Source organism: Kitasatospora sp. NPDC056651 (assembly GCF_042792155.1).
GTDB lineage: Bacteria > Actinomycetota > Actinomycetes > Streptomycetales > Streptomycetaceae > Kitasatospora.
Map to the genome: position 1 here is coordinate 8574 of NZ_JBHTWX010000065.1, position 41736 is coordinate 50309.

The following is a 41736-nucleotide window of genomic DNA, read 5'->3' on the forward strand; positions in this document are numbered from 1 at the left end:
TGGCGGGTCGTAGGGCGCACGGCCCCCCGGCGGGGCACGCCCGGGGGGGTTTTCCCCCGGGGGGGCCGGGGGCGGGGCCCCCGCCCCGGGGCCCCGATCGGGCGGGTTCGCGGGACCACGGGTCCCCGGGCCCGCCCGACTGTCATGATCGACCGAACCGTCATGCTCGACCGAGGCGAGGAGCAGGCTGCATGCCCCGCAAGACGAAGGCCGACGGCCGCGGCCCCCGGCGGGCCGGCCTGCTGAAGGCGCTGATCGCGATCGTGGTGTGCGGCACCGCGGCGGGAGGCCTGGCCGTCTACCGTTCGGTCTCCGACGAGGCGACCGAGCGCCCGGTGACCACGGACGAGGCGGGCCGGCTCGCGCTGTCCCGGCTGAACCTCTACGAGGCGAGCCCGGTGGCGGTGACGCTCACGGCCGACGAGGGCGGGGGCGTCGGCATCCGGGTCGAGGGGGTCGTCGACTACCGCAACCACCGGGGCGTGGGCCGCTACCGGAGCACCGGCGCGAGCGGACCGCTGGACCACGGCCTGATCGTCTGGGACACCGGCGGCCTCGGCCTGGCCCCCGACCAGGACGGCGCCGCCACCGCGACCCCCGCCCCCGTCGCCACCGACGCCCCGGCCTGGCAGCAGGCCGAGCACATCCCGCGCCAGGGCTGGTCGCCGCGCGGCTACACGGCGGACCCGCTGGACGCCGGGCTGAACCTGCTGGTCCAGCTCGGCGCGGACCGCCCCGACAACCCGCTGCTGCTCGCCCAGTCCGGGGCCCGCTGGCTGGGCCGGGACCGGATCGACGGCCGGAGCTACGACCGCTTCGCCGGCCCGCGCGCCCAGGGCTCCGCGCCCGACGGCGCCCGCTCGCCGCTGACCTACTGGGTCGACGGGGACGGCGGGCTGCGCCGGGTGACGATGCGGATGGCGGGCCTCGGCACCCCGACCACCGTGGAGCTCACCGGACGGCAGCCGGACGCCAAGGTGCCCGAGGCGCCGTGGCTCGCGGGCTGACCCGGTACGGCCGGAAGTCCGCAGGACAACGCGGTCAGCCGTACAAAAATCGTTGGTGAGGCAGCAATGGCTTCATCATCTTCCGTTCACCCGGACTCGGCTGCCAGCATCGGCGCACCGTCACCGCCCGAGGGAGTAGCCGATGAACCGCCCCCGTTCCCTTCGCTGTCTGGCCGCGCTGTCCCTGGTCGTCCTGGCGGCCACCGCCTGCGGGCGCTCCGACCAGGGCGGCACCACCGCCCCCGGCGCGCAGGCCGCGCAGAACGCCGGCAAGAGCGCCGTCGAACTGCTCCCGGAGAAGACCAAGCAGAGCGGCGTGCTCAGAGTGGCCACCTCCGTCGGCTACCCGCCGATGGAGATGTACAAGACCGGGACCACCGAGCTGACCGGGGTCGACCCGGACCTCGCCGCCGCCGTCGCCGCGAAGCTCGGCCTGAAGCTGGAGCTCTCCAACTCCTCCTTCGACGGCCTGATCCCGGGCCTCCAGGCCGGCCGCTACGACCTGGTGATGTCCTCCATGACGGACAGCGCGCAGCGCCGCCAGGCCGTCGACTTCGTCGACTACTTCCGCACCGGCGGCGTGGTGATGACGAAGAAGGGCAACCCCGAGGGCATCAAGTCCCTGGAGGACCTCTGCGGCAAGAAGGTGGTCCTCGCCAAGGGCAGCTCCAACCTGGAGATCGGCGAGCAGCAGAACACCAAGTGCGCCACCAAGATGGCGATCTCGCAGAGCGAGGACGCCCCGACCGGGCTGCTCCAGCTGGACAGCGACCGGGCCGTGGCCACCATCGTGGACTACCCGGTGGCGCAGATGTTCGTGCAGAGCAGCGGCTCCTACGAGGTGCTGCCGGAGCAGTACGGGACGGCGCCGTGGGGCATCGCGGTGGCGAAGAAGGACTCCGGGCTGCGCGACGCGGTGCAGAAGGCGCTCCAGGAGCTGATCGAGAGCGGTGAGTACCGCAAGGTCCTGGACACCTACCAGGTCGGCGGCAGCGCGGTGGAGCGCGCCACCGTCAACGCGGCGCAGTGAGAACGGCGGCACCGACGAGATGAGCACCGACATGAGAGACCCCGCGACGCCCGCCCCGGCCGGCCGGACCGCCTCCCCGGCGGGCGCGTCCGACGACGACCTGGCCTTCGAGGTGACCGGCCGGCCCCGCCCGGCGCGCTGGTTCGCCGTGCTGGCGGCCGCCTTCGGCGCCGTCTGGCTGGCCTGGACCGTCATCGTCAACCCCAACCTGCACTGGGACATCATCGCCAAGTACCAGTTCGACGGCGTGATCCTGGAGGGGCTCTGGGTGACCGTCCAGCTCACCCTGATCTCCCAGGTGGTGGGCATCGTCATCGGCGTGGTCGTGGCGGTGATGCAGCTGTCCGACAGCCCGGTGCTGCGGACCACCGCCGGGGCGTACACCTGGTTCTTCCGCGGCACCCCGCTGCTGGTCCAGCTGATCTTCTGGTTCAACCTGGCGCTGCTCTTCCCGGAGATCAGCATCGGCATCCCGTTCGACGGGCCCAAGCTGGTCAGCTGGCAGTCCAACACCCTGATCACCGGCTTCGTGGCGGCGCTGCTCGGCCTGTCGATCAACGAGGGCGCCTACATGTCCGAGATCGTCCGGGCCGGCATCCAGAGCGTGGACCCCGGGCAGCGCGAGGCCGGCGCCTCGCTGGGCATGTCCAACCGGCAGATCCTCACCCGGGTGGTGCTGCCGCAGGCGATGCGGGTGATCATCCCGCCGTTCGGCAACCAGTTCATCTCCATGCTGAAGACCACCTCGCTGGTCTCGGTGATCGCCGGCGCCGACCTGATGACCGTCTCGCAGCACCTCTACCTCGCCAACTTCGAGGTGATCGCGCTGCTGATCGTGGCCTCCCTCTGGTACCTGGTGCTGACCACCATCGCGAGCGTCGCCCAGCACGCGGTGGAGCGGAGGTTCAACCCGGCCGGTGCCCCGCCGGCGCTGCACCGCAGGGTGCTGGCGAACCTGCGGCCGGGGCGCGGCGCAGCACGCGAGCGCGAGAAGAAGCGTGAGAAGAAGCGCGAGACGAAGGGGGAGGACAAGTGACGACGACCGACCTGGGGAAGCCGGCCACCGAGGTGGTCCTGTCGGCCCGCAAGGTGCGCAAGCGCTTCGGGGACCTGGAGGTGCTGCGCGGCATCGACCTGGAGGTCAGGGCGGGGGAGGTGCTCTGCGTGATCGGGCCCTCCGGCTCCGGCAAGTCCACCCTGCTGCGCTGCTTCAACCACCTGGAGAAGATCGACGCCGGGCGGATCGAGGTGGACGGCGAACTCGTCGGCTACGAGTCGCACGGCGCCGACGGCGGCAAGCTGCGCGAGCGCCGGCCGCGGGACATCCGCCACCAGCGCGAGCGGATCGGCATGGTCTTCCAGCGTTTCCACCTCTTCCCGCACCGCACCGCGCTGCGGAACGTGATGGAGGGCCCGACCGCGGTCAAGGGCCGCCCGCGCGCGGAGGCCGAGCGCCAGGCCCGCGAACTGCTCGCGCGGGTCGGCCTGGCCGACCGCGCCGACCACTACCCGGCGCAGCTCTCCGGCGGCCAGCAGCAGCGGGTGGCGATCGCCCGGGCACTGGCCATGGAACCGACCCTGATGCTCTTCGACGAGCCCACCTCCGCGCTCGACCCCGAGCTGGTCGGCGAGGTGCTCGGCGTGATGCGCGACCTCGCCCGCAGCGGCATGACGATGATCGTCGTCACCCACGAGATGGGCTTCGCCCGCGAGGTGGCCGACCGGGTCGTCTTCATGGACCAGGGCGCCGTCGTGGAGGCCGGCGACCCGGCCGACCTGTTCACCGCCCCGCGGCACGACCGCACCCGGGCCTTCCTCTCGACGGTGCTCTGATGGGAGCGGACGTGACCTCGACCCCGGTCGACCTGCTGCTGCGCGGCGCCACCCTGGTGGACGGCACCGGGGCGCCCGCCCGCCCGGCCGACCTCGCCGTCGCGGCCGGCCGGGTCACCGTGCTGCCGCCCGGCAGCGCGGTGGCCGCGGCCGAGACCCTGGACGTCACCGGACGGGTCGTCACCCCCGGCTTCATCGACGTCCACACCCACTCGGACGCGCTCGCCGCCCCACTGTGCGGCGGCACCCACACCGACGGCGACGCCCTGGACGAACTGCGGCTGGCCCCGCTGCTCCAGGGCGTCACCACCGAGATCGGCGGCAACTGCGGGATCAGCCTGTTCCCCGGGCTGCCCGGGCGGCTGCCCGATCTGGCCGAGCACCTGCGGGTCTCCTTCGGCCTCGGCCCGGTGCGGCCCGCCGAGGACTTCGACGCCTTCGCCGCCGGCCAGCGGCCCGAACTGCGGCGCAACCACATCACCTCGCTGGTCGGCCACGGCACGCTGCGCGCCGGGGTGATGGGCTTCGAGGACCGCCCGCCCACCGCCGAGGAGCTGGCCGCCATGTGCGAGCTGCTCGACCGGGCGCTGGCCCAGGGCGCGGCCGGGTTCTCCACCGGGCTGATCTACCCGCCCGGCGTCTACGCGGACACCGAGGAGATCGTGGCCCTCGCCGAGGTCGCCGCACGGCACGGCAAGCCGTACGTGACCCACCTGCGCGACGAGATGTCCCAGGTGGAGAAGGCCCTGGAGGAGGCGCTGGAGATCGCGGTGCGCTCCGGCGCCCCGCTCCAGATCTCCCACCACAAGACCGCCGGCCGGCACGCCTGGGGCGCCACCCTGCGCACCCTGCCGCGCCTGGAACAGGCCCGCGCCGACGGCGTGGACGTGCTCTGCGACGTCTACCCGTACACCGCCGGCAGCACCGTGCTGCACGCGATGCTGCCGCCGTGGACCAGCGAGGGCGGGCCGGCCGCGCTGCTGGAACGGCTGCGCGGCAAGGAGGTGCGGGACCGCATCCGGGCGGACATCGCCAACGGCGTCAAGGGCTGGGAGAACACCGTCGGCAACGGCGGCTGGGACCTCATCTCGGTGGCCGCCGCCCCGGCCCGCCGCGCCGCCGAGGGCCACCGGATCGCCGACCTGGCCGCCGAGCGCGGCGCGGACCCGGTGGACTACGTCTGCGACCTGCTGCTGGAGGCACAGGGCGAGGTGACCATCATCAGCCACTCGATGCGCGAGGACGACGTCCGCCGGGTGCTGGCCAGCCCGCTGTCCATGATCGGCTCGGACGGCGTGCCCAAACCCGGCCGCCCGCACCCCCGCTGGGCGGGCAGCTTCGCCCGGGTGCTCGGCCACTACGGCCGCGAGCAGGGCCTGCTGCCGCTGGAGCTCGCGGTGCACAAGATGACCGGCCTGCCCGCCGAACGGTTCCGGCTGGCCGGGCGCGGGGTGGTCCGCGACGGCGCCGTCGCGGACCTGGTGGTGCTCGACCCGGCCGCCGTCCTGGACGGCGCGACCTTCGAGCAGCCGCTGCTGCCGCCGGTCGGCGTGCAGGCCGTCGTGGTGGCCGGGCGGATCGCGGTGCGCGACGGCCTGCCGACCGCGAGCCGGGCCGGAGAGGTGGTGCGGGTCCGATGAGCCTCGCCCAGGTGGCGGCCGCCGCGCGCAGCTCGGCGGCGCTCCCGCTGACCCTGTCCGTCGCGGCCATCGACGTGGACGCCGAGGGCCCGGCAGCGTCGGTCGGGGTGGACGACACCGTCGTGCTGCCCGTCGCCAGCGCCGCCAAGCTGCTGCTGCTGGCCGAGGTCGCCCGGAGGCTGGACGACGGGGAGCTGACGGCCGGGCAGCCGGTGGAGATCCTCCCCGAGGACGTCACCGGCGGCACCGGCCTGCTCGGCCGGCTCAGCCGCCCCGGCTGGACGGTCGAGGACCTGGCCTGGCTGACCGCCGCGGTCAGCGACAACACCGCCACCAACGCGCTGCTGCGCCTGGTCGGCCTGCCCGCCACCGAGCGGCTGGCACGCGACCTCGGGCTGGAGCACCTCACCCTGCACGACCGGGTGCGCGACGAACGCGGGCCGGACGTCCCGCCGGTCTTCGCCACCGGCACCGCCCGCGGCCTGGCCCGCCTGGTGGCCCTGGCGGTCCGCGGCACCATGGCGACCCCGGCCGCCTCGGCCCGGCTGCTCGACTGGATGCGCGCCAACACCGACCACGGCCTGGTGCCCGCGCTGATCGACCACGACCCGTACGCGCCCGGCTTCCCCGAGCCGCTGCCCGGCCGGCTGCTGGTGGCCGACAAGACCGGCACGGACACCGGCGTGCGGGCTGACGCGGGCGTCATCGTGGGTGCCCGGCGGGTGGCCTACGCGGTCATCGCGCACTGGGACGTGGCGCTCGGGCCCAGCACGGAGCGGGCCGCCGTGCACGCGATCCGGGACGTCGGCCGCGCCCTCGCGGCCTGGGCCCAGCGGCGGCCCTGAGCCGGCCGTCCAGGACCGGGCCGGCCCGGACCCGATCGACGGGTCCGGGCCGGCCGCCGTCTCAGTGGCCGTCCTCCGAGCGGGTCTGGGTGTGGCCGCCCGCGGTGGAGGCGGTCTCCTCCTCGGCGACGACGGAGGTCGAGGCGTGTCGCCCGTCGACCACCGCCGTCGCGGCCACCGACAGCAGGGCGGCGGACAGCAGGGCGGCGGCGACCGGGCGTACGGACAACCGGCGGATCATCGGGTTCCCCTCGGTGGACGGCGCTGGCGGGTGCAGCATGGCACACCCGCCGCCCGCCGCACAGTGCCCTCGGCGGGGGAGGTCAGAGCGCCCACCGCATGTCGAGCAGCGACCTGATCTCCCCGGCGGCGGCGCCGAGTTCGGCGAGGAAGGCGCGCAGCGCCGGGTTGCGGTTGGTGGCCCGGGTGGCCACCCCGATCCGGCGGTGCAGCTGCGGGTGGTCCAGCCGGCACACGTGCACCCCGGCGCTGTCGGCCAGGCCGAGCGCCGGGATCAGCGCGACGCCCATGCCGGCCCGCGCGAGGTTGATGGTCACCTGGTAGTGGTCGCTGCGGCAGCGCACCCGGGGGCGGAACCCCTCGGCCGCGCAGGCGCGTTCGAGCACGGGTTCGCCGGTGCTGCCGCCGTGGGTGCCGATCCAGCTCTCGCCCTCCAGTTCGGCCAGCCGCACCACCGAGCGCCGCCCGAGCCGGTGCCGCAGCGGCACCACGACCAGCTGTGGCTCCTCGAAGTACATCCGCACGTCCACCGCCGCCCGGCGGCACCACGGGTCCAGCGGGTGCTCGAAGACGACGGCCGCGTCCAGCCGGCCGGCCTCCAGGTCCGGGACCAGCTCGTGCGGCTGGCCCATGATGAGCTCCAGCTCCACCTGCGGGTGGTCGGCGGCGAACGCGGCCAGCGCCCGGGGCAGCAGGTCCAGCCCGGCGGAGGCGAAGAAGCCGATCCGCAGGACGCCGGCCGCGCCGTGGGAGTGCGCCCGCAGGTCGTCCTGGGCGACGGCCATCAGATCGGCGATCGCCTGGGCGTGCTCGGCCAGCCGGACCCCGGCGGGCGTCAGCCGCAGGGACTGCGGGGCCCGCTCCACCAGTGCGACACCCAGCTCCTGCTCCAGGCGGGCGAGCTGGTGCGAGATCGCGGACGGGCTCAGGTGCAGCGCCTGCGCCGCGGCCACGATGGTGCCCCGGCGGGCGATCTCCAGCAGGACGTGCAGTCGGGCGCTGTTCAGCATCGGCCCAGGTTAGGACGTGTACGCCGGCTGCGCCGCCACCGGCTCCCCGGTGCCGCCGCCGGTGGCGGCCACGTCCAGCCGGAGCAGGTCGTGCTCGGTCTCCCGGCGCACCACCAGGCGGGCCTCGCCGTCCCGGACGAAGACGATGGCGGGCCGCGGCAGCTTGTTGTAGTTCGAGGCCATGGCGTAGCCGTAGGCGCCGGTCACCGGGGTGGCCAGCAGGTCGCCGACCCGCAGGTCGGAGGGCAGGGCGGCGTCGTCGACGATCACGTCGCCGCTCTCGCAGTGCTTGCCGACCAGCCGGGCGCGCCGCGGGCGGGGTGCTTCGGGGCAGCGCGGCAGGAAGGCCTCGTAGCGGGCGCCGTACAGCGCGGGGCGCAGGTTGTCGCTCATCCCGCCGTCCACGCTGACGTAGGTGCGCACGCCCTCGATCCGCTTGACGGTGCCCACCCGGTACAGCGTCAGCCCGGCCCGGGCGGCGATCGAGCGGCCGGGCTCGACGCCCACCTCGCCGCTCCAGCCGGCGCCGCGCACCGCCGCGCGGACCCGGTCGGCCCAGACGGCGAAGGAGGGGGCGCTCTGCCCGTTCAGGTACGCCACGCCCAGGCCGCCGCCGACGGTCAGCCGGCGCAGGCCGTGCTCGACCGCGAAGCGGGCCACCGCGGCGGCGCCGTCGGCCAGCTCGGCCGGGTCCAGCACCTGGGAGCCGACGTGGGCGTGGACGCCCTCCAGCCGTACGGCGGGCGAGCCCGCGGCCCGGCGCAGCGCGGCCGCGGCGGCGCCGTCGGCCAGTCCGAAGCCGAACTTGGAGTCGTGGCCGCCGGTCTGGATCGCCTGGTGGGCGCCGGCCGCGACGCCGGGCGCGACCCGCAGCTGGACCCGGGCCGGGGGCAGGTCCTCCTCGTGGTGCAGCCGCTCGATCCGGTCCAGCTCGTCGAAGCTGTCCACCACCAGGTGGCGCAGTCCGACGGTCATCGCGGTGCGCAGCTCGGCCTCGTCCTTGTTGTTGCCGTGCAGCACGATCCGGTCCGGGGCCACCCCGGCGTACAGCGCGGTGCGCAGTTCCCCGCCGGAGGCGACGTCCAGCAGCAGTCCCTCCTCGGCGGCCAGGCGGGCCATCGCGGTGCACAGGAAGGCCTTGGAGGCGTAGGCGACGTTGTCCCGGCCGAAGGCGGCCACCGCCTCCCGGCAGCGTCGGCGCAGGTGCTCCTCGTCGTAGACGAACAGCGGCGTGCCGTACCGGCGGGCGGCCTCGTCCAGGAGCACGCCGCCGACGGCCAGCCCCTCGGGGCGGAATTCGGCGGTGAGCGGCAGCAGGCCCGGATCGACGGGCGTCAGGGCCGGCGACACGGGGGACACGGGCGACACGGGGAACAAGGCTTCCTCCCGGCAGGCTGGTTGGCCCCGCCCATCCTCGTCTCGCGGAAGGGGGCGGGAAAGCGCATTCTTCGGGCCCTGAGCGGTACCGAAACCGATGCTCCGTGCCGTGGGCGGTCCGGCGGGGGGCTTGCATCTAAGCTTGCATCTATGGTGCTACGGTGTGCTCCATGGCCGACACCCCGCCCCCCGCCCCCGCCCCCGCCCGCGTCCCGGCCGCGGACCGCGCGTACGAACTGACCAAGGACCTGATCCTCGGTGGCGGCCTCCCCGGCGGGACGCTGATCAGCGAGGGCGAGATCGCCGAGCGCGCCTCGCTCAGCCGCACCCCGGTACGGGAGGCGTTCCTGCGGCTCCAGGCGGAGGGGCTGCTCCAGCTCTTCCCCAAGCGCGGCGCCGTCGTGGTGCCGGTCGGGCCGGGCGAGGCCGAGGACGTGCTGGAACTGCGCGAGGCGCTGGAGAGCACCGCCGTGCGCCGGATCACCCGCCGCCCGGAGGGCCTCGACGCGCTGGTGCGGCAGCTGTCCGAGCTGATCGACCAGCAGCGCGAGCCCGCCCGCCGTGCCGACCTCGGCGCCTTCGCCGCCGCCGACGAGGCCTTCCACCGGGGCATCGTGACCGCCTCCGGCAACGAGCTGTCCGAGCGCTTCTACGGGACGCTGCGCGACCGCCAGCGCCGGATGGCCGTCCAACTGCTGCGGGTGCAGCCGCAGCGGCTGGCCTCGCTGGTCGAGGAGCACACCGTGCTCGTCGACCGGATCGCGGCCCGCGACACCGAGGGCTTCACCGCCGCGCTGCGCGCCCACCTCGACGCCCACCGGGGCGTCACCGACCACTGAGCGGCCCTCGCCGCGCGAAGCGCCGACTTCGCGCCTGCCCCTCCCCCGCGCGCGTCGACTTCGCGCGCACCCCCCGACGGACCGCCGGGACCCGACCATCCGACAAGGAGCAGCACCACCATGAGCACCACCCGGCCGCCGTCCGCCGGTCCCGTCGCACCGTCAGGCCGGGGGCGGCCGTGGCTGCTCGCGGCCCTCGCCATGCTCTGCTGCGGCTGGGGCGGCAACCAGTTCACCCCGCTGCTGCTGATGTACCGCCACCTCGGCGGCTACTCGGAGGTCACCGTGGACGCCTTCCTGGGGGCGTACGTCCTCGGGCTCGTCCCCGGACTGCTGGTCGGCGGCGCCGCCTCGGACCGCTACGGCCGCCGCCCGCTGATGATCGGCGCGGTGACCGCCTCGCTCGTCGCCAGCGGAGTGCTGTGCGGCGGTACGGCCGGTGAACTCCCCATCTACGCCGGGCGGTTCCTCACCGGCATAGCCGTCGGCATCGCGATGGCGGTCGGCACCAGCTGGGTCAAGGAACTCTCCCAGGCCCCGCACGACCCGGCCGCCGACCCGGGCGCCGGCGCCCGCCGCGCCTCCCTCGCGCTGACCGCCGGCTTCGGCATCGGCGCCGGGGTGGCCGGCGCGCTCGCCCAGTGGGGCCCCTGGCCGATGGTCACCCCCTACCTCGCCCACCTGGTGGTCACCGTGCCCGCGCTGTTCCTGCTGCCGAAGGCCGTGGAGACCCGGAAGCGCACCCCCGCCGTCCGCGGCCTCTGGGCCGACCTCAAGGTCCCGGCGGCCGGGCACCGCCGCTTCGTGCGGGTGGTCCTGCCGATGGCCCCGTGGGTGTTCGGCTCGGCCGGTGTCGCGTACGCCGTGACCCCGCAGCTGGTCGGGGACCGGCTCGGCCGGTGGTCGCTGGCCTACGCGACCCTGCTGACCGTCCTCACCCTCGGCACCGGCGCCCTCGTCCAGCCCTTCGCCAAGCGCCTGGACTCGCTCTCCTCGGCGCGCGGCGTGATCGTCTCCATGGTCCTGATGGCCTGCGGCATGGCCGTCTGCGCCGGTGACGCGACCCTCCGCTCCCCACTGCTGGGCCTCGGCGGCGCGCTCTTCCTCGGCGCCGCCTACGGCATCGGGGTGGTCTCCGGCCTGCTGGAGATCCAGCGCATCGTCACCCCCGACGACCTGGCCGGCATCACCGGCGTCTACTACGCGCTCTGCTACTCGGGCTTCCTGCTGCCCGCGGTGCTCGCCGCGCTGTCCTCGCTCGCCTCCTACACCGCGATGCTCAGCGTGGTGACGGTCCTGGCCCTCGCCAGCCTCGCCGTGATCGTCCGCTCCTCCCGGCGCACCGCCCCCGCCCCCGCCCCCGGCCCGGGCCCGGGCCCGCTGGAAGCCTCCGGCTGACGCCGCCGACCGCCGGCGGCACCGCCTCCCGCGTCGCCTCCCGGACCACCTCCCGCACCACCGACCGCCGCCCCGCCCGCCTCCCGGGCGGGGCGGCGCCGTGCCGTCCGGGCCGAAAACCGGTTGCCCCTCGACGGGCCGTACGACAGGGTCACGCCATGACCGAACTGGAACTGCGCTCCCTGACCTCCGAGGACTGGCCGCTCTGGCGCGAGCTGCGCCTGGCCGCCCTGGCCGAAGCCCCGTACGCCTTCGGCTCGACCCTGGCCGACTGGCAGGACGCCGAGGAGAGCCGCTGGCGCGCCCGACTGGAGATCCCCGGCGCCCTCGACCTGATGGCCGTGCTGGACGGCCACCCGGTCGCGATAGCCAGCGGCGTGCCGGACGACGACGACACGACGGCGGGCGAGCTGATCTCGCTCTGGGTCGGCCCGCAGGCCCGCGGCCGGGGCGTCGCGGACCGGCTGATCGCCGAGATCGCCGCCTGGGCCGCCGAGCGCGGCCGCACCACCCTCAAGCTCGCGGTCGCCCCGGACAACGCCGCGGCCCTCGCCCTCTACCGCCGCAACGGCTTCGCCGACACCGACGAGCCGGGCGACCTGATGGCGGACGGCGTGCGCCGCGAACTGGTCATGGCGCGGAGCCTGTAGCAGAGCCGGTCGGGGTCGGGACCTGCGGCGCGGGTCCCGACGAAACGACCTCCGCGGTCCTTCGGACGGGCGGAGTCGGGCACGATCCGGTCAGGGAGGGCGCCCGAGCGGGCAGGGCGCGTCCGGTCCCGGTCGATCGGCCGGATGACCGTACGGTCTGGGGGAGAATCGGCAGCGGGAAGGAGCCACGTCGTGAGTACGGCACCCCAGGTCCCCGGGGACTACAGCACCGTCAGCGACCCCGAGAGGGCGCTGAAGTACGCGGTCCGGCACATCGCGGGTGATCGCACCGAGATCATCGAGGGAGTCATCACCCCCATGTCGCCGTCATGGGCACACGAGTCCGCCGCCGAGGTCGTCCGTCGTCAGCTCGGCCCCCGGCTGGAGCAGCTCGATCTGGTGTCTGGCTCCGGCAACCTCGACCTGCCCGGCAGCGAGAACTGGTACGTCCCGGACCTGGCGGTGGTGCCGGCCGAGCTTGCCGAGAAGACCGAGGGCGCGTTGCTGCCCGATCAGACGCTCCTGGTCGTCGAGATCAGCTCCCCGTCGAACGCGGAGACCGACCGGGTCGTCAAGCGCTGCCGCTACGGTCAGTACGGCGCCCCGCTCTACCTCCTGGTCGACCGGCAGAACCGCAGCTGCACCCTGTACAGCGAGCCGACCCGGCTCGGCTACGCCGCCGAGAGCGGCCCGCACCCCTTCGGCACGCCGGTTCACCTGCCGGCTCCCTTCGATCTGGAACTCGACACCACCCGCCTGTAGGGGCGGCCGGATCCGCGCGTCAGACCTTCGCGCCGTCCTTCGGGCGGGCGTGGGCCGGGAGGCCGGTGGCGAGGTCCTCGACCAGGAGGCGCCGGGCGATGGTGTCGGCGGCGGCGCGGAGCCGGGGGCTGCGGGGGCGGCCGGCGTCGGCGTCGAGGCGGGCGTTGAGCCAGTGGGACCAGGCGTGGCCGAGGGCACGGACCTCGTGGGCGCCGGCCTCGGTGTGGGTGAGGCGGTCGCCGTCGCGGGTGAGGTAGCCCTCGGCGGTCATCCGGTCGAAGACCGGGGTCAGCACCTCGGGCGGGACCCGTTTGCGGGCGGCGATGAGGTCGAGCGAGGCGTGGCCGACGGCCTCGGTGTGCCAGGCCACCTGCATCAGCGCCCAGGCGCCGGCCAGGTCCACCCGGGTGTCGGCGCCGTCGACGATGCCGCGGACGGTGTCGAGGTCCACGCCGCGCACGATCTTGCAGACGGCGAACTCCAGGTGCGGGTCGGAGTCGCTGGTGGTCGGCTGGGCGAAGCCCTCGCCCATGTCGGTGGAGCCGGCCCGGCTGGTGTCGCGCAGGGGCACCTGCTTGAGGAAGAGGGCGACGACGAAGCCGACCACGGCCACCGGGATGGTCCACAGGTACACGGTGTGCAGCGCGTCGGAGTACGCCTGGACGATCGGCGCGGCCTGGTCGGCGGGCAGCCGGTGCAGGCCCTGGGGGCTCCCGGCGGCGTGGGCGAGGACGGCCGGGTCGGCGCCGGTGAGCCGGGCGGCGGTGCCGACCCCGGTGGCGAGTTCGGTCTTCAGGCTGTTGGCGTAGATGGTGCCGAACACGGCGGTGCCGAAGGAGCTGCCGATGGTCCGGAAGAAGGTCACCCCGGCGGTGGCGGTGCCGAGGTCGGCGTAGTCGACGGTGTTCTGGACGGCGATGGTCAGCACCTGCATGCTCAGCCCGATGCCGACGCCGAGCACGAACATGTACAGCGAGGCGAGCGCGGTGCCGGTGCCCGGTTCGAGGCGGGAGAGCAGGTACAGGCCGAGGGCCATCACCAGGGTGCCGAAGATCGGGAACAGCCGGTACTTGCCGGTCTTGCTGACGGCGTTGCCGCTGGCGATGGAGGCGATCAGCAGGCCGATCACCATGGGCAGCATCCGGACGCCGGAGACCGTCGCCGAGTCGCCGTCCACGTACTGGAGGAAGGTCGGCAGGAAGGTCAGCGCGCCGAGCATGGCGAAGCCGACGATGAAGCTGAGCACCGAGCAGACCGCGAAGACCGGGTTGCGGAACAGCCGCATCGGCAGCATGGGTTCGACGGCGCGGGCCTCGACCCAGCAGAACAGGCCGAGCGCCACCGTGCCGCCGACGAACAGGCCGATGATCACCCCGGAGCCCCAGGGGTACTCGTTGCCGCCCCAACTGGTCGCCAGGATCAGGGCGCTGGCGCCGACCGCGACCAGCGCGATCCCCAGGTAGTCGATCACCGGCCGCACGGCCGAGCGCACCGAGGGGATGGTCCGGGCGGCCGCGACGACCACCACGACGGCGATCGGCACGTTGACGTAGAACGCCCAGCGCCAGGACAGGTGGTCGGTGAACAGCCCGCCCAGCAGCGGGCCGATCACCGTCGCCAGCCCGAACACCGCGCCGATCGCGCCCTGGTACTTGCCGCGCTCGCGCAGCGGGATGACGTCCGCGATCAGCGCCATGGAGGTGACCATCAGGCCGCCCGCGCCGATGCCCTGGACGGCCCGCCAGGCGATCAGCAGCGTCATGTTGGTGGACAGGCCGCACAGGAAGGAGCCGCCGACGAAGACGATCGCCGAGACCTGGAAGAGCAGCTTGCGTCCGTACAGGTCGCCGAACTTGCCGGCCAGCACGGTGGCGACCGTCTCGGCGAGCAGGTAGGAGGTCACCACCCAGGACATGTGGGCGGCCCCGCCGAGGTCCGCGACGATGGTGGGCAGGGCGGTGCCGACGATGGTCTGGTCGAGGGCCGCCAGCAGCATGCCGAGCACGATGGTGGCGAAGACGACGTTCCGTTGCCGGACGTCCAGCACCGGTGGGGCGGAGGGCGGGTTCTCGGTGGCGACGGTCATGCCGTCAGCCTCCGGGGTCAGGGGGCAGGTCGCGATCCGGTTCGCCCGTTCGGGTGAAAACGGGCGGCCGGTCGCCCGGCGAACGGCCCGGGTGGCGCTGCGCGGTGGGCCGGGCGACGATGAGCCGGGCGGCCGTCACCCCGTCGCCCGCGTGGCCGATCGGAGCGCGGACCCCGGAGTACGGACCCCGGATCACCGGACTCGGATCGCCGACCAGGACGCCCCCGGCCCCCGGGAAGAGGCTCCCATGACCGCCGACCCCCCTCGCAGCACCGCGCCCCCGACGACGCCCGGCGCCTCCGCCGTGGGCGGTCGGGCCGCCACCCGCCGCTGGCGGGCCCTCACGATCTGCCTGGTAGCCGGCTTCATGACCCTGCTGGACGTCAGCATCGTCAATGTCGCCCTGCCGACCGTACGGGCCGGGCTGCACATGTCGGACAGCGGCCTCCAGTGGGTGCTCAGCGGCTACGCGCTGGCCTTCGGCCTGGTGCTGGTGCCCTTCGGGCGGCTCGGTGACGCGCGCAGCAGGCGGGCCGTCTTCCTCTCCGGGCTCGCGCTGTTCACCGTGGCCAGCGCGCTCGCCGGGGCGGCGCAGAACCAGGAGTGGCTGGTGCTGGCCCGGCTGTTCCAGGGCGCGGCGGGCGGGGTGCTGGTGCCGCAGGTGTCCGGCTTCATCCAGGTGCTGTTCCAGGGCGCCGAACGCGGCCGCGCCTTCGGCGCCCTGGGCGCGACCATCGGGCTGTCCACCGCGGTCGGGCCGCTGCTCGGCGGCGTGCTGATCCACCTGGTCGGCCCGGAGAACGGCTGGCGCTGGGTGTTCCTGGTCAACCTGCCGATCGGCGTCGCCGCGCTGCCGGTCGCCTACCGGCTGCTCCCGGCACCCCCGCCCGCCGACCAGCGGGCCGGGCACCGCGACTTCGACCCGGTCGGGGTGCTGCTGCTCGGCGCCGGGACGGTCTCGCTGCTGCTGCCGTTCGTCCAGGCGCAGCAGTGGCACGGCTCGGCCCGCTGGCTGCTGCTGCCGCTGGCGGCGGTGCTGCTGGCCGCCTTCGTCGGCTGGGAGCTGTCCTACGGGCGGCGGCACGAGCCGCTGGTGAGCATGGCGCTGTTCGCGGTGCGCCCGTACGCGGCCGGGGTGCTGCTGTCGCTGGTGTACTTCGCCGGTTTCACCGCGATCTTCTTCATCTTCACGCTCTACCTCCAGGCGGGCCTGCACTACTCGGCCCTGACGGCGGGCCTGGCGATCACGCCGTTCGCGGTCGGTTCGGGCGTGTCCGCGGCGGTCGGGGGCCGGCTGGTGAGCCGGCTCGGGCGGCGGCTGGTGGTGGCCGGGCTGGTCCTGGTGCTGGCCGGGCTGCTGGCCTCGGCGCTCGCGGTGCAGTTCTGGTCGGGGCCCAAGGTGGGGTGGACGACGGCGGTGCCGCTGCTGGTCGCCGGGGTGGGCAGCGGGCTGGTGATCGCCCCGAACCAGACGCTGACCCTCCAGCAGGTGCCGGTGGCCCGGGCGGGCAGCGCGGGCGGGGTGCTGCAGACCGCGCAGCGGGTCGGCTCGGCGGTGGGCATCGCCGTCGTCGGCTCGGTGTTCTTCGCCCACGCCGCGGGCCCACGGCCGGACTGGGCGCTGGCCTTCCAGCTGGGGGTGACGGTCGCGGCGGGACTGGTGCTGCTGGCGCTGCTGGTGGCGGTCGCCGACATGGCCTCGGGCCGGGGCAGCTTCCGGGCCGGCGGGGCGCGGGTGGGGGACGGGCCGTGACGGACGTCCGCACGGACGGCCCGGCCCGCCCTGGGGTCAGCACGGGCCGGGCCGTCCGTGCGGGCCCGGCCCAAGGCCACGGGGCGCCGGTGCTCAGCGCTTGACGGCCACGCCCGCGTACATCGCGATGTCCTGGTCGCGGACGGGCGCGGCGTCCGCGTCCGGGTGCCAGTGGTGCACCAGGGTGACGCCCGGGTCGAGCAGTTCGTAGCCCGCGAAGAAGGCCTCGGTCTGCGCCTTGTCGCGGATCTGCAGCGGGATGCCGCGCGCGTTGTACTCGCGGCCGACGCCGCCGACGCCCACCGGGTCGGTGTCACCGGTGAAGACCGTCAGGGCGAGGAAGCTGCCGGGCGCCAGGGCGTCCATGAAGCGGCGCACGATGCCCTGGGGGTCGTCCTCGTCCAGCACGAAGTGGACGATCGCGATCAGCGACAGCGCCACCGGCTGCGAGAAGTCGAGCACCTCGCGCAGCCGGGGGTTGTCGATGATGGACGCCGGGTCGCGGAAGTCGGCGTCCACGTAACAGGTGCGGCCCTCGGGCGTGCTGTCCATCAGGGCCCGCGCGTGGGTCAGCACGATCGGGTCGTTGTCCACGTACGCGACCCGGGCCTCGGGGGCGATCGACTGGGCGATCTCGTGCACGTTCGGCGAGGTGGGGATGCCGGTGCCGATGTCCAGGAACTGCCGCACGCCGTACTGCTCGGCGAGGTGGCGCACCGAGCGCTGCATGAACTCGCGGGTGGTGCGCATCGAGATCGGCAGCGACGGCCAGGCCTGCACCGAGGCGTGCGCCGCCGTCCGGTCCGCCTCGAAGTTGGTCTTGCCGCCGATGAGGTAGTCGTAGACCCGGGCGGAGTGCGGAACGTCCATCCGCAGGTCCACCGACGGCTGGTCGTTCCGCGGCTCCTGCTCCGACCGGACCTCGTTCGTCATGCTGTTCTCCCGTCGTTGGGCGTCCGTCACCGGCCGCCGTGGCGGCGGTCCTTGGTGCGCATGGTAACGGTCGCCCGGTACGACGAGATGACGGGGTCTCAGGCTTGCGCCTCCGGCTGCCCCGGGTCGAGTGCGGCGCCGCCGGGCCGGCGGGGAACCGCGGTGGCGTCGGAGCCCGTCCGGGTGTGCGCCGCCAGTTCGAGCGCGGCGCCGATCCAGGCCATGCCGAAGGCCCAGGTGGCCAGCCACTCGCCCAGGTACAGCGGGTGCACCGACCAGTTCGCGCCGATGCCCGTCACCCCGGCGAGGGCGGTGAGTGCCAGCGCGGCCAGGATCACCACCCCTGCCACCAGGTAGGCCGTGCCCACCCGGGCGGGCTGGGTGGAGCGGGGGTTGCGGAAGGAGTAGAGGCAGAACAGCGCCAGCATGACGAACAGCAGGCCGGCGAAGGCCAGGTGGAACATCCCGACGGTGCGCTGGAGGGCGGACGCGCCGGCCCCCGGGGACGTCGGACACAGCGCGACCCCGAGCGCGAAGAAGCCGGCCGCCGTGCTCCAGCGGTCGTCCCGCCGGTCGAAGCGGTAGCAGATCAGGAACACCCCGAGCGCGCACAGCGCGCCGACGAAGACGTTCCGGGTGCCGGTGTAGTACGAGGCGCTCATCGAGACCGGCCAGAAGCCGTCCGTGCCGCGCCCCGTGACCTCGGCGGACAGCCAGTTGCCGAACGGCAGGGCGGGTGGCAGCAGGACGCCGATCAGGCCGACGCCGAGGCGCAGCATCGCGATGGTCCGTACGTCCTGGATGCTCCGCCGGACGCCGGGGGAGTTCTGGGTGGGGGAGTCGTGAAGCACGGACGCCTCCTTGCCTTTCGTGCGGGCGCCTCGGCCCGCTGTTCCTCTGGTCGCGGGGACGGGGTGGGGCGGCGTCGGACGGGCGCCGCCACACACCTGAGTGACCGTCAACTGGTGTACCCGCAATGGCGTGCGAAGTATCACCGGTTTGGGGGGTTTACGCCCGTGATGACCGCCCGGAGGGTCGGCGGTCGTGCGTCGCGAGCGAGGAGGCGCTCCCGCCGGCCCAACCGCGCGTGATCGAAGGGGAGTCGGCCGTGGGCCCGGACAACGCGGCGGCGGCCCGGTCGTGGTGACCGGGCCGCCGGGTGTCCGTGTGCGGAGGCGCTTCAGCCGGCGGGCTGCCGGGTGCGGGCGATCAGCGCGTTGAGCAGCGCGGCCCCGCGGTCGGCATCGTCCACGCTGACCGCGAACTCGGCGCCCCGGCGGGTGCGGACCACCAGGCAGGCGCCGCCGCGCAGCATCACGGTGGTGCCGAGCCCGTTGATCCGGTAGCCCCAGCCGCCCACCTGCACGGCGGTGCGCTGCTCGGCCCGGGCGGATTCGAGCTCGGCGGGGGACCAGCGGCGGGCGGGCCGGCCGAACGGGCCGAACCCGACGGTCAGGCCGTCGGCGGTCACCCGCGCCTGCGCCGAGGAGCAGAGGAGGAGGGTGACGGCCATGGCCGCGGCCGTCCCGACGAGGAACCAGTGCGGGTCGGTCAGCCTGCTCGCCGAGGTCAGCGCGGCGGCGCCCGCGACCAGTCCGGACACCACCGCGGCCAGCTGGAGCCACGGGTTGGCGGTCCAGGAGAGCCAGACGAAGTTCTCGCCGGCCGGGGCCTCCAGCGGCGGCGCTCCGGCGGCCGGACGCGGTGCGGGGCGGCCGCCGTGGCGGCGGCTCGCCAGCCAGGCCAGCAGCCCGGCGAGGCCGGCGGCCAGCAGGACCAGGGCCACCTCGACGCCCACCGGGGCGGCGTCCTGCCAGTGGGTGCGGTCCAGGTTGGCGTGCACGACCGAGCTCTGGGCCCCGGTCAGCAGGACCCCGCCGGCCGCCAGGGAGGTCGCCGCGACCGTGGGCGCCGGCTCGGCCCGGTACCGCCGCAGGGCCGCCAGGGACAGCACCAGGGCCGCCCAGATCGCCGCCGGGAACAGCGCGGCCGCCGTCAGCGACATCGAGCCGTCCGGTTCCCGTCCGCCCCAGTGGGTGGCGAGCGGGTCCGGCAGGCGGTGGCGCGCCGTCAGCGGCAGGGCGATCAGCAGCGCCAGCACGCCGACCGACCAGGCCGCCGCGGCCCAGAGCGCACCGCGGTGCGCCGGTTTCCGGGCGGTGTTCTGCTTCGAAGTGGTCGCCTCGTCCGTCACGAGATCCCCCTGATCATGTCCACGAGATCGTTCCTGCTGTAGCCGGCCAGGGCCGCGTCCTCGACCAACTGCCGTACTCGGTCCACGAGTTCGGAACGGGTGTCGGCGCCGTTCGCGATCGTGATGCCGCGGCCCCGGCGGAACTCCAGCACCCCCTCGTCGCGCAGCGTGCGCAGCCCGCGCAGGACGGTGTTGGTGTTCACCCCCAGGGCCCGGGAGAGCTCCCGGGCCGGGGGCAGCTTGTCCCCGGGGGCGCACTCGCCCTCGGCGACGGCCCGCCTGATCGCGCCCGCGACCTGTTCGTGCAGCGGTCGGGTGTCCCCGACGTCCAGTTTCAGCAACATGGTGCTATTGACGATAGCACCATTCATGTCTGGTGCCACTGCCCGTGGGGGAGGGGGCCGCGGCGGAGAACGGGCGGGCCCCGGGTGGCGGGGCGGTCGTGTCCGACCTCCCGCCCTCCCCGGGGCCCGCCCGTCGGCGCGCTCCGCGTGCGGCGGCTACTTCCGCTCGTCCTCGATCAGGCCGAACTCCTGCATCAGCTCGCCGATCTCGGTGGCCTCCAGCCGGCGCATCAGCCGCCTGCGCAGGAACTCCGGCCCCGGAATGTCGAGTTCGGCACCGTCACGGAGCCGGGTGGTGGCCGCGAGCAGCTTGCGCACGTCATAGGTGGAGTTGAACACCTCGGGCACGCCGCGCTCGACGCCGAGCAGCCGGTAGACGGCCTCCATGCCGGTGCGCACCGAGTACTCGGTGGTGAAGATGCAGTCCCGGGTGGTCTCCGCGAACTGGCCGATGAAGGCGAAGTTGACGGCTCCCTCGGGCACCACGTCCGGCCGGTCGCCCGCGTGCCGGGGAAGGAAGAAGGACGTCACGTACGGCATCATCACCGGCACGCAGCGGGCGGCGTTCGCGGCCAGGTCGGGGATCTCCCCGACCGGCACGCCCAGGTGGTACAGCCACTCCTGGGTGATCTCCTCGCCGGTGCACTCCTGCATCGGCTTCTTCACGAAGTCGCCGGGGCGGTCGACGTAGAGCGAGTAGACCCAGGCGACGATCTGGTCGGCGGGCTGCTGCTTGAAGTGCGGCTGGCGGTTGACCGTCCAGCTCAGCAGCCAGGAGGAGTCCCGGGCGGTGACGATGCCGCCGGTGACCACGCCGCCGCCGAACGGGTCGCGCTTGGCGACCTTCTGGATGTAGTGCGGGATGCGCGGGTCCAGGGTGGTGACGGTCGCCGACTCCCACTTGCTCTCGGCGATGTTGCCGCAGAACACCTCGGGACGGCCGAACGCCGGGTCCTTGGCGGCGATCCGGCGCCACAGGTCCCAGGCCGGCGCCGGGCCCTCGTCCAGCCGGGCCGGGGTGTGCTGGTCGCCGTTGTCGGAGTTCTCGGTGAGCGAGCCGATGGTGGTGAACACCAGGTCGTCCGGGCCGAGGTCCACGCCGCCCTCCCGGCCGGCCTCCCGCCAGTGGATCCGGGTGGCCTGCTTGCGGCCGGGGGCGTCGGCGGTGGCGGGGGAGAGGTCGAAGTCGATGTCGGTGACCTCGACCTCGTAGCGGAACTCCACGCCCTGGTCCATCAGCCAGTGGGTCAGCGGCAGGACCATCGACTCGTACTGGTTGTACTTGGTGAACTTCAGCGCCGACAGGTCCGGCAGGCCGCCGATGTGGTGGATGAAGCGGTGCAGGTACAGCTTCATCTCCAGCGCGCCGTGCCACTCCTCGAAGGCGAACATGGTGCGCCAGTACAGCCAGAAGTTGCTGTCCAGGAAGTTCCGCGAGAAGACCTCGTCGATCCGCTTGCCCTCCACCTCCTCGCGGGTGGCGAGGAAGACGCGGACCAGGTCCTTCTGCGCCTTGTCGTCGAGCGCGAACAGGCCGTCGGTGTGGGCGTCCTGGCCGCGGCGCTCGGTGACCCGCTGGAGCGAGTGGTTCGGGTCGTCCTTGTTCAGCCAGTAGAACTCGTCGAGGACGGAGGCCCCCTGGACCTCCAGCGACGGCACCGAACGGAAGAGGTCCCACAGACACTCCATGTGGTCCTCCAGCTCGCGCCCGCCGCGGACCACGAACCCCTTCTCGGGCTCCTCGATCCCGTCCAGCGCGCCGCCGGCCAGCTTCAGCCGCTCCAGGATCGTGACCCGCTCACCGGGCACCTGTCCGTCCCGGACCAGGAACGCCGCTCCGGCCAGCGCGGCGAGTCCCGACCCCACGAACCACGCCCGCTTGCGCTCGGCCCCCTCGGGCTTCCTCGGCCGGGCGAACGCCTCGTAGTTGCCGCTGCTGTAGTACACGCCCGTGCTCCCTAGAACGTTCGACATCGAACCGCCCGTCGGACGTAACGGATCCCGGCGGGCCGTCTCCATCCACCCACCTGTCGGTGATCTTCGCCTGTTGAATAGTCCGAACGGGTGAAGCGGGGGTGGCGGGGGCGCCCCGCGGCCCGCGTATGGACCGCGTTGGGAACACCGCCCGGGGCGTCAGGAAGCCGTCAAGAAGAGCAGGTCAGCCCCGGTGTGGCGGTTGGCTGGAGGACGACGGAGGACGCGACCACACGAGGACGGATCATGCACGGCAACGGACGGGACGGAAACGGGGCGGGGCCCCGGGTGGTGGTCGGGGTCAGCGGGTCGCTGGGGAGCCTGGCGGCGCTGCACCGCGGCCTCGCCGAGGCCCGCGACCGCGGCGCCGCGCTGGTGCCGGTGCACGCCTGGGAGCCGCCCGGCGGCGAGCACGGCTACCGGCGCTCACCCTGCCCGCCGCTGCTCGCGGCCGTCCGGGAAGCCGCCGGGCAGCGCCTGCGGGACGCCCTCGACGCGGCCTTCGGCGGCGCCGACCCCGGCGTGCCGCTGCGCCCGGTGGTGATCCGCGGCGAGACCGGCCCGGCCCTGGTCGAGATCGCCGACCGGCCGGACGACCTGCTGGTCCTCGGCCGGGCCGGCGGCCCGCTGCACCGCCGGCTGCGGTGCCCGGTGCCCGGCCACTGCGCCCGGCACGCGGTCTGCCCGGTGCTGACCGTCCCGGCGCCCGCCCTGCTGGACGATCTGCGCCGGCTGGAGAGGGCGCACCGGCGCCACCAGCCGCTCGCACCGGAGGCCGAACTCCTCGCGGTGCGTGGCTGAGCGGCGGGCCCGCCCGTGCGGACGGGCCCGCCGCGAGCGCCTCCCCGGGGGCGTGGATCAATCGTTGGCGCCCGGGTGTCCAGCCGTCGACGTGACGGCTGGCCAGGCAGTTCGGGCAGTCGTTGCGGTGGGCGGTACCGGGGCGTCCAGGGGGGGCGTCCAGCCGGGGCGTCAGCCCGACCACGCCGATCACCCGGGCGCCGACGATTGATCCCGCCGTCCCCGCCCGGCGGCGCGGCTCAGAGCACCGCCGCGCCGAGGGTGATCGAGCCGAGCACCACCAGCACCCCGAGCGTGAGGAACCCGTACTCCAGCCCGGCGCGCTCCCGGCCGTCCACCAGGACCTGCCGCGGGTCCGCCGGGTCGTAGCGGACCGGGACGAAGCCCCCGTCGGGCAGCGGGTGGCGGGCGGTGGACGGGACGGGCGAGAAGACCTCGACCACCCGCCCGTCCTCGGTCTCGAACTGGAGCAGCGGCCGCGGCGGCAGCGCGCGCTCCTCCGGTGCCTGGGCGCGGGAGCGGACCAGCGCCCGCGCGGGGACGCCGACCCGGCGCAGCCGCCGCAGGTCGCGCAGGCCGACCACCCCGGCGAGGTAGGCGACCACGCCGCCCAGCGCGCCGAACACCACCACGGAGAATCCGGCCGTACCGCCCACCGTTGCCTCCGCCTCCCTGCCCGAGCCTGCCCGAGGGCTCCCAGGACTCCAGTATCACGCGGAGGGGGCGCCCCCGGCCCGCCGGGACGGCGCCCGGCCCCAGGGCCTAGAGCGCGTCGAGCGGCACACCCGGGTCGGCCAGCGCCTTGGTGTCCACCACCCGTCCCGAGCGCACCAGTTCGCGGATCGGGTCGGTGACGTCCCAGACGTTGACGTTCATCCCCGCGAGCACCCGGCCGCCGGACAGCCAGAACGCGATGAACTCTCGGGTGGCCGGGTCGCCGCGGAACACCACCTGGTCGTAGCCGTCCGGCTCGACGTACCCGACGTACTCGGCGCCGAGGTCGTACTGGTCCGTGAAGAAGTACGGGACGCGGTCGTACACCGCGTCCGGCTGCCCGAGCAGGGCGCGGGCGGCGGTCTGCGGCTGGTTGAGGGCGTTGGCCCAGTGCTCGACCCGGAGGTGCCTGCCGAACAGCGGGTGGTAGGCGTTGGCGACGTCGCCGGCGGCGTAGACGTCCGGGTCCGAGGTGCGCAACCGCTGGTCGGTCTTGATGCCGTTGTCGACCTCCAGCCCGGCCGCCTCGGCGAGGCCGGCGGCCGGGGCGATGCCGATGCCGACCACCACCGCGTCGGCCGCCACCGTGGTGCCGTCGGCGAGCCGCACGCCGCTCACCGTGCCGTCCTCGCCGGTCAGTTCGGCCACCCTGACGCCGAACCGCAGGTCCACGCCGTGCTCCCGGTGCAGGTCGGCGAAGACCTGGGCGACCTCCCGGCCGAGCACCCGCAGCAGCGGCAGTTCGAGTGCCTCCAGCACCGTCACCTCCGCGCCCGCCTCGCGGGCCGCGGCCGCCACCTCCAGGCCGATCCAGCCCGCGCCGATCACCGCGATCCGGGCGCCCGGGCGCAGCGCCGCCCTGATCCGGTCGCTGTCGTCGACCCGGCGCAGGTAGAGCACCCCGTCCTGGTCGGCGCCCGGCACCGGCAGCCGGCGGGGCACCGAGCCGGTGGTCAGCAGCAGCTTGGCGTACTCCACCCGGCCGTCGTCGGCGAGGGTCACGGTGTGCCCGGCCGGGTCGATCGCGGCCACCGCCGTGCCCAGCCGCAGCGTGACGTCGTGGTCGGCGTACCACTGCGGCGGGTGGACGTAGATCTTCTCCCGGGGCGACTTGCCCTGGAGGTAGCCCTTGGACAGCGGGGGCCGCTCGTACGGGCGTTCGTGCTCCTCGCCGATCAGGACGATGCCGCCCCGGTACCCGGCCTCCCGCAGCGCCTCGGCCGCCTTCGCGCCGCCCAGGGACGCCCCGACGATCACGATCGGACGCTCGCGCCCACTGGTGCCCGTGTCGGTCATGTTCGACTCCTCGCTCTCCACCGCGGATCGGGGCCAGCCTGCCGCCGTCCGGGAGGACTGTCGAGGCCGCGCCGGGCGCGCCGCGCCATGCTCGCCCGTTCGAGTGAACCCGGGGCCTCAGGCGGTCATCGCCGCCCTGACCAGCGCGGTGTCGGTGAACTGCTCGAAGCGGACGATCCGGCCGCCGCGCACGGTGAAGCGGTGGGCGACCCGGACCGCGAGCGGCTTTCCGGTGCCCTTGTGGACGGCCGTGTAGCGGCCCAGTACCACCACGGTCTCGCCGTCCACCACGTAGCTGTCGTCGTGCGCCGTCCAGTTGTCCCACTCGGCGGCCAGCCGCTCCATCACGTTGGCGGTGACGCCCTTCGGGGTGCGGTAGGTGCCCGCCAGCGGGAAGCCGGCCATCTCGGTCCACTCGACGTCCTCGGCCAGGGTGGCGCGCAGCGCCGCCAGGTCGCCCTGGGCGGACGCCAGGTACTGGCGGCGCACCACGTCGGCGGGGGCGGACGACTCGGCGAAGACGGAGACGTCCCGGGGGATCTCGATCACGTTCCGCTCACCCCCACGCCGTCTCGCCCATGACGACCTTGGTGCCGATGTCCACCGCGATCCGCAGCCCCAGCTTCGGGAACCGCCGCTCCAGCGCCTCCTTGGCGGCCGCGGCGTCCGCGGCCCGGCCGATCTCGGTCTCGAAGGCGCGCAGGTAGGCCCGGGTGTGGTCGACGGCGTTCAGGTCGGTGGGCGCGTCCGCGACCCGGTGGCCGGCCGCCACCCAGGTCGGGTGGAGCGCCTCGATGCCGTCCAACAGGTCGATCCAGGCGGTCCGTTGGGCGGAGGTGGGGGTGTCGGCCGTCCACACGTGCAGGCCCTCGAACAGCAGCACCCCGCCCAGCACGGCGCGGTGGTGGTGCTGCCAGAGGTAGTGCCGGTCCGGCAGGTGGAAGTCGGCGCCGCGCAGTTCGAAGCGGTGCCCCTCGAAGACCAGCTCGTCCCCGTGCAGCACCTCGGGCCGCACCAGCCGGGTGGGCAGCTCGGGGCCCAGGTGCGCCCAGGCCCGCAGCTTGGCCTCGTACGTCTCCTGGATGTGCTCGACGGTCGAGGCGGTGGCCAGGAAACGGGCCTGCGGGAAGGCGTCCTGGACCTCCTGGGCGCCGAAGTAGAAGTCGGGATCGCCGTGGCTGACGAACACGGTGGTCAGCCGCCTGCCGCTCGCCGTGATCCGCTCGACCAGGCGGCGGCCGTCGGAGCGGGTGAACCCGGCGTCCACCAGCAGGGCGTCCTGCGGGCCGGTGACCAGGACGGAGGTCTTGTTGAGCGAGCTGTCGGGGCTGTCGATGATCTCGAAGTCAAGAGCACTCACAGGGGGTCCTTCCTCCGGACGGGCGAGCCTCGCCGCCAGCATCCGTGCTCGGCCCGGCGTCCGCATCCGGAAGGACCGCGCCCCGGCCCGGGCACGGACGCCGTCACCGCGCCGGGCCCAGCCGCAGCACCGCCAGCGCCCCCAGCGCGGTGGCCGCGGCGAGCGGCAGCCACAGCGCCCCGGGACCTGCCGCGAGCAGCGCCGTCAGCACGGCCGGCGCGGCCGCTCGACCCACCCCCGACGACACCTCCCAGCGCGCCAGCGCCCGCCCGAGCAGGTGCGGCGGGGCGACGGACGCCACCAGCGCCGTCCCCGAGCCGGTGTAGAGGATCTCGCCCAGCGTGTACAGCACCGAGACCACCGCGATGCCCGCCGTTCCCGGCAGGCCCCCCAGCGAGCCGACCGCCCAGAAAGCCAGGTACGACACCGCCAGCACCGCCCCGGAGGCGGCCAGCACCGCACGCCGGGAACGGTCCGCCAGGCGCAGCACCAACGCCAGCTGCAGGGCGATCACCAGCACCGTGTTGCCGACGAAGATGCCCGAGGACCAGGCCGGGGAGGCGTGCAGCCGCAGCACCAGCAGCGCCGGCAGTGCCACCTCCAGCACGTCGAAGCAGAACGCGTACGGTGCGTTGGCGAGGCTCAGCAGGGTGATCCGGCGCAGCGGCTCCGACCGTTCCCGCGGGTCGGCCGGGTGCTCCTGGCGCTCCTGGCGGGGCGCCCGCACCCGCAGCGAGCCCACCAGGACGGCCGCGACCAGCCAGGCCGCGCAGGTCACCCCGGCCAGCAGCCGGATCGCCCCCGCCCCGCCGCTCACCGCCAGGGTGGCCAGCAGCGCGCCCACGCCCATACCGGCGTTGCGCAGCGACCGTCCGGCGGCCAGCGCGGCGTCCCGCAACCGGCCCTCGGTCAGCGTGCTCACCACCGCCGCGTGGGTGGTCGGCCAGGACTGACTGCCCACCCCGAACAGCACCGCCGCCGCGGTGAACCCCGACAGACCGTCCGTGAGCAGCAGGACGAGCGCGCCCACCGCCCGCAGCACCAGGGTGACGGCGGCGGGCAGCGTCCGGGCACCGCGGTCGATCCAGCGGCCGGTCAGCGGCACCGCCACCAGACCCGCCACCATCCCGGCCGAGAGCGCCAGCCCCGCCGCACCGGCGCCCAGGTGCAGCACGCCGACGCCGTACAGCAGCAGGAACGGCCGCAGCAGGCCGCCGCCCACCGCGTCCACCACCAGCGCGACGGCGTAGCGGGGACCGCCGGCGGCGGTCAGCAGGCCCGGCAGCGCGGAGCCGACCCGGCGGCCGGTGCCGGTCGGCGGTTCGGGCGGCCCGTGCGGGGCGGGCGGTTCGGGCGGCCCGGGCAGGCGGGCGCCGGCGGACTCGTGGGCGGACTTCTCCCGGATCAGGTTCATGGCCGGTACCTTCGGCGCGGCGCGTCCCGCCCGGCACGCGGATTGACGTCAACCGTCAATCCGCGCGGGTCCGGCCGACGGCGGGTGACAGGATCGCCGCTGTGAGCCTGACGATCGACATCACCGGCCTGCCCGACGAGCGGCTCCTCTTCACGCCCTCCCCGCTCGGCGAACTGAACGCCGTGCTGCACGTGCTCGCCGAGCCCGCGCACCACCCCGCGCTGCACGGCTGGGCCGCCGCCACCGCCGCCACGATCCCGCCCGAGCTGTCCGAACGGCTGCTGGAAGCCGACTTCCTCTGGCGCTCCTCGCGGGCCGACTTCCTCGTCCCCGGCCTGCCCGGCGCCACCCTCACCGAGGAACTCGACGCCGTCGACCGGATCGACGACGAGCGGTACGTCGCCGCCGCCCTCGTCACCACCTGCGGCTCCTCCCGGCTCACCCACCGGATGGGCTCCCCGCTCACCGACCCGGCCGCCAACGAGCGGGCCCGGGAACTCGCCCTCGCCCGCGGCCCCCGGCAGGCCGCCTTCGCCGACCGGCTGCTCGCCGACCCGCCGGCCGTCCGGGCCCTGGTGCGGCGGATGCTGGAGGACTGCCGGTCCGCGTTCTTCGCCGACGCCTGGCAGCGCGTCCTGCCCGACCTCGCCGCCGACGCCCGGCGCAAGGCCGACCTGCTCGCCCGCCGGGGCCTCGCCGAAACACTCGCCGACATCTCGCCCTCCGTCTCCCTCGACCAGGGCACGGACGGGCGGCGCCGGATCGTCATCGACAAGCTCCAGGACAACACCACCAACGGCACCGACGCCGGGGGCGTCACCTTCATCCCCACCGCCTTCGGCCGCCCGCACCTCCTGGTGGTGCACGAGCGCGGCTGGCGGCCCGTCCTCCAGTACCCCGTCGCCGAGACCGGTCTGCCCGAGCCCGTCTCGCTCGCCCTCGTCCAGCAGCGCCTGGAGGCGCTCGCCCACCCCGTCCGGCTGCGCCTCGCCCGCACCATGGCCCGCGGCCCGCACACCACCGGCGAACTCGCCTCCGCCTGGGAGCTCAGCGCGCCGGAGGTGTCCCGGCACCTGGCCGTCCTGCGCAAGGCCGGGCTGCTCACCGCCCGGCGGCGCGGGCGGTACATGCTCTACGAACTCGACCTGGCGGGCAGCGCCCGGCTCGGCTCGGACCTCCTGGAAGCGGTGCTGCGATGAGCGGGAACAGCGCCGGGGCGGTGGGCGTTCGTCCGGTCATGAACGACGACGCCGCACCCGCGGTCCTGCGCTACGCCGCCTTCGCCACCCGCCCCGAGGGCGGCAACCCGGCCGGGGTGGTGCTCGACGCCACCGGGCTGACCGCCGAGCGGATGCTCGCCATCGCCGCGGAGGTCGGGTACTCCGAGACCGCCTTCCTGACCGCCGGCCCCACCGAGGGCACCTACCGGGTGCGGTACTTCAGCCCGCTCGTCGAGGTGCCGTTCTGCGGGCACGCGACGGTCGGCTCGGCCGTCGCGCTGGCCGAGCGCGTCGGCCCCGGGCGGTACGTGTTCGCGACCGCGGCCGGGGACGTCCCGGTCGAGATCGAGCGCGGGGCCGACGGGCTGCTGCGCGCCACCCTCACCAGCGTCGAGCCGAAGGTCGAGGAGGTCCCGGCGGACGACGTCGAGGAGGCGCTCGCCCTGCTCGGCTGGTCCGCCGCCGACCTCGACCCGGCCCTGCCGCCCCGGGTCGCCTACGCGGGTGCCCGGCACCTCGTCCTGCCGGTCACCACCCGCGAACGGCTGGCCCGCCTGGAGTACGACTTCGACGGGCTCGCCGCCTACATGCGGGCCCGCGACCTGACCACCCTCCAGCTCGCCTGGCGCGAGACGCCCGAGGTCTTCCACGTCCGTGACCCGTTCCCGGTCGGCGGCGTGGTCGAGGACCCGGCCACCGGCGCCGCCGCGGCCGCCTTCGGCGCGTACCTGCGGGAACTCGGCGCGGTGCCGGCCCCGGTGGTGCTGACCCTGCACCAGGGCGACGACCTGGGCCGCCCGGGCGTGCTGCGGGTCGAGCTGAGGGCGGAGGACACCCGGGTACGGGTCTCGGGCACGGCCGTGGCGATCGGTTAGGTCCGGACAGGGCCCAGCACGGCGGCGGGCCCCCGCCCGGCGGGCGCGGAAATCCGTTGGCCCCGGACCGGGCCGGTGGGCGAAGCTGCTGCGATGCAGCGAGCGAGCAACCGGACCGTGACGGTCGATCTCACGTACGGGGACGAGTACTTCGGGCAGCTGGGCCCCTTCGAGGCGGACCTCGGCTGGTGGTCCTCGGTGGACGGGGTGGTCGCGCGGGCCACGGAGCTGGCCGGGGCGCCGGTGCTGGTGGCGCGGCTGGTCGAGGGGCACAGCGAGGAGCCCGGTCACGGCGGGCGGGTCCGCTACCACGCCGAGGCGCTGAGCCGGCCCACCATGCCGTCCGCCGGCGCCCCGGACGCCGGGACGGCCGTGCTGCTCGGTCCGGCCGAACGCCGCGCCGCCTGGGCCACCCCGGCGGGGCTGCGGGCCGCCCTGGACTGGGCGCGGGAGGAACTGGCCGCGGCCGGCCGCCCGTTGGCCGCGCCCGCCCGGCAGATCCGGACCTGGAACCTCTCCGGCCTCTTCCGCCTCCCCACCGCCACCGGCGCCGACGCCTGGCTGAAGACCACGACGTCCGCGTTCAACGCCCGGGAGAGCGAGGTGATCGCGCTGCTCGGCGGCGTCGACCGCACGCTCGTCCCCACCGTCCTCGCCGCCGACCCGGCCGGCGGGCGGCTGCTGCTCGACCATGTCCCCGGTGAGGACTGCTGGAGCCCGTCCGCCGGGACCGTCGCCGAGGTCGTGCCCCGCCTGGTCGCCGCACAGGCCGCGCTGGCCGCCCGCCCGGGTGACCTGGCCGGCCTGCGTGACCGCACCCCCCGGGCCCTGGCGGCGCAGCTGACGGCCCTGCTGGACCGCCTGCCCGAGGAGACCGACCTGACCGCCGGGGAGCTGGACCGGCTGGCCGGCTTCGCGGCCGCGCTGCCCGGTCTGCTGGACCGGCTCGCCGCCTGCGGCCTCCCGGAGACGCTGCTGCACGGCGACTTCCACCCCGGCAACTGGCGCTCCGACGGCGTGAACCCGGTGGTCGTCGACTACGCCGACTCCTGCCTGGGCCACCCCGCCCTGGACGGGCTGCGCCCCCGCGCCTACCTCGCCCCGGAGGCCTGGCGGCACCACGCCCGGGTCTGGACGGAGGCCTGGCGCCGCCACGTCCCCGGATCCGATCCGGAGCGCGCCCTCGAACTCGCCGAACCGCTCTACCACCTGTCCTACGCCCTGCGCTACCAGGAGTTCCTGGACCACATCGAGCCGAGTGAGCGCCCCTACCACGAGGGGGACCCGGCCGCCGAGCTGCGCGCCGTGCTCGCCTGCGGAGCGGCCGGGCGACCGACGTAGACTGCCGGGGTGGAACGACCGACGCCGGCCCCCGGGGCCTCCGGGATCGCCGTCCTGCCCGAGCTGCCGTTGCAGGAGCTGGAGTGCTTCTCCGTCCTCGTCCACCAGTTGCACTTCGGGCGGACGGCGCTGCGCCTGGGCGTCTCGCAGGGCCGGGTCTCCCAGTTGATCAAGCGCCTGGAGGGCCGGGTGGGTGCCCCGGTGTTCCGGCGGACCAGCCGCCGGGTCGAACTGACCGAGCTGGGGCGGGCGCTGGCCGAGCAGGTGGTGCCCGCCTTCGACCGGCTCCGGGAGGGCTACGACGCCGCCCGGGCCGGGGCCGCGACGGCCCGGCCGCTGCGGCTGGGTTTCCAGTGCGCGGTGTACGAGCCGGTCGCCCGGGTGATCGCGAGCCTGCCGGAGGGGACGACGCAGCTGGTCGAACTGCCGTGGGCGGACCCGTTCTCGCACCTCGCCCGCGGTGAGGTCGACCTGGCCATCGTGCTCGCCCCGTGCCGGGAGCCGGGGCTGGAGGTGCTGCTGGAGTTCTCCCGGCAGCCGGTGTACGTGGCGGTCTCCGCCGCGCGGCGCCTCGGCGGGGCACACGGGGTGAGCGCCGAGGAGCTGGCCGGGCTGCCGCTGGTCGAGCCGCGCGGCCCGGCGCCCGAGTACTGGCGGGAGGTGAACGCGCCCCGGCGCACGCCGAGCGGGCGGGAGCTGAGCTACTCGACGGGTGCGGCCACCATCCAGGCGGGCCTGTCGATGGTGGCCGGCACCCGCCAGGGCCTGCTGTTGTGCGAGCGCAGCGCGGCGTACGTCCAGCGGCCGGACGTCCGCTTCCTGCCGGTGCCCGAGCTGGAGTTCAGCACGCTGGAGGTGGTCCAGCGGGAGGGGCGGACGCACCGGCTGACGGGCGAGTTCGTCGGGCTGCTGGCCGGGCACGTCGACTGAGCCGGCCGGCTCGGTCGGTCAGGTCAGGCCCGATCAGGCCCGGCCCGGGTCAGGCCCGGTCCGCCGGTCGGTCCGGCCGGGAGAGCACGGTGAGCAGCAGTCCGGCGCCCGCCAGGGCGGCCGCGGTGAGCAGCACGGCGTGGTTGCCGGCCCGGTCGACGACCAGCCCGCCGGCCAGCGAGCCGAGCGCGATGCTCGCGTTGAACACGCCCGCCCAGAGGGCCGCCGAGGCCTCGACCCGGGCCGGGTCGGCGAGGCGGAACCAGGTCTGGGTGGAGACCGACACCCCGCCGTACGAGACGCCCCAGAGGACCAGGACGAGCAGGACGGTGACGAGCCCGCCGGTGGCGGACCCGAGCAGCGCGGTGGCCAGGGTGACGCCGGAGAGGGCCAGGGTGACGGCCGTCTTCGGGCGGCGCCCGGACATCGGGCCGAGGGTGAAGTTCCCGGCGACGCCCGCGAGTCCGTACACCAGCAGGCAGGTGGCGATCGTGCCGCTGCTCAGGCCGGCGTCGGCTTCGAGGACCGGGCGGACGTAGGTGTAGCCGGCGAAGTGGCCGAGCACGACGAACGCGGTGATGGCCGCTCCGGTGGCGATGCCCCGGTGGCGCAGCGCGCCGGCCAGGCCGTCCAGCCGTGCGCGCCGGTGCGCCGGCAGCGGGGGCAGGGTGGCGGCGAGGACGGCGGCGGAGGCGGCGCCGAGCAGGGCGAGCGCCCAGAACGCGGCGCGCCAGTCGAGCAGCGCGGCCAGGTAGGTGCCCAGGGGGACGCCGAGGACGGAGGCGATGGAGACGCCGGAGAAGATCAGCGTCATGGCGAGTGCGAGGCGCGGGCCGTCGGCCAGACGCGGGCCGAGGCTGGCGACCAGGCCCCAGACGATGCCCATGGCGGCGCCGAGCAGGACCCGGCCGACGGCGAGGACCGCGAAGTTCGGCGCCAGCGCCGTCACCGCGTTGGCCAGGCCGAGCAGCAGCATGAAGGCGACCAGGACGCTCCTGCGGTCGCGCGGGCCGACGAGCGCCGGGGCGAAGGGGGAGAGCGCGGCGGCGATCAGGCCGGTGATGGTGAGGGAGAGGCCGGTGGCCCCGTCGGTGACGCCCAGGCTGTGGGACATCGGGGTGAGCAGGCCGACCGGCATCATCTCGGAGGACACCAGGGTGAAGGTGGCGAGGGCGACGGCGAGGACCGGGGACCAGCGGTGGGTGGTGGGCGAACCGGCCGGTGGGGCAGGGGTTTCCGCGGTGGCCCGGGGGAGGCCGGCCGCAGTGGTTTCCGCGTTTGTCATGCTGCCCAGCTCACCAGTCGGCGGAAGGGGCGAACAAGATCGATGAACTCATCGACCCATTAGCCCGGCTCATCGATCGACCGGCCGGCCGGGGGAACCCCGGTGGCGCCCGTCGCGGTCGTCGCGGGGGGCGCCACCGGGGCGGGGCTCACTCCCCGGGGTCGATCCGGTAGCCGCCGCGGGCCGAGTGGAGGCTGAGCGCCTCGACCGGGCAGTAGTCCACCGCCTCGCTCAGGGCGTCCGTCAACTCCGCGCCGCCGTCGGCGTATCCGGCCAGCGGTGCGGCCAGTCCGTCGGTGCCGAGGGCCAGCGAGCCGGGGACGCTGAGGGCACACATCCCGGAGCCGATGCAGCGGTCCCGGTCCACCCGGACGATCACCGGCTCGGTGTCCGCGCGGCCCGTCACCAGGTCACCCGGAGGGCGTTGGGGCTGCGGGTGACCAGGCCGCGCCGCCAGTCGATCAGCTCGACCGGGTCGGCCATCCGCAGCGCGGGCAGCCGGCGGGCCAGCCGGTGCAGGCCGAGCTCCATCTCCATCCGGGCCAGCCAGGCGCCCAGGCAGTGGTGCGGCCCGGCGCCGAAGGTGAGCATGGGCGCGGCCAGCGGCGAGAACAGCTCGGTGCGCAGGTCGCCGGTGAAGACCGACGGGTCGTGGTTGGCGGCCTGGGCGTCGGCGGCGACCACGCTGCCGGCCGGGATCACCACGCCGCCGATCTCGACGTCCTCGACGGTGCGGCGCAGCAGCCCGGGCAGGTGCTCCTTGGCGTCGCTGAGCGGGACGGCGCGCAGGATCTGCTCGGTGGCCGCGGCGGCGCTGGCCTCGTCGGAGGCGAGTCGCTGCCAGGCCTCGCGGCCGTCCTGGAGCAGGTAGACCAGGGCGTTGCCGAGGCTGGTCATGGTGGTCTCGTGCCCGGCGACCACCAGGCCGATGACCAGCACGACCAGCTGGCCCTCGGTGATCGAGCCGTCCTCGGCGGCGGCCGCGAGCAGGCTGCTGACCAGGTCGTCGCCCGGTGCGGCGCGGCGCTCGGCGATCACCTCGGAGCCGAAGGCGGCGAACTCGGCCATCGAGGCGGTGATCTCGTCGGGGGTGTAGGCGGTGGTGGACAGCGCGTGGTCGCTCCAGTGCCCGAGCCGCTTGGCGTCCACGTTGTCCAGGCCCATCAGCCGGCTGATCACCGCGACCGGCAGCGGGCGGGTGTAGGCGTCGATGACGTCGGCGGGGGAGCCGTGGTCGATCAGCTCGTCGATCAGCGACTCGACGACCGAGGCGACCCAGGGGCGCCAGCGCTCGATCGCGCGCGGGGTGAAGGCCCGCTGCACGGTGCGGCGCAGCCGCTGGTGCTCGGTGCCGTCGATGTTCAGCATGCCGTCCGGGTCGTCGATGATGCTGGGGGTGACCTTGACGGCCGGCGCGTCCGGCGCGAAGAGGGTGGCGCGGCCCAGTCGCGGGTCGGTCAGCACCTGTCGCACGTCGGCGTGCCGGCTGACCAGCCAGACCGGCGTGCCGGTGGGCAGCGCGGCGAGGCGGGGCGGCCCGGGGTCGAGGCGGCGCAGGCAGTGCATCGGAGGGAGCGGGGCGGGGCCGGCGCTGGTCGCACTGTTCTCGGTGGACATCCGTACTCCAGACTCCAGGGCGGGGGGCCGCGGGGGCGGCCCGGCGGGGGGTGGATCCGGGGATGGGGCGGGGGACGGGTGATGCGGCCGGCTGGCGGCTCGACACGGGCCGGGGATCGGTCGGGCTCCTGCGGGAGGCGTGGCGCGAAATGTGCGGGGGCGCACGGTCGGTGCGCGCCCGGCGAGGGCGGCGCATGGTGGCACGCCGTCGGGTGGGGCGGGTGTGCTGAGCGTGGTCGCGTGGACCGTCTCTGCTACGACCGTACGTGGGCGGTGGGGCGCCCGTCTGCGGCACTTCCAGCCAACACCGGTGCGTTCCAGGCACTTCGAGGCGCACGAACGGGCGCTCGTTGCCAGCCGTGCGCCCCTGCCCGCGGGGCCGCGTCGGGTTGTCGCCGGGCCCCCGGCGGATACCCGGGCGGCACATGCCACGTGGGACCCGGTGGTTCGAACGGAGTCGTCGGACGGGCCCTAGCACACCGGTTCGGGCCGGGTGGGCCCACGGGCCGCGCCGGGGGCCGGCGCGGCGGGCGATACGCTTCGTGGGCAGTTGGTCTTCAGTCGTTTGTCGCAGGTCACGCCGGTGCGGAGCCGCACCGGCAGACGGAGGTGGAATCGGATGCCCCAGCAGGTCAAGGCAGTGATCGCGCGCGCCAAGGGCGCGCCCGCGGAGGTGACCACGATCGTGGTGCCGGACCCTGGCCCGGGCGAGGCCGTGGTCCGGATCCAGGCTTGCGGTGTCTGTCACACCGACCTCCACTACCGGGAGGGCGGCATCAACGACGAGTTCCCGTTCCTGCTCGGCCACGAGGCCGCGGGCATCGTGGAGACGGTCGGCGAGGGCGTCACCGAGGTCGAGCCCGGTGACTTCGTGGTCCTCAACTGGCGTGCGGTGTGCGGCCAGTGCCGCGCCTGCAGGCGGGGCCGCCCGCAGTACTGCTTCGACACCCACAACGCCAAGCAGAAGATGACGCTGCTGGACGGCACCGAGCTGTCCCCGGCGCTGGGCATCGGCGCGTTCGCCGAGAAGACCCTGGTCGCGGCCGGCCAGTGCACCAAGGTGGACCCGGCGGCCGAGCCGGCCGTCGCGGGCCTGCTGGGCTGCGGTGTGATGGCGGGCCTCGGCGCCGCGATCAACACCGGCAACGTCGGCCGGGGCGACTCGGTCGCGGTGATCGGCTGCGGCGGTGTCGGCGGCGCGGCCGTGATGGGCTCCCGGCTGGCCGGCGCGTCGAAGATCATCGCGGTGGACATCGACGACCGCAAGCTGGAGACCGCCCGCAAGCTGGGCGCCACCCACACCGTCAACTCCCGCACCACCGACCCGGTCGAGGCGATCCGCGAGCTGACCGGCGGCAACGGCGCGGACGTGGTGGTCGAGGCGGTCGGCCGCCCGGAGACCTACAAGCAGGCCTTCTACGCCCGTGACCTGGCCGGCACCGTCGTCCTGGTCGGCGTGCCCACCCCGGAGATGACGCTGGAGCTGCCGCTGCTCGACGTCTTCGGCCGCGGTGGCGCGCTGAAGTCCTCCTGGTACGGCGACTGCCTGCCCTCGCGGGACTTCCCGATGCTGATCGACCTCTACCTCCAGGGCCGGCTGGACCTCGGTGCCTTCGTCACCGAGACCATCGAGCTGGACCAGGTGGAGCAGGCCTTCGAGCGCATGCACCACGGTGACGTCCTGCGCTCGGTGGTGGTCCTGTGACCGCGCGCGTCGACCGCCTGGTCACCGCCGGGACCTTCGACCTCGACGGCGGCAGCTGGGAGGTGGAGAACAACGTCTGGATCGTCGGGAACGACGAGGAGGCGGTGGTGATCGACGCCGCCCACGACGCCGAGGCCATCGAGGCCGCGCTCGGCGGGCGCCGGCTGCTGGCGATCGTCTCCACCCACGCGCACAACGACCACATCGACGCGGCCCCGGCCCTCGCCGCCCGCACCGGTGCGCCGGTGCTGCTGCACCCGGACGACCTCCCGCTGTGGAAGCTCACCCACCCCGAGCGCCTCCCGGACGGCGAACTGGCCGACGGGCAGCGGATCGAGGTGGCCGGCACCGCGCTGACCGTGCTCCACACCCCGGGCCACGCCCCGGGCGCGGTCTGCCTGTACGCCCCCGAGCTGGGCACCGTCTTCACCGGCGACACCCTGTTCCACGGCGGCCCGGGCGCCACCGGCCGCTCGTTCTCGCACTTCCCGACCATCATCGACTCGATCCGCGAGCGGCTGCTGACGCTCCCGGCCGAGACGGTGGTGCGCACCGGCCACGGCGACCCGACCACCATCGGCGCCGAGGCCCCGGCCCTGCCGGAGTGGATCGCGCGCGGGCACTGACGCCCGGCCCGTACGGCCCCCGGGGAACGCAGGTTCCCCGGGGGCCGTACGATCGCGATCATGGCCCTTGACCCGCGCGAGCTCGACGACGCCTTCCTCGCCTTCTGGCGGGAACGGCACATCTCCACGCTGACCACCACCCGCCCGGACGGCACGCCGCACGTGGTGCCGGTGGGCGTGACGTACCAGCCGGAGACGGGCACCGCCCGGGTGATCACCAGCCGGAGCAGCCGCAAGGCCCGCAACGTCGCCGCGGCCGGGCCCGAGGGCCTGCGGGTCGCGGTCTGCCAGGTGGCCGGCGCCCGCTGGTCGACCCTGGAGGGCGTCGCGGTGGTCCGCGACGAGCCCGAGCAGGTCGCCGAGGCGGAGCGGCGCTACGCCGAGCGCTACCGCGAGCCGCGGGTCAACCCGGACCGGGTGGTCCTGGAGATCAGCGTCGAGCGGGTGCTCGGACGGGCCTGAGGACGACCCTTCCCGGAACGGCCGTTCCGGTCAGCGGATCGCCAGGCGGTCGAGGTGGGACCCCACGGTGCATCGGGTCCCGGCCACGGGCGGTCAGCCGGCGCAACCCGCTCAACGACGCTCCTCGGGATCGGTGGGGGCGGTCGGGGTCGGAGGAGGCCGTCCCCGGGTGGCGTCAGGCTCGTCACCGGGAGCGCGCGGCGACAACCGGATCCCGGCCACTGTGTCAGTTCGGACGGGCGTCCTCGCGCGGCGGTGACGGAGTTCGCGGGACCTGACACAGAGGGGAGCGGGTCCGCCGCCCGCCGCCCGTGCGCTGCCTAATGTCGACGGATCCCGATGGAAGGAGTGGACCGTGCAGCCTCGAACGTCCTTCATCCACGCACATCACGACGTCGCCGAGCCCTCGGCGGACGGCGGCAGAAGCGGGTCGGCCGGCATCGGCGGGGCGTCCGGCAGCGCGCTGCTGGCCGAGATCCCGCGCTCCAGCCCGGAAGTGATGGAGAGCATCGCCGTCGCCCTGCTGGCGCTGACCGTGCCGGGCGTGTGCCTGCGGGCCGGCCGCTCCATCGGGCCGGAGCCCTCGGGCGCTCCGTACGGGGCCGTGGAGGCGGGCCACGACGTGACAGACTAATCAGATTAATCAAACGGTTTTCCCCCGGTGCCCCTTGGATCTGCCCTACACGGATCGTTCACATCTCCTGGGGGGAAATCGTGATAGCACGTCGTTCGTTTCTGGTGTCCGGTGTCGCCGTCTCCGGTGGGCTCGGGCTCGCGGGCTTCGGGATCGCGGCCTCGCAGCCCGCGACCGCCGGTGCGGCCGAGCGAGACCTGACCACCCCCACCGGTGGGGTGACCGCGAACCTGGACCCGGCCGACATCGCCAAGTTCGCCGTCCAGATGCCCGTTCCGGCCGTGCTCTCGCCGTACGCGGTCTCCGGCACCACCAGCTACTACCGGATGGCCATGAAGGAGGTCACCGCGGCGGTCCTGCCCAACATGCCCGCCACCACCGTCCGCACCTACAACGGGCAGTTCCCGGGCCCGGTCATCAGAGCGAGATCGGGCCAGCGGGTCGTCGTCCAGCAGACCAACAACCTCGCCCAGCCGGTCTCCGTGCACCTGCACGGCGCGCACGTGCCGGAGTCCAGCGACGGCGCGCCGATGGACGTGATCCAACCCGGTGCCTCCAAGACCTACACCTACCCGAACCAGCAGCCGCACGCCAACCTGTGGTTCCACGACCACGCCCACCACCAGGAGTCCGAGCACGTCTTCCGCGGACTGTCCGGCACCTACCTCCTGACCGACGACACCGAGCAGCAACTGCCCCTGCCCTCCGGCCAGTACGACGTGCCGATCGCCCTGCGCGAGGCCCGCTTCGACCAGTCGGGACAGCTCGTGTACGAGATGGACGACTGGCCCAACCGCAACGTCATCCTCGCCAACGGCAAGGCCTGGCCGTACTTCCAGGTCGCGGCCCGCAAGTACCGGCTGCGGTTCTTCAACCAGAGCAACGCGCGCTTCTTCGACCTGAAGCTGTCCGACGGCTCGGAGTTCACCGTCATCGGCGGGGACGGCGGCCTCCTCGCGCAGCCCTGTCAGGCGACGGTGGTACGGCTCTCGCCCGGCGAACGCGCCGACATCGTCATCGACTTCTCACGCTACGCGGTGGGCACCCAGGTGGTGCTGGAGAACGGCATGCCGCCCGGCCCGGTCGAGCACGTCGGCAAGGTCATGCGCTTCGACGTCACCCGCACCGCCGCCGACCCCAGTTCGATCCCGAGCACCCTGCGCACCCTGCCGGCCCTGCCGCCCGCGACCGTCAACCGCAGCTTCGCGCTGAGCATGGACGAGACGGGCAACCCCGGCGCGGCCGCCTACATCAACGGCCTGACGTACGACCACAACCGGATCGACACCGAGATCGCCTACGACACCACCGAGATCTGGACGGTCACCAACACCAACCAGGTCGCCCCGCACAACTTCCACATGCACCTGGTGATGTTCCGCGTCCTGGAACGCAACGGACAGCCCGTCACCCAGGGGTTCGAGACGGGGCTCAAGGACACCGTGAGCATCCTGGCCGGCGAGACGGTGAAGATCCAGGCCACCTTCACCGGGTACCGGGGCACCTACGTCTACCACTGCCACCTCTTCGACCACGCGGCGATGGGGATGATGGCCAACTTCCGCGTCTCCTGACCGCTCCGCCCCGGGCCGTCCGGCCGCGCCGAACCCGCTCTCCGGTTGCCGGAAACTGACGGAGTCCGGGCCCATCTGACGAAGTAATCCGACCGCGATTGCCGCCTTTCCGGTGACTACGGAAACCTCTTCCGCAGTCACCGGATCAAAAACCAGAAAGGGACGCTCGAATGACGAACGTCGCCGTCATCTACTACTCCTCCACGGGTAGCGTGCACACTCTCGCCACCGCCGCCGCCGAGGCGGCGAAGAAGGCCGAGGCCGAGGTGCGTCTGCGCAAGGTGGCCGAGCTGGCGCCGCAGGGCGCCATCGACTCCAACCCGGCCTGGGCCGCGCACCACGCGGAGACCAAGGACCTCGAGGTCGCCTCCCTGGAGGACCTGGACTGGGCCGACGTCATCCTCTTCGGCACCCCGACCCGCTTCGGTCTGCCGGCCGCGCAGCTCAAGCAGTTCATCGACACCGCCGGTGGCCTGTGGGCGCAGGGCAAGCTGGCGAACAAGGTCGTCACCTCGTTCGTCTCCACCTCGCAGACCCACGGTGGCCAGGAGAGCACGCTGCTCGCGCTGAACAACACCTTCTACCACTGGGGCGCGATCATCGTTCCGCCCGGTTACACCGACGGTGTCCAGTTCAACATCAAGACCGGCAACCCCTACGGCGTCGGCCACGTCGCGTACGACAACGCGGCCGTGGACGAGGCCACCTTCGCCGCGATCGAGCACCAGACCCGGCGCGCCGTGGAGATCGCCGGGGCCCTGAAGCGCGGACTGTCGGCGGCCTGAGCCCGCCATGCCGCGTTTGGAGACGCACCGTGACCCGGCCGTCGTCGACGGCGGCCGGGTCGTCTGGGACGACTTCCGGGACGGGTTCGACCACCGGGGGGAGGGGTCCCGCTGGACCCTCACCCCGGCCGGCGAGACGCTGCCGGACGGCGACGGCATCGCCACCACGTCGGAGGCAGGGCTGCGGGTGGTGCCCACCGGCACCGACCCGCGCACCGGTGAACCGGCCTTCGTCTTCACCACCGGCCGGGAGAGCGAGGGCGGTGGCGGCGGCGCCGACCACCTGAAGTTCTTCGCACTGGCCCGGCACACCTCGAAGGCCGGCGTCCTCGGCTTCGACGCCGAACCCGGCCGGGTGCTCACCATCGACGTGACGATGTCCGCCCGGACCTTCGGCACCGAGCAGCACCCGTTCGGCGCCGCGGTGGCCGACCCGGCGGCGGACCTGCGGCTCGCGGCTGGCGCGATGAACACCGTCGACCCGGAGACGATGACGGTCTTCGACTTCTTCGTCACCGACGACGTGCTCTACGCCTTCTACGAGCGGCTGCCCCGCCCGGGTGCCGACTACGCCGCCTTCTCCTACGCCCTGCCGGTGGCCCGCCGCAGCACGCCCGACCAGGTGCACCACCTGGCGGTCGGCTACGACAGGTCGGCGGGGACGGTGGAGTGGAGGGCCGACGGCCGCACGGTCCTGACGGTCGACCGGATCGGCCACAAGCCCGCGGACCGGGAGCACCTGATCCTCGATCTGGGCGGCCGCGAGGAAGTGGTCGAACCGCGTCAGCTCGCCGGCGGGTTCGGCACCTTCACCCTGCTGGACGCCGGGATGCCGGGCGTCGAGGGCGGCCTGGTCCGCCTCGAGGACGGCCTGCGCTACCACGACCCCCACCGTGGTGCACCGGCCAGGCAACGGTTCGCCGATCCGGCGAGCCTCCCGCAGAACCGCCTGTGGGGCCAGGGGGCGCGGCTCGACGTCCGCGAGCTGGGCGTCACCTCGGCCCCGCGCCAGTCCCACCCCTGAGCCCCACCTCCCAGGCCCACCTCCCCCGGGCCGCCAGCGGCTCCGGCCGGACGGAACCCCTAGCCTCCGCCTTTCAGTTGGGCCTGGCTGAGCTCGGTTGATGGCACTGGCGACGCGTTGTGCCTGCGTGGAGGTGTGGGGACATGCCGAGGGACCGA

Annotated in this window: 40 protein-coding genes and 1 pseudogene; 23 read left to right on the plus strand and 18 right to left on the minus strand. The window is 74.3% G+C overall.

What is annotated here, in order from left to right; genetic code table 11:
* Positions 1 to 191 precede the first annotated feature (191 nt).
* The 6 genes from ACFRAR_RS23855 to ACFRAR_RS23880 all read left to right on the plus strand — a co-directional run bounded on the left by ACFRAR_RS23855 (position 192) and on the right by ACFRAR_RS23880 (position 6355).
* Positions 192 to 1007 carry a hypothetical protein gene (locus ACFRAR_RS23855; protein ID WP_380700179.1) on the plus strand — a complete coding sequence of 272 codons (816 nt, stop codon included), beginning with the start codon at positions 192 to 194 and terminating at the stop codon, positions 1005 to 1007.
* Between the two features lie 142 nt (positions 1008 to 1149).
* Positions 1150 to 2037: an ABC transporter substrate-binding protein gene (locus ACFRAR_RS23860; RefSeq protein ID WP_380700180.1), complete on the plus strand. Its 888-nt coding sequence runs from the start codon at positions 1150 to 1152 to the stop codon at positions 2035 to 2037.
* 31 nt (positions 2038 to 2068) lie between these two features.
* Positions 2069 to 3073: an amino acid ABC transporter permease gene (locus ACFRAR_RS23865; RefSeq protein WP_380700181.1), complete on the plus strand. Its 1005-nt coding sequence runs from the start codon at positions 2069 to 2071 to the stop codon at positions 3071 to 3073.
* Positions 3070 to 3870, plus strand: coding sequence for an amino acid ABC transporter ATP-binding protein (locus ACFRAR_RS23870; protein ID WP_380700182.1), 801 nt, complete (start codon positions 3070 to 3072; stop codon positions 3868 to 3870). Before ACFRAR_RS23865 ends, ACFRAR_RS23870 begins: the two co-directional genes overlap by 4 nt.
* Entirely contained in the window at positions 3870 to 5510 is a 1641-nt protein-coding gene (locus ACFRAR_RS23875) for an amidohydrolase family protein (protein WP_380700183.1), read from the plus strand. The genes ACFRAR_RS23870 and ACFRAR_RS23875 overlap by 1 nt, the downstream gene beginning before the upstream one ends.
* Complete coding sequence (locus ACFRAR_RS23880; RefSeq protein WP_380700184.1) at positions 5507 to 6355, plus strand: serine hydrolase; 849 nt, start codon at positions 5507 to 5509, stop codon at positions 6353 to 6355. The genes ACFRAR_RS23875 and ACFRAR_RS23880 overlap by 4 nt, the downstream gene beginning before the upstream one ends.
* A gap of 61 nt (positions 6356 to 6416) precedes the next feature.
* Here ACFRAR_RS23880 and ACFRAR_RS23885 read toward each other — a convergent pair whose 3' ends face one another.
* From ACFRAR_RS23885 to lysA, 3 genes are all read right to left on the minus strand, one after another.
* On the minus strand, positions 6417 to 6584 hold the full coding sequence (locus ACFRAR_RS23885) for a hypothetical protein (protein ID WP_380700185.1): 168 nt from the start codon (positions 6582 to 6584) through the stop codon (positions 6417 to 6419).
* Positions 6585 to 6678: 94 nt separating this feature from the next.
* Entirely contained in the window at positions 6679 to 7605 is a 927-nt protein-coding gene (locus ACFRAR_RS23890) for a LysR family transcriptional regulator (protein ID WP_380700186.1), read from the minus strand.
* A gap of 9 nt (positions 7606 to 7614) precedes the next feature.
* Positions 7615 to 8964 carry a diaminopimelate decarboxylase gene (lysA, locus tag ACFRAR_RS23895; RefSeq protein WP_380700187.1) on the minus strand — a complete coding sequence of 450 codons (1350 nt, stop codon included), beginning with the start codon at positions 8962 to 8964 and terminating at the stop codon, positions 7615 to 7617.
* Between the two features lie 188 nt (positions 8965 to 9152).
* Here lysA and ACFRAR_RS23900 point away from each other — a divergent pair, with 188 nt between their 5' ends.
* The 4 genes from ACFRAR_RS23900 (at position 9153) to ACFRAR_RS23915 (ending at position 12631) form a co-directional block, all read left to right on the plus strand.
* Positions 9153 to 9821 carry a GntR family transcriptional regulator gene (locus ACFRAR_RS23900; RefSeq protein ID WP_380700188.1) on the plus strand — a complete coding sequence of 223 codons (669 nt, stop codon included), beginning with the start codon at positions 9153 to 9155 and terminating at the stop codon, positions 9819 to 9821.
* Between the two features lie 120 nt (positions 9822 to 9941).
* On the plus strand, positions 9942 to 11219 hold the full coding sequence (locus ACFRAR_RS23905; protein ID WP_380700189.1) for an MFS transporter: 1278 nt from the start codon (positions 9942 to 9944) through the stop codon (positions 11217 to 11219).
* A 158-nt stretch (positions 11220 to 11377) separates the two neighbouring features.
* Positions 11378 to 11869 (plus strand): GNAT family N-acetyltransferase, encoded by a 492-nt coding sequence (locus ACFRAR_RS23910; RefSeq protein WP_380700190.1) that lies wholly within the window; start codon positions 11378 to 11380, stop codon positions 11867 to 11869.
* A gap of 192 nt (positions 11870 to 12061) precedes the next feature.
* On the plus strand, positions 12062 to 12631 hold the full coding sequence (locus ACFRAR_RS23915) for a Uma2 family endonuclease (RefSeq protein WP_380700191.1): 570 nt from the start codon (positions 12062 to 12064) through the stop codon (positions 12629 to 12631).
* Between the two features lie 19 nt (positions 12632 to 12650).
* Here the strand turns inward: ACFRAR_RS23915 and ACFRAR_RS23920 are convergent, their stop codons facing one another.
* Positions 12651 to 14717: an MDR family MFS transporter gene (locus ACFRAR_RS23920; protein WP_380700192.1), complete on the minus strand. Its 2067-nt coding sequence runs from the start codon at positions 14715 to 14717 to the stop codon at positions 12651 to 12653.
* A 247-nt stretch (positions 14718 to 14964) separates the two neighbouring features.
* On the opposite strand from ACFRAR_RS23920, the gene ACFRAR_RS23925 reads away from it, so the two are divergent.
* Positions 14965 to 16470 (plus strand): MFS transporter, encoded by a 1506-nt coding sequence (locus ACFRAR_RS23925; protein WP_380700193.1) that lies wholly within the window; start codon positions 14965 to 14967, stop codon positions 16468 to 16470.
* Positions 16471 to 16563: 93 nt separating this feature from the next.
* Here ACFRAR_RS23925 and ACFRAR_RS23930 read toward each other — a convergent pair whose 3' ends face one another.
* From ACFRAR_RS23930 to ACFRAR_RS23950, 5 genes are all read right to left on the minus strand, one after another.
* Entirely contained in the window at positions 16564 to 17403 is an 840-nt protein-coding gene (locus ACFRAR_RS23930; protein ID WP_380700194.1) for an SAM-dependent methyltransferase, read from the minus strand.
* Positions 17404 to 17501: 98 nt separating this feature from the next.
* Entirely contained in the window at positions 17502 to 18254 is a 753-nt protein-coding gene (locus ACFRAR_RS23935) for a hypothetical protein (RefSeq protein ID WP_380700195.1), read from the minus strand.
* A 329-nt stretch (positions 18255 to 18583) separates the two neighbouring features.
* Positions 18584 to 19597, minus strand: coding sequence for a DUF1648 domain-containing protein (locus tag ACFRAR_RS23940; RefSeq protein ID WP_380700196.1), 1014 nt, complete (start codon positions 19595 to 19597; stop codon positions 18584 to 18586).
* A complete protein-coding gene (locus ACFRAR_RS23945) occupies positions 19594 to 19941 on the minus strand; it encodes a GntR family transcriptional regulator (protein WP_380700197.1) in 348 nt (115 codons plus the stop codon). The genes ACFRAR_RS23940 and ACFRAR_RS23945 overlap by 4 nt, the downstream gene beginning before the upstream one ends.
* 156 nt (positions 19942 to 20097) lie before the next feature.
* Complete coding sequence (locus tag ACFRAR_RS23950) at positions 20098 to 21888, minus strand: oleate hydratase (RefSeq protein ID WP_380700198.1); 1791 nt, start codon at positions 21886 to 21888, stop codon at positions 20098 to 20100.
* Between the two features lie 273 nt (positions 21889 to 22161).
* Between ACFRAR_RS23950 and ACFRAR_RS23955 the strand changes: the two genes are divergently transcribed.
* A complete protein-coding gene (locus ACFRAR_RS23955) occupies positions 22162 to 22716 on the plus strand; it encodes a universal stress protein (protein ID WP_380700200.1) in 555 nt (184 codons plus the stop codon).
* Positions 22717 to 22777: 61 nt separating this feature from the next.
* Here ACFRAR_RS23955 and ACFRAR_RS23960 read toward each other — a convergent pair.
* The 6 genes and pseudogenes from ACFRAR_RS23960 to ACFRAR_RS23985 form a co-directional block, all read right to left on the minus strand.
* A pseudogene (locus tag ACFRAR_RS23960) lies at positions 22778 to 22909 on the minus strand (RNHCP domain-containing protein); the annotation flags it as partial.
* Positions 22910 to 22955: 46 nt separating this feature from the next.
* Complete coding sequence (locus ACFRAR_RS23965; protein WP_380700201.1) at positions 22956 to 23372, minus strand: DUF3592 domain-containing protein; 417 nt, start codon at positions 23370 to 23372, stop codon at positions 22956 to 22958.
* Between the two features lie 106 nt (positions 23373 to 23478).
* The gene (locus ACFRAR_RS23970) at positions 23479 to 24726 is read right to left on the minus strand and encodes an NAD(P)/FAD-dependent oxidoreductase (protein WP_380700202.1); all 1248 of its coding nucleotides are present in this window, start codon (positions 24724 to 24726) and stop codon (positions 23479 to 23481) included.
* 117 nt (positions 24727 to 24843) lie between these two features.
* The gene (locus ACFRAR_RS23975; RefSeq protein WP_380700203.1) at positions 24844 to 25275 is read right to left on the minus strand and encodes a nuclear transport factor 2 family protein; all 432 of its coding nucleotides are present in this window, start codon (positions 25273 to 25275) and stop codon (positions 24844 to 24846) included.
* 7 nt (positions 25276 to 25282) lie between these two features.
* On the minus strand, positions 25283 to 26086 hold the full coding sequence (locus ACFRAR_RS23980; protein WP_380700204.1) for an MBL fold metallo-hydrolase: 804 nt from the start codon (positions 26084 to 26086) through the stop codon (positions 25283 to 25285).
* Between the two features lie 103 nt (positions 26087 to 26189).
* Entirely contained in the window at positions 26190 to 27500 is a 1311-nt protein-coding gene (locus tag ACFRAR_RS23985) for an MFS transporter (protein ID WP_380700206.1), read from the minus strand.
* Between the two features lie 101 nt (positions 27501 to 27601).
* On the opposite strand from ACFRAR_RS23985, the gene ACFRAR_RS23990 reads away from it, so the two are divergent.
* The 4 genes from ACFRAR_RS23990 (at position 27602) to ACFRAR_RS24005 (ending at position 31866) form a co-directional block, all read left to right on the plus strand.
* Positions 27602 to 28699 carry a DUF5937 family protein gene (locus tag ACFRAR_RS23990; RefSeq protein WP_380700208.1) on the plus strand — a complete coding sequence of 366 codons (1098 nt, stop codon included), beginning with the start codon at positions 27602 to 27604 and terminating at the stop codon, positions 28697 to 28699.
* Positions 28700 to 28737: 38 nt separating this feature from the next.
* Positions 28738 to 29595 carry a PhzF family phenazine biosynthesis protein gene (locus ACFRAR_RS23995; protein ID WP_380700228.1) on the plus strand — a complete coding sequence of 286 codons (858 nt, stop codon included), beginning with the start codon at positions 28738 to 28740 and terminating at the stop codon, positions 29593 to 29595.
* Between the two features lie 93 nt (positions 29596 to 29688).
* Positions 29689 to 30936, plus strand: coding sequence for a phosphotransferase family protein (locus tag ACFRAR_RS24000; protein WP_380700210.1), 1248 nt, complete (start codon positions 29689 to 29691; stop codon positions 30934 to 30936).
* A 9-nt stretch (positions 30937 to 30945) separates the two neighbouring features.
* Entirely contained in the window at positions 30946 to 31866 is a 921-nt protein-coding gene (locus ACFRAR_RS24005; protein ID WP_380700212.1) for a LysR family transcriptional regulator, read from the plus strand.
* Positions 31867 to 31915: 49 nt separating this feature from the next.
* On the opposite strand, the gene ACFRAR_RS24010 is transcribed toward ACFRAR_RS24005, so the two are convergent.
* The 3 genes from ACFRAR_RS24010 to ACFRAR_RS24020 all read right to left on the minus strand — a co-directional run bounded on the left by ACFRAR_RS24010 (position 31916) and on the right by ACFRAR_RS24020 (position 34768).
* A complete protein-coding gene (locus ACFRAR_RS24010; RefSeq protein ID WP_380700214.1) occupies positions 31916 to 33151 on the minus strand; it encodes an MFS transporter in 1236 nt (411 codons plus the stop codon).
* 148 nt (positions 33152 to 33299) lie between these two features.
* Positions 33300 to 33557 (minus strand): ferredoxin, encoded by a 258-nt coding sequence (locus ACFRAR_RS24015; RefSeq protein WP_380700215.1) that lies wholly within the window; start codon positions 33555 to 33557, stop codon positions 33300 to 33302.
* A complete protein-coding gene (locus tag ACFRAR_RS24020; RefSeq protein ID WP_380700216.1) occupies positions 33554 to 34768 on the minus strand; it encodes a cytochrome P450 in 1215 nt (404 codons plus the stop codon). The genes ACFRAR_RS24015 and ACFRAR_RS24020 overlap by 4 nt, the downstream gene beginning before the upstream one ends.
* A gap of 619 nt (positions 34769 to 35387) precedes the next feature.
* Here ACFRAR_RS24020 and ACFRAR_RS24025 point away from each other — a divergent pair.
* The 7 genes from ACFRAR_RS24025 (at position 35388) to ACFRAR_RS24055 (ending at position 41578) form a co-directional block, all read left to right on the plus strand.
* Complete coding sequence (locus ACFRAR_RS24025) at positions 35388 to 36473, plus strand: S-(hydroxymethyl)mycothiol dehydrogenase (protein WP_380700217.1); 1086 nt, start codon at positions 35388 to 35390, stop codon at positions 36471 to 36473.
* A complete protein-coding gene (locus ACFRAR_RS24030) occupies positions 36470 to 37099 on the plus strand; it encodes an MBL fold metallo-hydrolase (protein ID WP_380700218.1) in 630 nt (209 codons plus the stop codon). The genes ACFRAR_RS24025 and ACFRAR_RS24030 overlap by 4 nt, the downstream gene beginning before the upstream one ends.
* A 60-nt stretch (positions 37100 to 37159) precedes the next feature.
* On the plus strand, positions 37160 to 37561 hold the full coding sequence (locus tag ACFRAR_RS24035) for a pyridoxamine 5'-phosphate oxidase family protein (RefSeq protein WP_380700219.1): 402 nt from the start codon (positions 37160 to 37162) through the stop codon (positions 37559 to 37561).
* Between the two features lie 355 nt (positions 37562 to 37916).
* Positions 37917 to 38195: a hypothetical protein gene (locus ACFRAR_RS24040; RefSeq protein WP_380700221.1), complete on the plus strand. Its 279-nt coding sequence runs from the start codon at positions 37917 to 37919 to the stop codon at positions 38193 to 38195.
* 104 nt (positions 38196 to 38299) lie between these two features.
* Positions 38300 to 39769, plus strand: a complete 1470-nt coding sequence (locus tag ACFRAR_RS24045; protein ID WP_380700222.1) for a multicopper oxidase family protein — start codon at positions 38300 to 38302, stop codon at positions 39767 to 39769.
* Positions 39770 to 39939: 170 nt separating this feature from the next.
* Positions 39940 to 40554 (plus strand): NAD(P)H:quinone oxidoreductase, encoded by a 615-nt coding sequence (wrbA, locus tag ACFRAR_RS24050; RefSeq protein WP_380700224.1) that lies wholly within the window; start codon positions 39940 to 39942, stop codon positions 40552 to 40554.
* A gap of 16 nt (positions 40555 to 40570) precedes the next feature.
* Positions 40571 to 41578 carry a DUF6081 family protein gene (locus ACFRAR_RS24055; protein ID WP_380700226.1) on the plus strand — a complete coding sequence of 336 codons (1008 nt, stop codon included), beginning with the start codon at positions 40571 to 40573 and terminating at the stop codon, positions 41576 to 41578.
* The last annotated feature ends 158 nt before the right edge of the window (positions 41579 to 41736 follow it).

What these genes read in the sequence shown, in the direction of transcription:
- ACFRAR_RS23985 (WP_380700206.1), bottom strand. Translation starts at nt 27,500, where the DNA reads ATGAACCTGATCCGGGAGAAGTCCGCCCACGAGTCCGCCGGCGCCCGC.
- ACFRAR_RS23910 (WP_380700190.1), top strand. Translation starts at nt 11,378, where the DNA reads ATGACCGAACTGGAACTGCGCTCCCTGACCTCCGAGGACTGGCCGCTC.
- ACFRAR_RS24035 (WP_380700219.1), top strand. Translation starts at nt 37,160, where the DNA reads ATGGCCCTTGACCCGCGCGAGCTCGACGACGCCTTCCTCGCCTTCTGG.
- ACFRAR_RS24000 (WP_380700210.1), top strand. Translation starts at nt 29,689, where the DNA reads ATGCAGCGAGCGAGCAACCGGACCGTGACGGTCGATCTCACGTACGGG.
- wrbA (WP_380700224.1), top strand. Translation starts at nt 39,940, where the DNA reads ATGACGAACGTCGCCGTCATCTACTACTCCTCCACGGGTAGCGTGCAC.
- ACFRAR_RS23930 (WP_380700194.1), bottom strand. Translation starts at nt 17,403, where the DNA reads ATGACGAACGAGGTCCGGTCGGAGCAGGAGCCGCGGAACGACCAGCCG.
- ACFRAR_RS24025 (WP_380700217.1), top strand. Translation starts at nt 35,388, where the DNA reads ATGCCCCAGCAGGTCAAGGCAGTGATCGCGCGCGCCAAGGGCGCGCCC.
- ACFRAR_RS24020 (WP_380700216.1), bottom strand. Translation starts at nt 34,768, where the DNA reads ATGTCCACCGAGAACAGTGCGACCAGCGCCGGCCCCGCCCCGCTCCCT.
- ACFRAR_RS23905 (WP_380700189.1), top strand. Translation starts at nt 9,942, where the DNA reads ATGAGCACCACCCGGCCGCCGTCCGCCGGTCCCGTCGCACCGTCAGGC.
- ACFRAR_RS23925 (WP_380700193.1), top strand. Translation starts at nt 14,965, where the DNA reads ATGACCGCCGACCCCCCTCGCAGCACCGCGCCCCCGACGACGCCCGGC.
- ACFRAR_RS23875 (WP_380700183.1), top strand. Translation starts at nt 3,870, where the DNA reads ATGGGAGCGGACGTGACCTCGACCCCGGTCGACCTGCTGCTGCGCGGC.
- ACFRAR_RS23920 (WP_380700192.1), bottom strand. Translation starts at nt 14,717, where the DNA reads ATGACCGTCGCCACCGAGAACCCGCCCTCCGCCCCACCGGTGCTGGAC.
- ACFRAR_RS23855 (WP_380700179.1), top strand. Translation starts at nt 192, where the DNA reads ATGCCCCGCAAGACGAAGGCCGACGGCCGCGGCCCCCGGCGGGCCGGC.
- ACFRAR_RS23970 (WP_380700202.1), bottom strand. Translation starts at nt 24,726, where the DNA reads ATGACCGACACGGGCACCAGTGGGCGCGAGCGTCCGATCGTGATCGTC.
- ACFRAR_RS23955 (WP_380700200.1), top strand. Translation starts at nt 22,162, where the DNA reads ATGCACGGCAACGGACGGGACGGAAACGGGGCGGGGCCCCGGGTGGTG.
- ACFRAR_RS23995 (WP_380700228.1), top strand. Translation starts at nt 28,738, where the DNA reads ATGAACGACGACGCCGCACCCGCGGTCCTGCGCTACGCCGCCTTCGCC.
- ACFRAR_RS23945 (WP_380700197.1), bottom strand. Translation starts at nt 19,941, where the DNA reads ATGTTGCTGAAACTGGACGTCGGGGACACCCGACCGCTGCACGAACAG.
- ACFRAR_RS24010 (WP_380700214.1), bottom strand. Translation starts at nt 33,151, where the DNA reads ATGACAAACGCGGAAACCACTGCGGCCGGCCTCCCCCGGGCCACCGCG.
- ACFRAR_RS23860 (WP_380700180.1), top strand. Translation starts at nt 1,150, where the DNA reads ATGAACCGCCCCCGTTCCCTTCGCTGTCTGGCCGCGCTGTCCCTGGTC.
- ACFRAR_RS23880 (WP_380700184.1), top strand. Translation starts at nt 5,507, where the DNA reads ATGAGCCTCGCCCAGGTGGCGGCCGCCGCGCGCAGCTCGGCGGCGCTC.
- ACFRAR_RS23890 (WP_380700186.1), bottom strand. Translation starts at nt 7,605, where the DNA reads ATGCTGAACAGCGCCCGACTGCACGTCCTGCTGGAGATCGCCCGCCGG.
- ACFRAR_RS23865 (WP_380700181.1), top strand. Translation starts at nt 2,069, where the DNA reads ATGAGAGACCCCGCGACGCCCGCCCCGGCCGGCCGGACCGCCTCCCCG.
- ACFRAR_RS23900 (WP_380700188.1), top strand. Translation starts at nt 9,153, where the DNA reads ATGGCCGACACCCCGCCCCCCGCCCCCGCCCCCGCCCGCGTCCCGGCC.